The sequence below is a fragment of the Streptomyces sp. NPDC059499 genome, from assembly GCF_042749285.1.
Taxonomy (GTDB): Bacteria; Actinomycetota; Actinomycetes; order Streptomycetales; family Streptomycetaceae; genus Streptomyces.
The window spans coordinates 1-57161 of sequence record NZ_JBHYTT010000023.1 but is presented as its reverse complement, the minus strand read 5'-3'; the positions used below and the strand labels follow the sequence as shown (position 1 = coordinate 57161).

Here is a 57161-nt window from a genome sequence, read left to right as displayed (position 1 = left end):
GTCGGGATCCCGGACCGCTGTCGTGACGACTTCCACCGCATCAGCCGCCGGATGACGCCGCTGCTGGAGGGCGTGGTCACCTACGAGCAGACGCAGAGCACCGAGGCGGCGATCCGGGAGATCACGGAACTCCTCGTCGACGTCATCGCGCAGCGCAAGGCCGATCCGCAGGACGACATGATCACGCGGCTGCTGGCACTGGTCGACGAGGGCAGCATGAGCATGGCCGAGCTGGTGCCGATGGCGACCTTCGTTCCACTGGCCGGCAGCGAGACCACCGTCAACCTGATCGGCAACGGGGTCCTGGCGCTGCTGACCCACCCCGAGCAGTGGCAGTTGCTCGTCGAGCGGCCCGAGCTCGCGGCCGGCGTGGCCGAGGAGACCCTGCGCTTCGACCCGCCCGTCCAGCAGTACCGGCGCATCGTCCACGAGCGGCTCGAGCTGGCCGGCTGCACGCTGCCCGTCGACGCGGAGCTGGCGGTCATGGTCGGCGGGGCCAACCGCGATCCGAAGGTCTTCTCCGACCCGAACACCTTCGACATCACGCGCAGCGTCGGCGCCGACACCCTGGCGTTCTCCGCGGGCATCCATTACTGCATGGGCGCGTCGCTGGCGAAGGTCGAGGCGGAGGTCGCGTTCCAGGCCCTGGCCACGCGGATCCCGCAGCTGCGCCGGGCGGGCCGGATCCGGCGCGGTGGTTCATTCATCATCCGCGGCATGGCCGAGTTCCCGGTGGCGGCACGTTGACCCCGGGCGGGGCGGACGGCGGGCCCGGGCCGCACTCCTGGACCACGCCTGGCGGGCCGCCGTCGTCCCACCGCGCGGGCGGGTTTCGGCAGCTGTGATCGAGCGGATACTGCCACCGTCCGTCGTCGTGGCCGAGTCCTTCGGGGAGCCGGCCGGTATGTCGCTCCTGCCCGAGGAGGAACCGCTCGTCGCGGCGGCGGTGGAGAAGCGCCGGCGTGAGTTCACCGCCGTGCGGCACTGTGCCCGGCAGGCGCTGGGCGCGCTGGGGATGCCGCCCGGGCCGATCCTCAGCGGTCCGCGCGGCGCCCCGGTCTGGCCGGCGGGCGTGGTCGGCAGCATGACGCACTGCGAGGGCTACTGCGCGTCCGTCCTGGCGCGTTCCTCGGAGTTCTCCGCTCTCGGGGTGGACGCCGAACCGCACGGCCCGCTGCCGGAAGGGGTACTGGAGGCCATCGGGCTGCCGGGCGAGCGGGCCCGTACCGGGCAACTGTCCGCGGAGGCTCCGGCGGTCTGCTGGGACCGGCTGCTCTTCAGCGCCAAGGAGTCGGTGTACAAGGCGTGGTTCCCGCTCACCGGCCGCCCCCTGGGTTTCGAGGAGGCGGACATCGTCTTCGACCGCCGCGCCGGAACGTTCACGGCCCGCATCCTCGCCCCGCGTCCACCGGTGGCCGTACTGACCGGCCGGTTCCTGGTGGACCCGCGGCTGGTGTGCACCGGCGTCGCCCTTCCCACGACGCGCGGTGCGGCCGGCTGAGTCACTCCCCCCGCGCCCCGGCCGCCTTCAGCAGGCCTCGGTGCTGTGTGCGTTCTCCTCGTCCAGCGGCTCCCAGCAGGCGGCGTCCAGCAGCTCGGGCAGGTCGGTGCGCCGCTTGACGTCCAACTTCCGGTAGACCCTGGTCAGATGCTGCTCGACGGTACTCACGGTGATGAACAGCCTGCGGGAGATCTGCTGGTTGGTGTGCCCCCGCGCGGCGAGCGCAGCCACCCGCCGCTGTGCTTCGCTGAGCACGTCGCCGTCCATGTCCCGTGACTCCCCGGCGTGGCGGTGCGGCTCCTGGGCCGCCGCGCCTGGCCGGGTGTTGGACAACGTCTTCTCTGCGGCTTGCGACGGCACGGGCGCCGCCCACGGGATGTCCGTCGCGGCGGAGGCTGCCAGGTGCCGGGCGACCTCGCCCGCCTCGGCGCCCCGCTCGTACAGCATCTCGGCGGCCCGCCGGTGCAGCCTCCTGCGCTCCTCGGCCGGCATGTCGGAGACGACGAGGCCCTGGATGCGCGGATGGCGGAGCCGACCCGAATCGGTGAGGCCGGCACCGCGCAGCAGCCGCATCGCCGGCGCGGTGGAGTCCGGCGGAACGCCGAGGAGTCGGCCGAGCAGTTCGGCGGACGCCGCCCGGTCGAGCACGGCCAGGGCACGCGCCACCTGCCGGACTCCGGGCTCGTGCCGGTAGAGGCAGCGGAGCACCGCCTGGTCGAAGGCGTCGCTGGGAACCGGCCCGTGAGTGCCCGCCTCCGTCGGGCCTCCGGCCTTCTCGTCGAGGAGAGCGCGGACGAGGAGCGGGTTGCCGCCGGTGACGCCGAGGAGACCGGCGGCCGCATCGCGCGCCACACTCCCGGCCCGGCCGTAGGCATCACGTTCGACGAGCCGGGCGACGGCGTCGACGGTCAGCAGCGGCAGGGTGTAACGCCGGAAGGAGGGCTGGCTGAACAGCTCGGCTCGTAACAGGGGATGGGCCGGACGCAGCGTGCTGGTCTCGGCCAGCACGATCATGACGGGTGCCCGCCGGAACCGCCGGATCACGTACAGCAGGCAGTGGAGCGAGGCCGCGTCCACGTGGTGGAGGTCGTCCACGACGATGGCCACCGGGTGCTCGTCACCCAGGCCGGTCAACGAGGTGAACACTCCGTGCAGGACCCGCACCCAGGAGGTGTCGTCCGAGGGCAGCTCCTCGACGGCCCCGGCGCGGGTGAGCCGCTCGAAGGCGACTGCCAGGAGCTCGTCGGTCTGGGCAACCGCCTCCGGTTCCAGCGGCGCGCTGTGCAGGAGTTGCCAGATCACCCCGAGCGGAAGGCTGCGTTCCGTCCTGGATCCGGCGGCGCGCAGGACCCGCCCGCCCACGGAGGCCATCCACTCCCCGAAGACCTCCAGCAACTCGGTCTTGCCGCATCCCACCGTCCCGCTCAGGAGCGCCACCTGCCCGCGTCCCTGCTCCTGGCAGGCACGGTACGTCCGCCGCAGCCGGGCCAGTTGTTCCTCGCGTTGCACCAGCACTGTGCGCGTCAGCCTCTCTCACCCCGTGACGCCGAGGCTCCAGGCATCGTCGTTCGGTGCCCGTTCCCCGCCATTCAGCCGACTTACCGGCCGGCGTACGGCAGCCGTGTGACGCCTCCTCCTGCGTCAGCCCTCTGCCGTTCTTCCTGGTCCGCGTCGGAAGTCTTTCATCCGGTTGAGTCGCGGGACAACGGCCCGAGGGCCCAACGGGCTGGGCCTGGCGGTGGGTCCGCGGGCCCACGCGATCTCTCGGGGCGGTGGGACGGCGGGGTGCCCGAACGTCACAGTTGCGGGCAGTTGACGGAGCCGGACGGGTCCCCGCCGGACGGCAACGGGGCCCGGCCGGTGCGGCGTTACGTCAGAGGGACTGGGCGACCGGTGCGGGCAGGACCGGGCGCAGCCGGGCGGGCGGGCCGGAGCGGCGTCGCCATTCACGTGGGTAGCCGACCGACACCTCCTCGAACCGCACACCGTCGTGCCAGGTGGTACGGGGGATGTGGAGGTGGCCGTAGACGACGGTGCGGGCGTTGTAGCGCAGGTGCCAGTCGGCGGTCAGGTCGGTGCCGCACCACAGGGCGAATTCGGGGTACCGGAGGATCCTGGTCGGCTCCCGCACCAGCGGGTAGTGGTTGACCAGCACGGTGGGCAGCCCGGCACACTCCTCGTCGAGCCGCCGTCTCGTCAGCGCGGCGCGGGCCCGGCACCAGTCGTCGCGTCGCGGGTACGGGTCGGGGTGCAGGAGGAACTCGTCGGTGCAGACGACGCCGGTCTCCTCCGCCAGGGCCAGTGCCTGCTCCCTGGTGCGGGTGCCCGCCGGACGCCAGCTGTAGTCGTAGCCGACGAACAGGGGGGCGATCAGGACCGGATCGTCCCCGGCGTCCCAGATCGGGTACGGGTCCTCGGGCGTCACCACGCCGAGGCGGCGGCACAGCGCCACCAGATACCGGTAGCGTGCCTCGCCGCGGAGCTGCACCTCGTCGTCGCGCGGCGTCCAGAGCTCGTGGTTGCCGGGGGCCCAGATCACCTTGGCGAAGCGGCGCCTCAGCAGGTCGAGGGCCCATTCGACGTCTGCGGCGTACTCGCCGACATCGCCCGCGACAATGAGCCAGTCGCCTTCGTTCTCCGGGCGGAGCTCCTCGACGAGGGCGCGGTTCTCGGCGTACACCACGTGCAGGTCGCTGATCGCCAGCAGCCGTCGGACGTCGGACCCGGCCACCGAACCTCCCGTGCTCCCACGACAACCGACCCGCGGCACGTCCTGATCCGCGTCACCGGCACACGGCCGGGCGACCGACGCTACAGACCGCCGGGCGACCGGCACACCCCTATCGGGGAGCCCGGCCCCCTACGCGCGGCCGGCCCGGGAACGGGCGGGGCGGGCCCCTCGGAACGCGCCGCCGATATAGGGGTGCGGAACGGGTGCAACGCGCCCACGGCACCGTGCGACCGTGCGAGCCTACGGCGAACCGCAAGCCGTCAACGTGGTGGGTGACTATGACCGATGTGATGTGGACCGCCCCGGATCCCGCCGAAGCCCCGGTGAACCGCAAGCATCCGCGCGAGCAGGTCGCCGAACTCCTCGACACGCGGGAGCTGGCACGCGGCGGTACCGGCGACCGTGCCACCGCGGCCCAGCACGCCAAGGGCAAACTGACCGCGCGCGAGCGCATCGAACTGCTCCTGGACGAAGGCACGTTCCACGAGGTGGAGCAGTTACGCCGGCACCGGGCGACCGGCTTCGGGCTGGAGGACAGACGGCCGTACACCGACGGTGTGGTCACCGGGTGGGGCGAGGTGTACGGCCGGCTCGTCTTCGTCTACGCCCACGACTTCCGCATCTTCGGGGGCGCGCTCGGGGAGGCCCACGCGCAGAAGATCCACAAGATCATGGACATGGCCATCCAGGCGGGCGCGCCCCTCGTCTCCCTCAACGACGGCGCGGGCGCCCGTATCCAGGAGGGCGTCAGCGCCCTGGCCGGCTACGGCGGCATCTTCCGCCGCAACACCTGGGCCTCGGGCGTCATCCCGCAGATCTCGGTGATGCTCGGCCCGTGCGCGGGCGGTGCGGCCTACTCCCCGGCGCTCACCGACTTCGTCTTCATGGTCCGCGGCACCTCGCAGATGTTCATCACCGGCCCCGACGTGATCCACACGGTGACCGGTGAACGGGTCACCCAGAACGGTCTGGGCGGCGCCGACGTGCACGCGAGCGTCTCCGGTGTCGCGCACTTCGTGTACGACGACGAGCGGACGTGCCTCGACGAGGTCCGCTACCTGCTGTCGATGCTGCCGCTGAACAACCGCGAACTGCCGCCCGCCGCGCACACCTCCGACTCCCCGGACCGCGTCTGCGAGTCCCTCCTGGACCTGGTGCCGTCCGACAGCAACCGCCCGTACGACATGCGCGCGGTGATCGAGGAACTCGTCGACGAGGGCGAGTACCTGGAGGTGCACGAGCACTGGGCGAACAACGTGCTGTGCGTCCTGGCCCGGCTGGACGGCCAGGTCGTCGGCTTCGTCGCCAGCCAGCCCCAGTGGCTGGCCGGCGTCCTGGACATCCCGGCCTCCGAGAAGGCGGCCGGTTTCGTGCAGTTGTGCGACTCGTTCAACATCCCGCTGGTCACGTTGCTCGACGTGCCCGGGTTCCTTCCGGGGGTCGACCAGGAGCACGGCGGGATCATCCGGCACGGGGCGAAACTGCTGTACGCGTACTGCAACGCCACCGTGCCGCGCATATCCGTGGTCCTGCGCAAGGCGTACGGCGGCGCGTACATCGTGATGGACTCCCGTTCGATCGGTTCCGACCTGGCGTACGCCTGGCCGACCAACGAGATCGCCGTCATGGGCGCGGAAGGCGCGGTGGACGTCGTCTCCCGCCGCGAGATCGCCGCCGCCCCGCATCCGGAGACGACCCGGGCCAGGAAGATCCGCGAGTACCGGGACGAGCTGATGCACCCGTACTACGCCGCGGAGCGGGGCCTGGTGGACGACGTGATCGACCCCCGCGAGACCCGCTCGGTGCTCATCGGCTCCCTGCGCATGCTCAGCAGGAAACATGCCGACCTTCCCCAGCGCAAGCACGGCAACCCGCCCATATGACATCGACCGCGTTCGTCGGCCGCCGGACACGGATCCCAGCGTTCGGAGGAAGCCGGGTGCTCGTCCGGGCCAACCGCTTACGGTCCCGTGACGTGCCGGTCCGTCGGCGGACGATTCCGCTCCTTGCGTCCTAACGTGGCCGTATGCGTGTACTGGTCACCGGCGGTGCCGGGTTCATCGGTTCGGAGATCGTGCGGACGCTCGCGTCCGCCGGGCACGAGGCGGTGGTGCTCGACGTCCTGCTCCCCTCGGCGCACGGCGGCACCCCTGCGCCGCCCGGCGGCGACGGCGAGCTGATCGTGGCGGACGTACGGGACCGCGAGGCCGTGGGTCGTGCACTGCGGGGAATCGACGTGGTGTGCCACCAGGCGGCGATGGTCGGCCTGGGGAAGGACTTCGCCGACGCCCCGGAGTATGTCGGTTGCAACGACCTCGGAACAGCCGTGCTGCTGGCCGCGATGGCCGCGGCGGAGGTCCGGAGTCTGGTGCTCGCCGGGTCGATGGTGGTCTACGGGGAGGGCCGCTACACCTGTCCCCGTCATGGCGGGGTCCGGCCGGGCCCACGGGCGGAGGCCGACCTGGTGGCGGGCCGGTTCGAACCGCACTGCCCCGACTGCGGTGCCGAGTTGGAGTCCGGGCTGGTCACGGAGGACGCTCCCGCCGACCCTCGCAACGTGTACGCGGCGACCAAGCTCGCCCAGGAGCACCTCGCCGCGGCCTGGGCGCGCGCGACGGGCGGGCGCGCGCTGTCGTTGCGCTACCACAACGTGTACGGACCGGGGATGCCGCGCGACACCCCGTACGCGGGTGTCGCCTCCTTCTTCCGTTCGGCTCTGGCCCGGGGGGAGGCGCCCCGCGTCTTCGAGGACGGCGGTCAGCGGCGGGACTTCATCCACGTGCGGGACGTGGCCGCCGCCAACGCGGTGGCGCTGGAGGCGGTCGCGGGACGCGGACCGGGCAGTTTCGCCGCGTACAACACCGGGAGCGGTGAGCCGCACACCATCGGTGAGATGGCTGCCGTGCTGGCCTCGGCCCACGGAGGCGCGGAGCCGGTGACCACCGGTGAGTACCGGCTCGGGGACGTACGTCATGTCACGGCGGACTCGCGACGGCTGCGGGACGAACTGGGCTGGAAGCCGGAGGTCGGGTTCGCCGAGGGCATGGCGCAGTTCGCCGGGGCACCGCTGCGGGAGGCGGCCGCGGGTCTGTCCGTCTGAGGCTCACGCCACGGGCAGGGTCACCTCGAAGCAGCAGCCGCCGGTCACGTTGCGGACCTCCGCCCGGCCGGCGTGGGCCTCGACGATCCCCCGCACGATGGCGAGCCCGAGTCCCGCGCCGGCCGGCGGCGTACGGGCATGGCTGCCGCGCCAGCCGGTGTCGAAGACCCTGGGCAGGTCCTCCTCCGGGATGCCGCCGCAGCCGTCGGTCACCGAGAGGATCACCCCGCCGCCCGTGCGCTGCGCGGACACGGCGACGGTGCCGTCGGCGGGGGTGCGGCGGATCGCGTTGATCAGGAGGTTGCCCAGGACCCGGTTCATCTCCTTGCCGTCGACCTCGACGGGCACCGCCTCGATCCGGTCGCCGACCAGCCGCACGCCGTGCTCGCGGGCCAACGGGTCCGCGCCGGCGAGCGCGTCGCCCACCAGGTCGTGGACGGAGATCCGCGTGGGGCTCAGGGTGAGCGAGCCGGCATGGATGCGGGAGAGTTCGAAGAGGTCGCCGACCATGCCGTTCATCCGCTCCACCTCGGTGCGTATCTGCCGCAGGTAGCGCCCCGAATCGACGGCCACGCCGTCCTCCAGCGCCTCGGACATGGCGCGCAGCCCGGCGAGCGGGGTGCGAAGGTCGTGCGAGATCCAGGCGACGAGCTCACGCCGCGAGGTCTCCAGGGCGCGCTCCCGCTCGCGTGAACTGTCGAGCTTGGCACTGGTGGCGGCCAGTTCACTCGTGAGAGCCGCGAGTTCGGCAGTGGCCGGGGCCTCGGGGGGCGCGAAGGTGCCGCCGTCGCCGAAGGAGCGGGCGGCGAGGGTCAGATCGCGGCTCCTCGCCGCCACCCAGCGGCCCAGCAGCATCGCCGTGACGAGCGAGACGACGGCGGCCATGGCGAGGACGGTCGTGACCACCGTCAGGTCGTGCGGCGACAGGAACATCGCCCAGGCGACGGCCAGTGTCCCGGCGAGCATGGCGGTGACCGCCACGGCGGCCACGACAGTCAGCGAGACGACGAGCGAACGGCGCCGGGACAGCCGCAGCACCAGTGCCCCGAGCAGTCCGGCCGCGGCGGCGCCCAGGAAGGCGAGGAGCGCGATGAGGAGGATGTCGGTCATGACGGTGTTCCGGAGGCGGAATCGAGGGAGGCGTCGGTGGCGGCCCTGCCCGGGGGGAGGTCCAGGCGGTAGCCGACACCCCAGACGGTGCGGATCAGTTCCGGGCGGGCCGGATCGGCCTCGACCTTCCCGCGCAGGCGGCGGACGTGGACGGTCACGGTCGACAGGTCCCCGAAGTCCCAGCCCCAGACCCCGCGCATCAGCTCCTCCCGGGTGAACACCTGCCCCGGGTGGCGCAGGAGGAAGGCGAGCAGGTCGAACTCCCGCAGTGTGAGGGCCAGCGCACGGCCCTCCCAGGTCGCACTTCTGGCCGCGGGGTCGAGGACGAGACCCGCGCCTGCGAGCAGCGCGGAACGGCCTCCGGATGTCGCGGCGGCCCTGACGCGGCGGAGCACGGAGTCGACGCGCAGGACGAGTTCGCGCGGGCTGAAGGGCTTGGTCACGTAGTCGTCCGCGCCCGTCTCCAGACCGAGGATGCGGTCGTCCTCGTCGCCCCGTGCGGTCAGCATGATGACGGGCACCGGTCCGTGCGCCCGCATGCGGCGGCATACCTCGAAGCCGTCCATCCCGGGCAGCATCAGGTCCAGGACGGCCAGGTCCGGTCGACGGGTGGCGTACTGCTCGAGCGCGGCGGGGCCGTTCGCCGCCCGGGCCACCTCGTATCCGGCGCTGCTCAGGTATCCGGCGACCACTTCCGCGACGGTGGGGTCGTCGTCCACGACGAGTACGTGGCCGCGCCCTCCCGGTTCCGTACCGGTCGCCTGCCCGGGCTCCTCCTCCGCCGGGGGCATCCAGCCGGCGGGGAGGGGCGGCGGGGTGTCCGGAGTCGTCTGCATGTCCCCCACCTTGGCATCCGAGGCGCGGAGTCGGGGACGCCCGTGTGCCGCTGCCCGGCGACGTCCACGTTTCGTAAGAATCTGGAACCCGAATTGTCCGTTTTCTCTCCGTAGGGTGATCCGGGTGACCCTTCCTCCCGATACTTTTGCCCTCCATGCCGACGTCGTCCTGCCGTGTCTGGACGAGGCTGCCGCGCTGCCCGCGGTGCTGGCCGCGGTCCCTCGTGGCTGGCGGGCAATCGTCGTGGACAACGGCTCCACCGACGGCTCGGCGGAGCTGGCCCGGTCCCTCGGTGCGACCGTGGTACACGAACCCCGGCGCGGGTTCGGCGCGGCCTGTCAGGCCGGGCTCCTCGCCTCCGAGGCGGAGTTCGTCTGCTTCTGCGACTGCGACGGTTCGCTGGATCCCGGGCTGCTGCCCGGCTTCGTCCGCCGGGTCGCCGACGGTGAGAGCGACCTCCTGCTCGGCCGCCGACGCCCCGCGGAGCGCGGCGCCTGGCCGCTGCACGCGCGGGCCGGCAATGCGGCGCTGGCCCGCATGCTGCGCCGCCGCACAGGACTGCGGCTGCGCGACCTGGGACCGATGCGGGCCGCGCGCCGGGCCGATCTGCTGGCGCTCGATCTCACCGACCGGCGCAGCGGCTACCCGCTGCAGATGGTCGTGCGCGCGGCCGACGCGGGATTGCGGGTCACCGAGACGGATGTCCCGTACGCCGCGCGGACGGGAAAGTCGAAGGTCACCGGCACCTGGCTGGGCACCTGGCACGCGGTGCGCGACATGCGCGCCGTGCTGAGCGAGCCGCCGGTCCGGGCGGGGGCCTCTCGATGAGGGCGTCCGATCCCGGCGCCGCCCGTTCGGGGCCGGCCGGTTCGACGACCCTGCTGGTCATCGCCAAGGAGCCGCTGCCCGGCCGGGTCAAGACCCGGCTCACTCCGCCCTTCTCGCCCGTCGAAGCCGCGCTGCTCGCCGAGGCCGCCCTGGGCGACACCCTGCGCACCGTCGGCGCACTGCCCGCCACGCGGCGGGCGGTCGTCCTGGACGGGGCGCCCGGACCGTGGCTGCCGCCCGGCATCGAGGTGGTGGGGCAGAGCGCGGGAGGTCTCGACGAGCGGCTCGCCGCCGCGTTCGCCGCCTGCGCGGGGCCGACACTCCTGATCGGCATGGACACCCCACAGGTCACCGCGGCCGATCTGGCCCCCGTACTGGGCCCCGGCGCCTGGGACGGCTGCGACGCCTGGTTCGGCCCTGCCGAGGACGGCGGCTTCTGGGCACTGGGACTGGCCGAACCCGATCCCGAACTCCTGCGCGGTGTGCCGATGTCCGTACCCGAGACCGGTGCCGTGCAGCGGCGCAGGCTGGTCGATGCCGGGCTGGCCGTTCGCGATCTTCCCCTGCTGCGGGACGTGGACACGGCGGCAGATGCCGTGGCCGTCGCGGCCCTCGCGCCGCACGGGCGGTTCGCCGCCGAGCTCGCCCGGCTGACCGGGACGGCGGTCCGATGAGCCGCACGGGACCGGACCGCGGCGTGGTGATCCCGTCGCGCCCGGACGTCACCCCGTGGAGCACCGACCCGTACGCCGACGCCCTGCGCAACGGGCACGGGCCGCTCTTCCTCCGCCGTACGGACGGCTGGCTGCTGCCCCTCGACGTCGAACGCTGGTGCGCCGACGCGGACGCCGCGGACCTGTCGGCGCTGCGGCGGTGCGAAGGCCCCGTCCTGGACATCGGGTGCGGGCCCGGACGGCTGGTCGCCGCACTGGCGGCCCGCGGCCACCGCGCCCTCGGCATCGACGTCAGCGAGGCCGCCGTCGACCGCACCCTGCGGCTCGGAGCTTCCGCCCTGCACCGGTCCGTCTTCGAGCCGCTGCCGGGCGAGGGGCGTTGGGGCACGGTTCTCCTCGTCGACGGCAACATCGGCATCGGAGGCGATCCGCGGCACCTTCTGCACCGCACGGCGGACCTGCTCGCCCCGGGTGGGCTCCTCATCGCCGAGACCGCGCCGCAGGACATCGACGAACGGGTCCGGGTTCGGCTCGACGACGGACGCTCCTCCGGCCCCGGACCGGCGCAGACCGCCCCGTTCCCGTGGGCCCGGCTCGGCACACCCGCGCTGACGAGGTACGCCCTCCCCCATGGGCTGCACTCCGTCGATCAGTGGGACCTGTCCGGCCGCTCCTTCGTCTCCCTGCGGCGCGGCCGGACCGTCCGGACCACCAGGCAGAGCCCCGAGACGAGGAACAGCGCTGCCGTGATCAGCAGCCAGTTCCCCAGGAACACATCGGGGGACAGCCCGCTCGCCGGCTCGTAGCGCTCCGCCTGCCGGGTGATCAACGGGAACCACACGAGCAGCAGCAGTCCGGAGATGAACGCCGGCACGCGGACGAAGTTCACCGGGACGGAACGCGGGCGGAAGGACCTGCGCAGCAGCAGGTCCGCGGACGTGTACACCGGAACCAGCACCAGGTCGTGCACGAGGGCCGCGCCGACGAACCACACGATGACGCCGAGCGTGTCCCCCGCCAGCAGCCGTACGCCGGCGTATCCGGCCAGGGCGAAGGAAGCGGCCATCAGGACGAGGTGCAGGGCGCCCTCCCCGTACCGACGCCGCAGGAGGGTGCGGAGGTCCGTTCTCTTCACAGCTCTCCGAACGTCAGCCGGGTCACCCATTTGGTGTTGAGTACGCCGGGTGCGGCCGGGACGATGATCCGCGCCGGGTATCCGTGATCGGGTGACAGTTTCTCGCCGTTGACCTGCATCGCCAGCAGCGAACGCGGGTCCCGTACCTGGTTGTCGCGGAGCGCCGCCACGCGGAACGCCCCTCTGCGCTGCACCGATTCCACCAGCACCCCGGGTGGCTGGTCCGGGTACCCGGCGAGCGCCGCCAGGTCCCGCAGCCGTACGCCGCGCCACCACTGGTCGGAGGTGGACCAGCCCTCCACGCACGCGATCGGAAGCGCCGCGCTGTGCTGGCCCATGGCCAGCAACTGCTCCCGGGTGAACCGGAGGTCCCCGGCCGGCCCACTGACGGTGAGCCACCAGCCCTCCCCCGTATCGGCCGCGGTGACACCGACGGCGGCGGCCGTCTTGTTGATCTGGAAGCCGTTGGGTCCGGAGCCCGGCTCGGCGGCACCGTGCGGGGTGAGCACCGCGAGACGCCTCAGCGGTCCGTCGAAGCTCCGCCCGGCCGAGGTGACCAGGAGGACCGATGAGCCGGCACCCACCATGGCCAGCGCGCCGCGCCGGGACAGGGTCGGCGCGGCAGGAGCGGGGGCCTCCAGCCGGTCACCCCGAACCGTCCCGCTCAGTCCCCCCGACCGCAGCACCCGAACGGCCTGCGGCACCCGCAGGCCCGCATGGGCGAGGAACGCGGCGAAGAACACCCACGCCCCGTAGAAGTGCAACGGGTAGAAGGAGCCCGGAAACAGGTACTCCAGCTGGATGTTGAGCAGCCCGGTGAGGAACTGGAACAGCGCACCGCCCACGAGCAGCAGCAGCGAGATCCTTTCCAGCGCGTGCCCGAGGGAGCGGACCGGCGGCAGTGCGAAGAGTCTGGGAACCACCGACCACAGCTTTGCCAGCAGGACCGGGACGAGCACGACCCCCACGGTGACGTGGAGGCCCTGCGTCAGCCGGTACAGCCAGTGCGGCCCGGTCGGCCAGGCGAAGAGGTAGAAGCCGAGCAGACCCTTGCCGGGCGTCTTGTCGTTGACCGGATCCAGGTCCGGGTTGTAGGCGGCGTACGACAGCAGGCCCGTGACGAAGAGCAGCGTGATCCCGACGAGCAGGACGAGGCCGAGCACCGCGGTGAACGGGACTCCCCGTACGGGACTGCGCCAGAACCCGGGCGCCGAGGGAAGGCGTTCGGGGAGCGTCGCGGCCCGTCCGGACGGGAGCCGGAAAGGGGAATCGGGAGGTGTCGGACTGTTCCGACGGCGGTCGCCCATGTCCCGACGCTATGCCCGCGGGACCTGGGCGGGGCGGGTGCGACTCCTGACGAAACGATGACGTCACCCCTCGGAGCGTACGGGCCCGGCACCCGCCCCCTCCTGCCCGGAGGCCCACCGAAGCAGTCCGGAATCTGACGGTTCGGTGACGCGCCCCGCCGGCACCCGCCACCGCCGCCCCGCCGTGCGTACGGTGCCTGCGTGAAGACCGAGGACCGCACCGCGCACATCCCCGAGCCGACCGCACAGCGCTCCGGGCACCGCCGTGACCTCGTGGCCGTCGGCGCCGGCATCGTGCTGGTCACCGCCGCCGTGCTCGTCGGCCACGCCATCGAGAACGCCGACCACACCCTCTACGTCCGCTGGGCGCCCCTGCTGGCGACGTGGTACCCGCACGTCGGCCCCGGGACGGTGGCCGCCCCCGCCGTCGCCGTGGCCGTCGTCGTGTACGGCCCCGTCCTCGCCGGCCGGCTGCGCCTGCGGACCCTGCTCCTCACTTGCTACGCCGCCTCTCTCGCCTGGGTCTTCTCGCTCGCGCTGATCGACGGCTGGGAGCGTGGCATCGCCCGACGTCTCACCACGAAGCACGAGTACCTGGGAGTCATCGGCCGCTTCGACGACATCGGTGCCGCTCTGCAGGGCTTCGACGACCACATCCTGATCGGACCGCCGGGCAACTGGCCCGCCCATGTCGCCGGACACCCGCCTGGCGCCACCCTCACCTTCGTCCTGCTGGACCGCGTCGGGCTCGGCGGCGGCGCCTGGGCCGGGGTCTGGTGCATCGTGACCGGCGCCTCCGCGGCGGTGGCTGCCCTGATCGCCGTCCGCGCCCTGACGGACGAGCACACCGCCCGCCGCGCCGCGCCGTTCATCGTCCTCGCGCCCGTCGCGGTCTGGGCCGGCACCTCGGCCGACGGCTACTTCACCGCGGTGGCCGCCTGGTCCATCGCCCTGTTCGCCCTGGCCGCGACCCGCACGGTCCGCAGCCCGGCAGCCACTGCGCTGGGGGCGGGCCTGCTGTACGGCCTGGTCTGCTACCTCAGTTACGGTCTGACGCTGATCGCGCTCCCGCTCCTCGCCGTCCTCGTGCTGACTCGCACCGCACGGCCACTCGTTCCTTTCGTGCTGGGAGCACTGGCGGTACCGGCCGCCTTCACGCTCGCGGGCTTCAACTGGTGGGAGGCGTACCACCTGCTCGTCGATCGCTACCACCAGGGGGCGGGGGGACTCCGGCCGTACTCCTACTGGGTCTGGGCGAACCTCGCCTGCACCGCGATCGCCGTCGGACCTGCGACGCTCGCGGGCCTGCGCCGGACGGCGGAGGGTGTCCCCGGAGCCGTACGCGCCCTGCGGACCGGGACGACGGCTTCGCCGCAGCGCCTGGTCCTGTTCGTCTCGGCGGCGTTCCTCGCGCTGCTGGCCGCCGACCTGTCCGGGATGAGCAAGGCGGAGACGGAACGGATCTGGCAGCCCTTCATCCTGTGGCTGCTGCCCGCCACCGCCCTCCTGCCCGTTCCGCGCCGACGAGGCTGGCTGGCCGCACAGGCGGTCGTGGCTCTGACGGTCAACCACGTGTTCTGGACCGGATGGTAGGCACGGGGCCGGACCGGATGCGGCACGTCCGCGCGTCTGCTTGTGGCGGCAGGGCGTCCAGCCCTGTCCGTAAGGCTTGCCATCACCCTCATGTTTACGCAAACATATCCATGGCGGGGATTCCGGCCACCGTGCGCCGGATCGCTCGCGCACCCCCTTGAGCACAGGAGCAGCAGCACATGTCCGTTCTCCAGATCGACGACGGCGGATTCCGGCTCGACGGTGAACCCTTCCGGGTCCTGTCCGGCGGGCTGCACTACTTCCGGGTCCATCCGGCGCAGTGGGCAGACCGGCTCCGCAAGGCCCGCCTCATGGGCCTCAACACGGTCGAGACGTATGTCCCCTGGAACCTCCACCAGCCGCGTCCGGACCGGTTCCACATGGACGGCGGACTCGACCTGCCCGCCTTCCTCGGCCTCGCCGCCGCGGAGGGCCTCCACGTCCTGCTCCGCCCCGGGCCCTACATCTGCGCCGAGTGGGAGGGCGGCGGCCTGCCCTCCTGGCTCCTGGAGCAGCCCGGCATCCGCCTGCGCACCCGCGACCCCCGCTATCTCGCCGCGGTCGACGACTACTTCACCCGGCTCCTCACCCCGCTTCAGCCCTACTTCGCCACCCGGGGCGGGCCGGTACTCGCCGTGCAGGTGGAGAACGAGTACGGGGCGTACGGCGACGACTCCGCCTACCTGGAGCACCTCGCCGGCTCGCTGCGCCGCTGCGGTGTCGACGTGCCGCTGTTCACCTGCGACCAGCCCGCGGACCTGGAGCGCGGCGGGTTGCCGGGGGTCCTCGCCACGGCCAACTTCGGCAGCCGCTCCACCCAGAACCTCGCGGCTCTGCGCGCACACCGGCCGACCGGACCGCTGCTGTCCACGGAGTTCTGGATCGGCTGGTTCGACCGCTGGGGCGGCCACCACGTGGTCCGTGACCCGGACCGGGCCGCACAGGAGTTGGACGAGGCCCTGGCGGCCGGTGCCTCGGTGAACCTCTACATGTTCCACGGCGGTACGAACTTCGGCTTCACCAACGGCGCCAACGACAAGCACACCTACCGGCCGACCGTCACCTCCTACGACTACGACGCACCCCTCGACGAAGCCGGGGACCCCACCGAGAAATTCACCGCATTCCGCGAGGTCATCGCCAAGTACGCACCGGTCCCCGCTGAGCCCGTTCCCGCACCTGCCGACAAACTCGCCCTGGCGGCAGTGGCGTTGGACGAGAGCGCCGGCCTGCTCGACTGGGCTCCGAGCCTCGGTGACGCCGTCGAGTCCCTGAATCCGCTGACGATGGAGCAGCTCCGCCAGGACTTCGGATTCGTCCTCTACGAGACGGTCCTGGCGGCCGCCGGACCCGCCCTGCTCGAACTGGAGCACGTCCGCGACCGCGCCCAGGTCTTCCTCGACCGCCGGAGCGTCGGGGTCCTGGAGCGGGAGAACCACGAGCACGCCCTCTCCTTCACCGTGCCTCGCGCGGGCTGCGTCCTCAGCCTGCTCGTCGAGAACCAGGGCCGCGTCAACTACGGGCCGGGCATCCATGACCGCAAGGGGCTGCCCGGCGGGGTCCTGCTGGACGGCAGGGAACTCGTCGGCTGGACCAACCGGCCGCTGCCTCTGACCTCGCTCGACGGGCTGGGCTTCGCCGCCACCACCACAGCGCCGACCGGTCCGTCCTTCCACCGCGGGACCTTCGAACTCGCCGGTACGGCGGACACCTTCCTCCACCTCGACGGCTGGACCAAGGGCAGTGCGTGGATCAACGGTTTCGCACTGGGCCGCTACTGGTCCCGCGGGCCCCAGCGGTCCTTGTACGTACCCGCGCCGGTGCTCCGCGAGGGCACCAACGAGATCGTCGTTCTCGAACTGCACGCGGCCCGTCGCGCCCGTACCGTCGACTTCCGGGAGACCCACGACCTCGGCCCCACCGACGAGTAGAAACACGAGGTGCGGTCTCAGACGTCGGGGGGAGCGCCGCGCCGGCGCCCGTCGTTCTGGTGCGCGACCGCGTCGGAGAGCTGCGCGCACAGGCGCTCGATCTCTTCGTGCGTGCGGTTCCGTTCGGTGACGATCGCGGTGAGGAGCAGGGCGGTGAGGGAGACCGTGCCGTTGAACGCCTGGAGGGTCACCATGTTGGTGAGGAGGTCGTGGTGGGCGAAGGGGCCGGTCATCCGGCCGGAGGCGATGATCGCAAGCGTGGAGATCCCCAGGGCGCACGGTGCGGCTCCCGCACGTTCGAAGCGGAACGAGGCCCAGATCAGGAACGGGAAGACGAGGAAGAGCAAGGAAGAGCTGCTGGCATTGGTCGCCAGGTAGGTCACGGACAGGGTGCACGCCGCCAGTGCCGCCGCCTCGGCCCAGATCAGGGGACCGACGGCGGGTGGCCACCGGGCCCAACGGACCACGAGCAGGAAGGGGGTCACGATCAGCACGCCCATGGCATCACCCGTCCACCACACGGACCAGGTCGGCCAGAACCCTCTGGCCGGGAGGGCCCCTGACAGGACGAGAGTGCTGCTGCCTATCGTCGCACTGATCAGCATGGGGGCCAGGGCGCCGAGGAAGACCAGGGCGAGGGCATCCTGCAAGCGGTCGAGGTCGTTGCGGAAACCGGCGCGGGTCAGCAGCAGGTAGGAACAGATCGGGGCGAGGGTGTTGCCGACGACGATCGCCACCACGGACGGGACCGAGGGGCCGATGAAGATGTTGACCGCGAGGGCGCCGACGGCGATGCCGGGCCAGACCCTCACTCCGAACAGGAGCAGGGCGGCGACCGCGATACCGGTCGGAGGCCACAGGGGCGTGACCTGGCCGCGCACCAGCTGCTGGAGCAGTCCCAGGCGGGCGGTCGCGTAGTACAGGGCGGCGACCGCCAGGATCGTCAGAGCAGTGGCCCTGTGCCGCCTGAGTTGCGAGAAGTCCACCACATCAGCATCAGACACCACCCCCGGCGGTCAGCGCAGGACGGACGCGCCGACACCACGGTCATGCAGGCGGGCGGTACGTCTGCGTCCGTACTACCGGGTGCCCGGCCGACCCTCGTAGCGGACGACGAGGACGGCGGCGTCGTCATCGTGTCCGGTGCGGTCCGCGACCCGGATCACCCGCGAGGCCAGGACGTCGGGCGCGATACCGCGTCCGGCGCCCGCCAGCCCCGCCACCTCCGCCAGCCCCTCCTCGATCGGGTAGGCGGGCCCTTCCACCACCCCGTCGGTGAGCAGGACGAGGTAGCCGGGCTGCGTCAGACGTCGCTGCACCACGGGATAGCTCTGACCGGGCAGAATCCCCAGAGGGACCCCGCCGGCGTCCAGGGACACACCCGAATCGCCCGCGTCGGTGCCCCACACCATCGGGACGTGGCCGGCCCGGGCGATACGGAGATCGCCAGTCTGCGGTACGAGGCTCAGCAGGCAGCAGGTGGTGAAGAGGTCGCCGCCGAGCGAGATCAGCAAGTCGTTGGCGCTGCTCAGCACCTCCCCGGGGTCGGCCGTGACACTGGCGAGGGCCCGCAGACTGGCTCGAGCCTCCCCCATGAAGGCGGCGGCCTCCACTCCGTGACCCTGCACATCGCCGATGACCACCCCCGCCACCCCGTCCCTCATCGGGAAGGCGTCGTAGAAGTCACCGCCGACAGCGAGACCGTCCTGCGAGGGCGCGTACCGGGCCGCCAGCCGGACGCCCGGAAAATCGGGCAGTTCGGCAGGGAGCATGTGCCGCTGCAGCGCCATGCCGAGCTCCGCCCGGGCACGCTGGACCCTGACGTTCTCCAATGCCTGATCGACAAGGCGCCCAAGGGTGAGGAGGAGTTCCTGGGTGCTGTCCGGCGCTCTGCGGTGTCGGTACATGACATTCCTGAGGATTCCGGTCCCCCTGATCAAACCCTAGCCCGGTCGCCGCCACCTGGCACGGACGGCCGGCACCCGATCGGTCGCGGCGGGGGTGCGGTCCACCCCGCCGGCATGCGCCGTCGCCGTCCGCCTGCCGGGTGAGGCGGGCCCGTGGATCAGCCCGTCCGCCCCGCGAGATGTCCGACGAAGCCGTGAGGCCGCAGCCGGTGATCCGAAGAGGATCAGGCCTCCGTATACGGAGCCGTGCTTGCGCGCACGACCAGCCGGGTCGGCACCAGCGTCGTGCCGCCCTCCACGGCCTTCCCGCCCAGCTCCGCCAGGATGGCGTCGACGCACAGCTCCCCCACCCGTGCGAAGTCCTGGTGGACGGTGGTCAGGGGCGGGATGAAGGAGGCGCTCTCGGTGATGTCGTCGAAGCCCACGACGCTCATGTCCTCGGGCACGCGCTTTCCGCGCTCGTGGAGTGCCCTCAGCACGCCGAGTGCCATCTGGTCGTTCGCCACGAACACCGCGGTGCAGTCGGGCTCGTCGGCCAGCCGGAGGCCCGCCTCGTAGCCGGATGCGGGAGCCCAGTCGCCCCGCAGCAGGGGTGGCACCTCCCGCCCCTCCTCGCGCAGTGCCGCCTCCCAGGCGACCGCGCGGCGGCCCGCCGCGAACGACTCCTCCGGGCCTGCCAGGTGCCAGACCGTACGGTGCCCGAGTTCGAGGAGGTGGCGCACCGCCGTACGGGCACCCTGGTGCTGGTCGGTGTCCACCACATGGAACCGGTCGCCGGCGTCCGAGTCCACGACGACGACGGTCACATGCGGCGGCAGGGTCAGCAACGCCGTGTCGAGCAGGTGCACTTCCATGATCAGGACGACCGCGTCGACCGCGAGTTCGTCGAGCCGCGTGAAGGCTCCCCTGACGTTGTCCTGGGTCGGGGCGTCGATCGGGATCAGCGTGACCGCGTACCCCGCGTGCGAGGCGAACTTCGCGATGGCTTCCAGGGTCCGCACGTTGCCGGTGCTGGACAGGCTCATGGTGATGACGCCGATGGTCCGGAAGTCGCCGCGCTTGAGAGCGCGGGCGGCGCTGTTGGGCCGGTAGCCGAGCTCCTTCATGGCGTCCAGCACCTTCTGCCGGGTCCGGTCGATGACGGCCGGGTCCCCGTTGGACACCCGGGAGACCGTCTGCGACGAGACGCCGGCGACCCGGGCGACGTCAGCCATCGACACCCGGGGCTGCCTGCCTTTCGCGGCGCGCCGGCCGCCCTTGTCCGCCGTCTCCGCACGAGCGGCCGCGTCTTTCTCCGTCACCGGTCTTCCTTCCATCGACTCCCACCCCATGCTTGACGACCCCCAACGGGAGTGTCACCATCACGCTACCGATGATTACGTAAACATTTCTCATCGGGCACCGCCTGATCCGGCCGCTTCCGGCCCGAAGGCCCTCGTCCCTCCTCACAACGGACCGGTCGGTCACCGACACAAGGAACCAGTCATGACGCTCCTGCCGACTCCGGCGAAGGCACTACCACCACCCCGCCTGCGAGCGCGCTCCCGCCTCCGCAGGCAGGCCCTCGTCGGGTGGGGGTTCGCAGGTCCGTTCGTCGCGGTCTTCGGCCTCGTCTTCCTTGCGCCGATCGGATACGCGCTGTACCTCAGCCTCTTCCGCGACCGGCTCATCGGCGGGAACTCCTTCGTCGGCATGGACAACTACCGGCAGGCGCTGACGGACCCGCAGTTCTGGGAAGGACTGGCCAGGGTCGGGCTGTTCCTGGCCGTACAGGTGCCCGTCATGCTGGGCATCGCACTGCTGGTCGCGCTGGCCATCGACAGCGGGCGTCTGTACGGCAAGGCCTTCTTCCGCATATCGGTCTTCCTGCCCTACGCCGTACCCGCGGTCGTCGCGAGCCTGATGTGGGGCTTCATCTACGGAACCCGGTTCGGGCTGGTCGGCAACATCAACGACGCCTTCGGTGTCACCCTTCCCGACCCGCTCTCCCCCGCACTGGTGCTGGCCTCCATCGGCAACATCGTGACCTGGGAATTCGTCGGGTACAACATGCTGATCTTCTACTCGGCGCTCAAGGTCGTTCCCCGCTCGCTCCACGAAGCCGCCGCGATCGACGGCGCCGGCGAGTGGCGGGTCATCACCGCGGTCAAGCTGCCGGCGATCCGCGGCGCCCTGGTCATCGCGACGATCTTCTCGGTCATCGGCAGCTTCCAGCTCTTCAACGAGCCGAGCATCCTGCAGAAGCTCGCCCCGAACGCGATCACGAGCGACTTCACCCCCAACCTCTACACCTACTCGCTGTCCTTCTCCGGCCGGCAGCACAACTACGCGGCCACGGTGGCGATCGTGATGGGCGTCATCACCGCGATCATCGCGTACAGCGTCCAGCTGCGCGGAATGCGGAAGGGCTGAGCCATGACCACGAACCTCGCCGGAGTCGACGCGAACGCCGCGGACCCCGCCGGCCCCGCGCGCAGCTCCCGGAAGGCCGGCCGGCCACCCCTGCGGCCCCGCCGTCGCCCCCACACCCCGCTCAACCCCCGCCCCAGCATCCCGCTGACCCTCGTGACCGGACTGGTCCTCCTCTACACACTGCTTCCGCTGGCCTGGCTGGTCATCAACGCGACCAAGGACCAGAAGGGTCTGCTCGACTCCTCGGGCCTGTGGTTCGGCGAGGACTTCACCCTCTGGGACAACATCTCCCGGACGCTGGCCTACGACGACGGTGTCTTCGTCCGGTGGCTGCTCAACACCCTGCTGTACGTCTCCGCGGGAGCGGGCGGCGCCACGATCCTCGCCGTCCTGGGCGGATACGCCCTGGCCACGTACCGATTCCCCGGCCGCCGCGCCGTGTTCGCCGTCGTCATCGGGGCCGTGGCCGTGCCGGGCACGGCGCTCGCGGTGCCCACGTTCCTGATGTTCAGCAGCATGGACCTGACGAACACCCCGTGGGCCGTCATCATCCCCTCCCTGATCTCCCCGTTCGGGCTCTACCTGATGTGGGTGTTCGCCGCCGAGGCCGTACCCGCCGAACTCCTCGAGGCGGCCCGCGTCGACGGCTCCGGCGAACTGCGCACCTTCTTCCGCATCGCGCTGCCGCTGCTGATGCCAGGGGCGGTCACCGTGCTGCTCTTCTCCATGGTCGCGACCTGGAACAACTACTTCCTGCCGCTGATCATGATCAAGGACCCGGACTGGTACCCGCTCACCCTCGGACTCAACGCCTGGAACGCCCAGGCCCAGACGGCGGGCGGCGAGGCCGTATTCGACCTCATCATCACGGGATCCCTGCTCACGATCGTGCCGATCGTCGTGATCTTCCTCCTGCTCCAGCGGTACTGGCAGTCCGGTCTGGCCGCAGGCAGCGTCAAGGAGTGAATCCGCCCCCACGCGCGCCCTTCCCTCCCCCTTCCCCGAGCACCGAACCAGGAGCACCACGCATGAGGACACACAGCACTCGCCGGCTTCTCGCCGCCGTCGCCGCGGTCTGCGCCATCACCCTCGCCGCGACCGCCTGCGGCTCCTCCGATCCGGCCGAGGACGGCGGCGGCGCGAAGGACGTCGCGTCCGCGCTGGCGAAGGGAGGGAAGATAACGGTGTGGGCCTGGGAACCCACGCTCAAGACGGTGGTTGCCGACTTCGAGAAGAAGTACCCGAAGGTCGACGTCGAACTCGTCAACGCGGGCACCGGCGACAAGCAGTACACCGCTCTGCAGAACGCCATCGCGGCCGGCTCCGGCGCCCCGGACGTGGCACAGATCGAGTACTACGCCCTCGGCCAGTTCGCGATCGGCAAGTCGGTGGAGGACCTCGCCGGCTACGGCGCGGCCGGCCAGGACAAGAAGTTCACCACCGGCCCGTGGAACGCGGTGAAGTACGACAAGGCCGTCTACGCCCTGCCCATGGACTCCGGCCCGATGGCGTTGTTCTACAACAAGAAGGTCTTCGACAAGCACCGCATCGAGGTCCCCACCACGTGGGACGAGTACGTCGAGGCAGCGCGCACCCTGCACAAGGCCGACCCCAAGATCTTCATCACCAACGACACCGGCGACGCGGGCGCCACCACCAGCCTCATCTGGCAGGCGGGCGGGCGCCCGTACAAGGCCGAGGGTGCGGACGTCACGGTCGACTTCACGGACGCGGGCACCAGGACGTACACCAGCACTTGGCAGAAGCTGCTGGACGAGGACCTCGTCGCGCCGATCACCTCCTGGAGCGACGAGTGGTACAAGGGCCTGGCCGACGGCAGCATCGCCACCCTGTCCATCGGCGCCTGGATGCCCGCCAACTTCACCTCGGGCGTCGCCTCCGCGTCCGGTGACTGGCGCGTGGCCCCGCTCCCCCAGTGGACCAAGGGCAGGACGGACAGTGCCGAGAACGGGGGCAGTTCCCTGGCCGTACCGAAGGCTGCCAAGAACAAGGAACTGGCCTACGCCTTCGCCGAGTTCGCGACCACGGGCGCCGGTGCCACGGCCCGCGTCAGCGAAGGCGCCTTCCCCGCCACTCGGGCGGACCTGGAATCGAAGACCTTCCTGGAGACCGCGTTCCCCTACTTCGGCGGCCAGCAGGCCAACAAGGTCTTCGCCGACTCGGCCCGCAACGTGGGCGGCGACTGGTCGTACCTGCCGTACCAGGTGTACGCGAACTCCGTCTTCAACGACACCGTGGGCGCGTCGTACGTCTCCTCGACCCCTCTGTCGCAGGGGCTGGAAGCCTGGGAGCAGTCCAGTATCAAGTACGGCAACGACCAGGGCTTCAACGTCAACAAGTAGTCCGGAGAACGAGGCGGCGGCTGTGCGGGACTTCTTCGGCACAGCCGCCTTCCCTGATGCGTCAACGGGTCTCCAGGGTTGACCGAGTGGGGACTTGGGTCCGCGGGAGTGCCGGTGAGCTGTGTGATGATGCACCGATGTCGACCGGCTCAGGGGAGAGACCGGGCAGGTGCGAAGGGGCGAACACAGCGTGCGCAAGGGTGGGGCATCCATACCGGACGAGGAGTGGGAGCGCTTTCTGCGGGAGGCCGAGGCGGGGACTCCGGGCGCGCCCGAGGAGCCGTCGGCGCGTGCCCGGATGGTGGCGCGGCGCCTGCGCGAGGAGCCCGGACGGCCGGAGGGGTGGCGAACTCACCAACCGCCGCGGTCGCGAACGGGAAAGGGCTGGTACGCGGTCGGTCTGCTGGTCGTGGTCGTCCTGCTCGTCGTGGTGATGGTTCCGGGGCGGGTGGCCGGGTGGTTCGGAATCGAAGGCGGTGGGAATGCGCCGCTCGCCGCCGAGTCGGAACGTCCGGACCAGCCGCCGGCCGACGAACCGGCGGCCCGACAGCCGACGTTGGAGGAGCCGTTCAGGGGATCGCCGGCGGAGCGGTGGGGCGACGGGACGGCATCCCTCGTCCTGCCTGCGGCGCGGGCGACCGGCTGGATGAGCAAGGAACAGGTCGCGCAGGCGCTCGACCGGACCCGGGACTTCCTCGCGGAGTCCAGCCTGGATCCTGGTGTGCTGCGCGGAGAGCGGCCGGGGAAGGCGATCGCGTTGATCAATCCGTACCAGCAGGACGTCAACGACTATCTGGCGACCGCGTTCCGCGCCCCGAGCCGGGAGAACAATCCTCTCAAGCTCTTCAGCCGTTTCGCGAAGACGGAGACGCGGCTTGTGGGAAACGTGGTCAGGACACGCGGACGGATCACGTACCAGGAGGGTGAGCGCGGCGCGGTCGAGGTAGCCACCGATGTCACGTACGTCTATCCGGTCGTAAGCGCTGCGGCGGGAAGTGACGAGGTCACCCGCACCGTTGTGCGCCGCGAGGTCGTCATGAGCTGGGACGACCCGTCGAAGGTGAAGATCAGGCCCGGGACGTTCTCCCTCGTCTCCTACAGGTCGGACACCACCAACGGCGGCTGTGACACCTACACCGGTTACCTCACCCCGGAGTTCAGGGCCGAACGCGCGGTCGCAGGTTCGGGGGACGGCCCCGAGGTCGACCCGTACGACCGGAGCACGTCGTTGGAGGCGCGCATCCGTGAGAGCGGCGAAGCGGGGTGCGGGAGAGCCACACGGCTGTGAGCAGGTGGGGCGGGCGCGTGGAACTTCGCCGGCGTCTGAACGACGGAGCCCTTCGGTCCGTACCACTGACGACGTCATGTATTCCGATGAAGGGAAAGCCGGCATGAGCGCATCGCAGGAGCGCAAGGTCCACCTCGGGCGCCGCACCGTCGTCGCGGCGGTCGGCGCAGCCGGAGTGGCCGCCGCACTCACCGCGTGCGGCGGCTCGAAGGACTCGGGCGGTTCGGACACGGTGCAGCCGGCCGGGGAGGGGGACGGTGCGAACGGGGGCGGCACGGTCCTCGCGAGCACCGCCGACATTCCCGAGGGCGGCGGAATGGTGTTCGCCGACCGGGGTGTCGTGGTGACGCAGCCCACGGCCGGTGAGTTCAAGGCCTTCTCCTCGAAGTGCACCCACCAGGGCTGCGCGGTGAAGGACATCTCGAACGGAACCATCAACTGCCCCTGTCACGGCAGCACTTTCGACGCGGCGACCGGCAGCGTCACGAACGGTCCGGCGACCCAGGCACTGCCGGCCAAGGAGATCAAGGTCGAGGGCGACTCGATCACGCTGGTGTAGCCGTAGGGGCGAGCCTGTACGGATCATCGCGGGGGAGTCGGAAGGCACCCCCGCGATGGCCTCGGCCTGCTCCACCCGGGTGGACTTCCGTCGGTGGAGCCTCCATGATTCCGGACACCGGGTCGGACAGCAGGAGAGGCACCCTCATGACCGTCACCCAGCGTCGCGGCCGTCGGATCATGATGACGGACCCGGAACGGGACACCTACCTCGGCGAGCAGCGCACCTGCCGGGTGGCCACGGTCTCCGCCGGGGGGATGCCCCACGTCGGGGCGCTCTGGTTCGTGTGGGACGGCACGTCCCTCTGGCTGTACTCGCTCACCCGGAGCCGGCGCTGGGCGCAGCTGCGGCAGAACCCGAAGACCGCGGTGGTGGTGGACGACGGGGTGGAGTACGGAGACCTGCGCGGCGTGGAGCTGTCCGGCGAGGTGGAGGTCGTCGGCGAAGCACCCCGTACGGGCGAGGTGTGTGCCGAACTCGATCTGCCGGAGCGGCTCTTCGCTTCGAAGTACTTCGGCCTGGACGCGCTGCCGCACGACGGACGGCACGCCTGGCTGCGGCTCACGCCCGAGGCTGTCACCTCCTGGGACTTCCGCAAGCTGGCCGGCCTCTCCTGAGACCCGGCCCGCCGTTACGGGAACCGGTACCGGATCACAGTGCCCGTCCCGCGTCACGCAGGGCCGCGACGGCTGCCCGGATCGACGGTCTCCGGTCCGCGTCCGTCCGCCACACCGCGTGGATGTGGCGTCGCATCTTCTGGCGCACGGGCACCATGCACACCCCCTCCGGGACCGGTCCGCGGCCGAGCCGGGGCGTCACACAGACGCCGAATCCGGCCGCGATCAGAGCGAGTTGGGTGTGGTGCTCGCCGGCGAGGTGCGAGATGCGCGGCTCGACACCCACGGACCGCAGGGTGAACATCAGCCAGTCGTAGCAGAATTCGCCCTCCGGCCAGGAGACCCACTCGTCGTCGGCGAAGTCCTCGAGGTCCACCTCCGTCCGGTCCGCGAGCGGATGCCCGGCCGGCATGGCGATGTCCGGTACGTCCTCGAGGAGTTCGGCCTTGGCCAGACCACCGGGCACCGGCAGTCGCTTGTTGCTCCAGTCGAGCACCACGGCCAGGTCCATGTCGCCCCGGAGCACGGCGCGAATGGCTCGCTCCGGCTCCAGCTCCACTGTGCGTACCTTCAGTTCGGGATGGTCCCGGCGCAGCGTGGTGAGGGCGGCGGGGAACAGCCCTCGCGCGGCGGTCGGAAAAGCCGCCAGTCTCACCTCACCCACCACCTCGCCGCGCTGGGCCTCGATGTCGGACTGGGCCAGCTCCACCTGCGAGAGGATCCGTGCGGCATGGTCGGCGAGCAGCTGACCGGCATCGGTCAGCCGGACGCCCCGGCCGTTCTTGGCGAGGAGCTGCTGGCCCACCTCGCGTTCCAGCTTGGCCATCTGCTGCGACACCGCCGACGTGGTGACGTGGAGGCCCTCGGCAGCGCCGCTCACCGAGCCGTGCCGGGCGAGGGCATCCAGGGTGCGCAAGCGCTCCAGATTCAACATGTAAGCAATGCTACGCGAATGGGGCCACCAGATCTCACTTGTCCTACGCGGTTCTTGTTGTCATCGTTGACCCCATGAGCGCTCCCTCCGCACCGGCGACGGTGCCGTCCACCAGCATCCCCCGGCCGGTCACACCCTCCCCCGGCCGGCGGCGGGCCGTGGACTGGCGCATCCGGTTCGTGGTGCTCTCCCTCATCTGGGGCTTCAGCTTCCTGCTCATCAAGGTCGGCACCCACGGGTACGCCCCCTTCCAGGTCACCTTCGGCCGGCTGCTGTTCGGTACGGCGGTGCTCGCCGTCGCCATCGCGGTGCGCCGCGAGCGGCTGCCGCGCTCAGGCCGGACCTGGGGCCATCTCTTCGTCGCCGCGTTCCTCCTCAACGCCCTGCCCTTCTCGCTCTTCGCCTACGCCGAGCTGACCATCCCGTCCACGCTCGCCGGGATCTGCAACGCCACCTCACCCCTGTGGGGCATGGCCCTCTCGCTGGTCGCGCTCTCCGAGGACCGGCCGACCCGTCGCCGCGTCGCGGGCCTCGGCCTCGGCTTCATCGGCGTGCTGACCGTCCTGGGCGCCTGGCAGGGCTTCTCCGGACTGGACTTCGGCGGTACGGCCATGGCCCTGCTCGCCTCGCTCAGCTATCCGATCGGCTGGATCTACGTACGCCGCACGCTGGCGGGCACCGGATCCTCGGCGCTGGCGATGACCGGTAGCCAGCTCTTCCTCGGGACTCTGCAACTGGCCTTCGTCACGCCGATGTTCACTTCACTCCCCGAGCGCTTCCCGCTGTTCCCGACGCTCTCCGTCATCGCTCTGGGAGCGCTCGGAACAGGGCTCGCGCTGCTCATGCAGTACGGCCTCGTCCAAGAGGTCGGCCCGACGACGGCCCAGATGGTCACCTACTTCATCCCGGTCATCGCCACCGCGGCCGGCGTGGCCGTGCTCGGCGAACAGCTGAGCTGGAACACCCCGGTCGGCGCCCTGGTGGTCCTCGCGGGTGCCGCACTCACCCAGAGCAGACCCCGTCCGTCCACCAAGCCCGCACGGGTGCCGGGGCGCCGCCCGTTCAGCCGTAGCTGATGGGCGCGGCCGGCCGCGCCGCGGCCGCCACCGCGTCCGCCAGGGGTGCGATGTCCGCCCCGGTCAGCGATGACACGGTCAGTCGCACCCCCTGCGGTGCGACATTCCGGAAGCGCGCACCCGGAGCAACCGCCCAGCCCGCGTGCAGCAGTCTGGCCACGGCGCCGGTCTCGTCGCCGACGGGGACCCAGACGTTCATCCCGCTCCGCCCGTGCGCCGGCACGCCACGGTCCTCCAGCGCCAGGACGAGCGCGTCACGGCGCTCACCGTAGGACCTCGCGACCGCGACGACGTCGACGGCGCCGGAGGTCCACAGGTGCACCACCGCACGCTGGAGCAGGGCGCTGACCCAGCCCGGCCCCAGACTCTGCCTGCCGGTCACACGGTCGACGGTCACCGCGTCCCCGGTCAGTACGGCGACCCGCAGATCCGGTCCGTACGCCTTGGCGACGGACCGCACGAAGGCCCAGCGGTCCGTGGATCCCACCAGCGGGTGCAGCGGCAGGTCGACGATGGCGTGACCATGATCGTCCTCGATCAGGAGCACCCCGGGGTGTCGCGCGAGAACGGACCGCAGCTCCTTCGCCCGGTCCGCCCCCACCGCCGCCCCGGTCGGGTTCTGCGCCCGGCCGGTCACGATCAGCGCCTTGACCCCCGCCCTCAGCGCACGCTCCACATCGCCGGGCAGCGGACCCTCGTCGTCCACGGCGACGGGCGCGGCACGCAGGCCGAGGGCCGGGACAAGATCCAGCAGGCTCCCCCACCCGGGGTCTTCGACGGCGACCGCGTCACCGGGTTTGAGGTGCGCCGACAGCACACGTTCGATTGCGTCGAGGGACCCCGAGGTGACCGCCACGGGCCCCGCGGGAACACCGTCGGCATCCAGTTCCGCCCGGACGTACGTCGCGAGTTCGGGGATCACGGGAGCGTCCCCGTACAGCCAGGGCTTCAGCGCGTTCGCCCGCGCGGCCACGGCCAGCGCTTCACCGAGGTCGGGCAGCAGGGTCGGATCGGGGTTGCCGGACCCCAGGTCCCGTACACCCGGTGGCGCGTCGATCCGGAGCGAGCCGCGGGAGGTACTCGCAGGGCGTTGCCTCACCCTGCTGCCCCTGCGCCCCGCGGTCTCGATCACTCCGCGCTCTCGGAGTGTCCGGTAGGCGGCGGCCACCGTATTCGGATTGACCCCCAGCACCGACGCCAACTCCCGCATGGGCGGCAGCACATGACCGGGGGCGAGCTCGCCCGAACCGACCCCGCGCTCCACGCTCGCGGCAATGTCCGATGCGCGCCGCCCACTGATCCGATACTCTCCTAGCACAAACATGATTATGCACTAGTGCAATGGAGAGCGCAATGCCGGACACCGTAACGCCCGACACCACCGGCCAGGCAGCCACCGCCCCGTACGAGCCGACCGGGCGCACGGTCCCGAGCCGGGCCAGGGAACGCGCTTCGTACGACCGGGAGGTCGTCCACTCGATACTCGACGAGGGCTACCTCTGCCATCTCGGGTTCGTCCGCGACGGGGCACCGGTCGTACTCCCGACCCTCTTCGGCAGGGTCGGCGAGCGGCTGTACGTGCACGGCTCGACCGGATCCCGGCCGCTCCGCACGGCGGGCGCGTCGGATCCGGGCCTGGCGGTCTGCCTGACGGTCACGCTCGTCGACGGCCTGGTGCTGGCCCGGTCCGCGTTCCACCACTCGATGAACTACCGCTCCGTGGTGGTGCACGGAGTCGCCCGTACGGTGACCGACCCCGAGGAACGGCGCGTGGCACTCGACGCCATCGTCGACCAGGTCGTTCCCGGCAGGTCGCAGGACTCCCGGCCGGCCGACGCGAAGGAGCTCGCCGCCACCGCGGTCATCCGGCTGGACCTCGACGAGGTCTCCGCCAAGGTCCGCACCGGAGGGCCGAACGACGAGGAGGCGGACCTCGCGCTGCCGTACTGGGCGGGTGTGGTGCCGCTGGCCCACGGCTACGCCGCACCGGTTCCGTCCGACGACCTCGACCCCGCCGTGCCCGTACCGGACTACCTGGCCGCTCTCTGACACGCCTCTCCGTGTGCCGGGCCCGTCACGTGGACGGGCCCGGCACCCGGGATCAGACGGGCAGGGCTTCCCGGCGCCTGCGGACGGCGGCGGCCGCGCCGCGCGCCTCGTCGAGTGCCAGCCCGGCCACCGCACCGAGCAGAAGCAGCGTGCCGATGACCGTGGCCGCGGTCAGCTGCTCCCGCAGGACGGTGACCGCGATGAAGGCCGCGCTCACCGGCTCCAGGAGCATGATCACGGACACGGTCGCCGACCGGACAGCGGCGGCTCCGGCGAAGTAGAGCGCATAGGCGAGCGCGGTCGGCACAGCCGCCACATAGACCATCAGCCAGAGCACCTGCCCCGTGGCGGCGGTGTGCGGCACGAGCCCCTCGGCCAGCGCCGCGGGCAGCAGACCGACCGCGCCGATACCGAACGCCCACGCGCTGGTGGAGAGTGAGTCGCCGGACGCGCCCTGGCGTCCCAGCCATCGGGTCAGCAGCGTGATCGCCGCATAGCCGGTGGCGGACAGCAGGGCCAGCAGCACCCCGACGGGCCGTACTTCGGCGGCCTCGCCGCCGAGCACGAGCACGGCGAGCCCGGCGAGGGCACCGGCGACGGCGACGAATCCGCCCCGGCCCAGCCGCTCCCCCATCAACAGCCGCGCGCCGACCGCGATGAGGACAGGTCCGGCCCCCAGGGTGACGACGGTCCCGACCGCGAGACCCGTCGCTTCGACCGCCGCGAAGTAGGCACTCTGGAACACGGTGAGACCGATGCCGGTCCCCAGGATGCGCAGCCGCCGGAGACGGCGGGACTCATGCGCGGCGCGCGGGCGACGGGGTCGCAGCACCAGCACGCCCGCCAGGAGTACGAGACCGCCGGCGCACCGCCAGAACGACAGGGCGAGCGGGCCGAGATCGCTGACCCGGAAGAGCAGGGAAGCGGCCGCGCCCGCGGTTCCCCAGGCGATACCGGCGACAACGAGATAGAGGAGGCTCCGCCCGACGGGCAGGCCGGAAACAGGGTGGGACACGTGTTTTCTCCGGAGGAAGAGGGGGTGGTGGTCGCTCGGCTCCGCACGCGGGCAGCGACGAACCGCTCGGGGACTGCCCGAGCCCGGTCTTCGTCAGGAGTGGCCGCGCGCGCTAGGCGACAGGCGGCGGAAGTACGGTCAGGTGCATGATCGCCACCCTACGGCGCGGTCCGGTTCCCGGACAACTCACCCTCCGCGACGGCGGAGCCGCCGCCGTCCTCACCGTCCGCTTCCTGCACTCCGGCGCCGGACGCCACCGGACCGGACGGCGGCCTGGGCGCGGCGGACTGCGCGATGAAGGCACCGATCAGCACCACACCGCCACCGACGAGCTGGGGCGCGGAGAGGTGTTCGCCGAGGAGCACCCAGGCCAGCACGGTCGCGATGACCGCCTCGAGGCAGGCGACAACACCGGCAACCTGTGGTGAGAGCAGCCGTACCGACACCACACCGGTGACGTAGGCGAGCACGGTCGCGAGCAGCACGATCCAGCCCAGCAGCACCCACGCGGGAACGGCGTTCCCGTTCATCTCGGCGCTCCCGCCCAGAGCCGCCCAGTCCATACCCCACGGCCTGGCCACCACGGTGAGTACCGCAGCCCCGACCAGCAGCCCGTAGGCGATCACGCCGAACGGATGCGGCGGCCCGGCTTCGGCGTCGCCGTGGCTTCCTCGGTCACGACTGCCCTGATCGGACAGGACGAAGTAGCCCACCTGACAGCACGCCGCTCCGAGCGCGAGCAGCAGGCCGACGGCGTCGAAGCTCAGTCCGGCCCACACCTCGACGACACAGGCGAGTCCGCCGACCGCGAGGACCACCCCGGCCGCGGCGGCCCGGGTGACGGGCCTGCGCTGCACGAATCGCACCCAGCCGAGGACCAGCGCGGGCGCCAGGTACTCGACGAGCAGGGCAACACCGACGGGGATACGGGAGATCGCGGCGAAGTAGAAGGCCTGCACGCCCGCGACGGCGAAGAGCCCGAAACCGGCCAGCAGGGCAGGCCGTTCACGCACCAGGTGCCGATGCCGCCAGGCGACGGGCAGCATGACGAGCGCGGCGCCCGCCACGCGTAGCCACACCACGTGCAACGGGTCGAGCCCCGCCTCGATCAGCGGCTTGGCCGCCACCCCTGAACCACCGAATGCGAGCGCCGAGACCAAGGCCAGGCCCAGACCGGCGCTTCTCCCCTGAGACGCGTGCATCGGCACATCATGACAGCCCGCGTCAGCAGCGTCACCCTCGTCACGCCTGTCGGAGGGGTGTCCATGATCACCCCTGCCGGGAAACCTCGGCCAGCCGGTCCGCCGTACGACCGGCAAGCCACTCGGTCTCCACGCCCGCCCGCTCCAGCACCTCGACGGCACGGCACCCCGGGTCCCCCACCAGTGCGGCGAGAATGTCGAGCCCACCGGCATGGGACTCCCCGCGCAGAACCGCACCCCGCTCCGCCCGGTCCATTGCCGCGACGGCCGAGGGCGACCACCCGTCGGCCCCCGGCACGGCCACCGCCGTCAGGTCGCCCGAGTGCTCCAGCGTCCCCTGCCACCGGAGCCCGTAGCCGATGCTGCGCTGCACGAGGTAGCCGAGGACCCTGGCCAGCTGGGGTCCACCGTCGAAAACGGCGCGGACCTCGGGGTCCGATTCGATGAGCGAGTGCAGCAGATGAGCCGTGTCGATGTGGCGGTCGCCGTCACGCAGGGCCCGCCTGCGCGCACCTGTCACCACCGAGGCCAGTTCAGCGGTGAATCCGGCGTCGTTCGGTGCGGGCTGTTCGGGTATCCAGGGTGTCCGGTTGTGCACACAACCCACCCCATCAGTCCCGGAACACGGTGGCATCCCCGGCACGGCCCATCTGCGCATCCCACCGAGGGCGGGCACCTGAGGAGTTCCTCATCCTTGCGGATGAGATCCGGCTCGCACGGGCCCCAATCCGCGAAAAGAGCGCGCGCCGCCTTGCGCCGCGCTCCCGGCGCAACCGGCGACGCGCCGGACACGTCCCTCAGGCCGACGACACCGGTGGGAGGGGGGGTTCTTTCGTGGCCTGGCTGGTCGCTCTGCCGGCCGTCGACGGACGGCAGTACGTCTACCGCGTCCACGCCCCTGCCGACGCACTGCCCGCCGACCTCTTCTGGGCTGCGTTCCACTGCCACGACGACGGCCCGCACCCCCGCGCTTCGGACCGGTTCGACGCGGCGGCGATCTGGCGGACGGGGCCTGCGGACCTCATCACCCGCCCGTGAAGCGGGCACCCCGCACACGACGAACACCGCAAGCGCCCCGCGGAACAGGGCCCTTGCGGCGTACGGTCGCACTCCCCACGGATCAGTGGTCGTCGTCGGCAAGGATCAAGTAGAGCTTCTTACGGGCATCGTTGATCACCGTGAGCGCCTTCTGACGCTGATCGGCGGAGCCGGTCTTCCAGACCTGCCCGAACGCCTCCATCAGGCCGAACCCGGCCTGGCGGATCTCGTTCACACCCTCCCAGTCGACTCCACGCCCGACTTCCTCCCACGGCGCCTCGGGACCGGTCTCGGCCTCGGTGCGGCCCGCCTCGGTGAGGGTGAACAGCTTCTTGCCGCCCTCGCTCGCGCTGACGATCAGACCCTCGTCCTCCAGCAGTTGAAGGGTGGGGTAGACGGATCCGGGGCTGGGGCGCCAGGCCCCTCCGCTGCGCTCGCCGATCTCCTGGATCATCTCGTAACCGTGCATCGAACGGTCCTTGAGCAGCGCCAGGATCGACGCTCGCACGTCGCCGCGCCGCGCCCTTCCCCTGCCACCGCCGCGACCGCGTCCGCCGCCGAAGGGCCCTCCACCGAACGGTCCGCCACCGAAGGGCGGGCCGAACGACCCGAAGGCTGCCCGCCTTCCTTCGTAGTCGCCACGACCCTGATGACCGGGCCCGCAGTGCCCATGTCCGTGCTCATGCTCGTGTCCATGTGAACGCATCGCTACGCTCCTTCCATCGTTGATCTGTCGCGATGCTTCAACGATATATCGGAACCGATCGCCTGACAACCGCCGAACCGAGGAGGTGTCCTGTCTCAGCGAAGACTCACCGAACGGGGCAGGCGAGCCGGGCCTGGAGGATGGCCGCAGCGCCGAGAGCGGCTCTGGGAGAACCCGGGGTAGCCCTTGTGCAGGTGGTAGCTAGGCTCACGCCATGTCCAACGATCTCGGTTTCACGTGTTCATGCTGCGGCGAGCACCACGCAGAGCTCCCCATGAGCTACTCGACCATGGCCCCTGACGTATGGGATCCAAGCTTCGAGAGTGATCCGGGCTGCCTGCTGTCGTCCGACCAGTGCGTGATCAAGGGCCAGCACTTCTTCATCAGGGGTCTGATCGAGATACCTGTGATCGGCAGCCAGGACGCCTTCTCCTGGGGAGTCTGGGTCTCTCTGAGCAAGGACAATTTCGCCCGTGCTCTCGACGTGTGGGACACGGAGGGCCGCGAGGCCGAGAAGCCGTACTTCGGCTGGCTCAGCACCGAGCTCACGCTCTATCCCGAGAGCACCACCGACTTGAAGACCAACGCCCACACCCGACCGGTCGGCAAGCGGCCCTTCATCGAGCTGGAGCCCACCGACCACCCGCTCGCCGTCGAACAGCGCACCGGGATCACGCAGGACCGCGTGCGTGAGATTGCCATGGCTGTGCTGCATCCGGCCTGATTCACCGCAGGTCAGGGCTTGGCGAGGGCGCGGCGGCGGAGGCGGAGGCGGTGGAATGCATCCCTGACCCAGCGCCGGCCATGACGGGGGGTGAGGTTGCGGTGGTGGCGCTGAGCCCTGCCGGTGCTGGGCAGAGCGCTGATGTCGATCTGCCTCCCGGGCAGAGGAAAGGCCGGACGATCGGCGGCAGCATTGATCGGAACGGCCTCACTCTGGGAGGATGTCGTCCATGACGAACCGACGAAAGGCCCATGGCGCGTAGACGGCCAGGCCAGGTGCGCGCCACGTTGTCGCGCAGGCGCCGCCCGGAGCATGGCAGGAAGATCGTTTCTGGGGTCTCGGCGCGCTCGCAGAGGGCGATTGCCGCGTTCGAGGATTCACACGTGTGGCCAGGAGCCGTCGCCGACGCGATGGCTCGGTGGGTCGGCACCGTTCACGGCCCGGCCCGTAGGCTCACGGTTCCACTGGTCCATGGCTGCGGAGTTGAAGCGTGCTGTCCCTCCGACGCTCATCCACGACAGATGCTGGAGCAGGCCCTGTGCGGGCTGCCGACAAGTGCGTCGCGGGAGCTCCGGCAGCTGGTACACCCGCTTGACGAGGTCTACCGGTCCCGCACGATCGTGGACTCCTATGGCGATCCTTATCAGCCATGGTGGATGCGGCGATGCTGAACCTCGGACGGGGCCGAGCCCTGCCTGTGAACGCCCCTGTGCAGAAGCCGTCTTGCGTCGGGCGGCCCGGCGCGCCAACCGTCGACCGCTCTGGTCCCGGCGGAGGGGCCCGGTCACCTCCGTGCGAGCCGGCAGCACACCGGCGTCGACCGACTTGGTGGTCGGCCGCAGGACCACCGCGGTCAGGCACTCGCCGGGGAGGCCGGACTCCCCCGCACGGTGACGAGCGGCAAGGAACCCGGTCACACGTCGCCGAGGAACCCAGGATCGGACGGCCCCATCTGCTGGGCGAAGTCCGCGGCGACCCCGATGACCTCGCGCATCGGCACAGGCCGCCGACTTGTCGCCGCGAGATCGGCGTGGGCCTCCTCGGACCAGAGGAACGGAAACACAGAAATGCCCTGCGAGAAGGCCAGGGCCGCAGCTTCCTCACGCCAGTCGGGCCATCGCAGCCCGTCGTAGAACGTCTCCAACCGGCCCGAGAGCATCCAGGAGACCCATCCGGAGTGGCCCATCTCCATCGCTTCCCACTGAAGAGTGTCGGGAGCGAAGTACGTCATCTGCCCAGGTGCCCCGGGCCGGCCCACAGCCGCCGGATCGCCACCGTTCAGCGCGAAGACCCCACCGACGACATCGTGGCCGACGATCAGACCTGTCGCGGGATGCCAGACCGGATCGACGTCCGCGGGAAAACGGTTGACCTGCGCCAGACTCGGGAGCCCCCCGCCCGTGACCGAACCCCCGCCGTACACCCGCACCCACCCGTTGTCCACGAGCAGCCCGCCGGTGTGCAACGCCAGAGCACCCAGAACCGATCGCGCCGTGACCTGCATCTGCAGAAGGCATCGGCGCCCCTCGGAAACGTCGGCAGACAGCACCTCAACCGGTGCGGAGCTCGCCGACAGCATCTCCCGAAGCTCCGGCCACGCCGGATCGTCCACGTTGGTCAACTCGTCGATCTCTCGCATCCGAGGATGGTCGCACCCTTCCTCATCGCCTCGTCACACGGCCCAGTCCTGTTCGGACGTCGCTGACAACGGTCAAGGTTCACCGTCACAGGACAGCAGGGCCGCCAACCTGGAATTGGCCTTGGACCGCGCCCAGCGGTCCGCCTACGGTCACCGTCATGAGGATCCGCATCGTCGACGCGTTCACCGACCGCCCCTTCGCCGGCAACCCCGCCGGGGTCCTGATCCTGGAATCCGGCCCCTTCCCCGATCCCGGACGGCTTCAGCAGATCGCCGCCGAGGTCAACCTCTCCGAGACTGCGTTCGCCCACCCGCTGCCGCCCGGCGGCGATGCCGACTGGGCGCTGCGCTGGTTCACCCCGGCCACCGAGGTCGACATGTGCGGGCACGCCACACTGGCCACCGCACACGTCCTGCACACGACGGGAACGGCAAGCGGCACGGTCCGTTTCTCGACCCGCTGCGGAATCCTGCGCGCCACCGCCACCCCGGACGGCACTCTCACGCTGGACTTCCCGACAGCTCCGCTGACACCCGTCACCGCCCCGCCCGGCCTGGCGAAGGCGTTGGGCGCCGATCCCGTCTCCGTCCACGACACGGGATCGCACGTCGGCGACCTGCTGATCGAACTCGCCGACGAGGCTGCCGTACGCGCCCTCTCGCCGGACTTCGCCGGACTCGTCGCCCACTCCCGGCGCGGCGTCATCGCCACGGCCGCGGCAGCGGACCCTTCGGGCAGCTACGACTTCGTGTCGCGCGGCTTCTTCCCCGGAGTCGGCATCGACGAGGATCCGGTGACCGGCAGCGCCCACACCGCCCTGGCCCCGTTCTGGTCGGCACGCCTCGGGCGCGAGGACCTCATCGGCCTGCAGGCCTCCGCCCGTTCCGGCATCGTCCGCACCTCACTGCGCGGCGACCGCACCCTGCTGACCGGCAGCGCCGTCACCGTCATCGACGGGGAACTGCTGGCCACGCTCTGACGCAGGCCGGGGTGCGCGGGTCCGCGCACCCCGGCCCCTTCGTTCACGGCGTCGGCAGCCAGCCCACCTTCCCGGCGAGCAGCGCATATCCCACGAACGCCCCGATGTCGAGCAGGGCATGCGCGACCACCAGCGGACCGACGCGTCCCCAGCGCCGGTACAGCAGCACGAAGACGACGCCCATGACCATGTTCCCGATGAAGCCGCCGATGCCCTGGTACAGGTGGTAGGAGCCGCGCAGCACGGAACTCGCCATCAGGGCGGCCATGGGAGTCCAGCCCAACTGCCCCAGCCGGCGCAGCAGGTAGCCGACGACGATGACTTCCTCCACGACGGAGTTCTGCACCGCGGAGAGAATCAGGACGGGGAACTTCCACCACACCTCGGGCAGCGATTCGGGGACCACCGTCAGGTTGAATCCGCCCGCCCGCGCCACCAGATAGAACACCAGCCCCGCACTGCCGATCCCCGCCGCGACCAGGGTGCCGCGTCCGAGGTCCGACCAGGGCCTGGTCCGGTCGAATCCGAGGACGCGCAGGCCGGCGCCCTCACGGGTCAGCAGATGAGCGACCAGCACGACGGGCACCAGGGCCGTTGCAATTCCGAACAGTTGCCAGGCCAGGTCCAACCACGGCCGCCCGGGCGCGTACGAGCCGTTCAGCGTCGCGGCCTGATCCTTCAAGCCTCCTGGTTTCGTCAACGATCCGACAAAGCTGATCAGGGCAGACACCCCGCTGGCCCCCAGTGAGAGGGCCAGCACCAGCACCGTCTCCTGCCGCAGGATCCGCCGCGAAACGGCCTCATGAGGAGTGAATTCAGCCACGCGCCCCGCCTCCACCAGTACACCTGCCTTCAGTTCTGCAATCGCAACTCATGCCGCCCACCGTCCCGCTAAGGTCTCGAATGCAAATACGAAGAGCATGCGTGACAGACCGGGGCACCATCGCCATTGCCGATGGTGCGGTCCCCCTTTTTCCTTGTTCATCCTCGAGGAGGCACCACCGACATGGGACGTCATAGCTTGCCCGACGGCTGCCCGGCGGAGGGTCACCGGGCCACCCCTCCCTCGCTCCACCGTCGCTCCGTCGCCATCGCCACGGTGCTCGTGCTTGCTGCGGCGGCGGGAACAGCGGTCGCGACGGAGGACGGCCTCCTGTCGTTATCGGACTCCTGCGAGGACTCGGCGGTACGCCTGACCGTGGTCGCCTCCCCGGACATCGCCCCTGCCGTCCGGACCGTCGCGGCCAGGGCGCGCGAGGAGTCGGCGCGATCCGACGGCCGCTGCCTCCATGTCACCGTTGTTTCCCGCGATTCCTACGAGGTCGCCAACGCGCTCGCCACGGGTTCGGGGGATCCCGGCTACCAGGTCTGGCTGCCGGACTCCGACCTCTGGCTGGACCGCGCGAAGGGCACGGGCACCGGCATCCCGGTCGCCCCGGGCGACTCCGTGGCCACCTCCCCGGTGACCGTCGGCATGGTGCCGTCCGCGGCCCAGGCACTGGGCTGGCCCGAGAAGACCTACTCCTGGGCCGAGTTGGCTGCTTCGGCCACGGGATCGGACGAGGTACGTCTGGGAGTTGCCGATCCGGTACGCAGCGCCACCGGCCTGCTGGCTCTCAGCAGCATCGCAGCGTCGCCCGGTGGGTCGGGCGGGGACCACGGCACCGAGGTAGCCGCCACGGCCAAGGCCCTGGCGCAGCGGATGTCCGACAGCGACCGGCAGGTGCTCGAGACGCTGGCACTGGACTTCTCAGGAGTCGAGGGCGGAAATCCGGAGCACAACCAGGCGGTTCTGGTCTCCGAGCAGGCGGCGTTCACCCACAACGCGAGCTCGCCGAGTGCGGGCAGGATCGAGCTCTTCTACCCCGCGGACGGCACCCCGCTCCTCAACTATCCGTACGCGCTGGTCAACAGCGCCGAGCTGACCAGCGACGAGAGCAGAGCCGCCCTCCGGTTCATGAGACTGCTGGACGACGACAAAGCCCACGCCGTCCTGGAGAAGAACGGCTTCCGCACCACCGACGGCACCACCGAGGCCGCGCTGGTCGAGTCCGCGGGCGGCAGAACTCCTCAGCCGTTCGCCACCCCTGCCGCCGTTCCGCCCTCCGCCGATGTGCTCCAGGAGGCCCTCGGCATGTGGACCATCACGGTACGGAGCGCCCGGCTGACCACGGTCGTCGACGCCTCCGGTTCCATGGCCGTCACGGTGCCGGGTCGCGACCGGTCACGGATGGAGGTCACCAAGGCCTCGTTGATCCAGGCACTGGGACAGTTCACGACCGACGACGAGATCGGCCTCTGGGTGTTCGCGGCGACTCTCGACGGGGACAAGGACTACCGCCAGGTGGTGCCCACCCGGAGGCTCGGCGAACCGGCGAAGGGCGGCGGAACGCACCGGGAGAGGCTCTCGGCGGCCTTCAGCGCGCTGAAGCCCGTACCGAACGGCGCCACCGGCCTGTACGACACCACTCTGGCCTCCTACAAGGAGGCGCAGTCGTCGTACGTGAAGGGCAAGTTCAATGCCCTGGTGCTCCTCACCGACGGTTCGAACCAGGATGACCACGGCATCTCCAGGAGCGCCCTGATCGCCCGGCTGAAGGAGGTCGCGGACCCGGAGAGGCCGGTTCCGATCATCGCGATCGCGGTGGGCCCGGACGCCGACCGCTCAGAGGTGACGGAGATGGCTGCGGTCACCCGCGGAGGCGCCTACAAGATCAGCGACCCCTCCGAGATCCAGGCTGTCATCCTGCAGGCAGTCATGACGGCCGGGCAGAGCGGTCGCCGAGACCAGGAGTAGCCTCCGCCGGGCACCCGGCACCCGAGCGCCCGGCGCCCGAGACCGACGCCCTGGACCGGGCGCCTTGACCCGGGCGTCCGGCACCCGGGGAGGCGCCTCTCCGGCACCCAGGAGCAGCCTCCTCCCGGCCGGGGCGCCGCCGTCCCGCACTCTCAAGGTGCGGGGAAGCCGACCGGCCAGGTGTGCACCGGTTCGCCCGCCTGCATCAGCTCCCCGTAGCGCCGGGTGGTGGCAGCCAGTGCGGCCTCACGTTCGAGACCTGCCTCCAGCGCCCGGTGGTACGTGTCGACCTGCCAGGAGGCCCCGTTCACCCGGAGCCTGCAGCGTTCCTCGATGACGCCGAGATAGCGGTCGCGGTCCACGGGCTCGATGTTCCAGGCGTCGAGCCCGGCGGCGGCAAGGGGCAGCAGTTCGTCCCGCACCAGCTGGACTGCGGGCACCTTCGCGACCCCGCCCGAGCGGCCCGGTCGGGGCCAGAGCAGCTCCGCGTCGATTCCGTGGCGGCAGGCGGCGTCGAAGTTCTCGGCGGCCGCCTCGAAGGGCAGCCGGGTCCACACCGGCCGGGACTCGTCGGCCAGCGCGCGCACCAGGCCGTAGTAGAAGGCGGCGTTGGCGATCACATCGGTGACCGTCGGGCCGGCGGGCAGGACCCTGTTCTCCACCCTGAGGTGGGGAATGCCGTCGACGAGGCCGTACACCGGCCGGTTCCACCGGTAGACGGTGCCGTTGTGCAGCACGAGCTCGGCAAGCGTGGGAACGCCGCCCTCGTCGAGCACGCGCAGGGGTTCCTCGTCGTCGCAGATCGGCAGCAGCGGCGGGAAGTAGCGCAGATTCTCCTCGAAGAGCTCGTGGGCGGAGCTGATCCAGCGCTCCCCGAACCAGGTCCTCGGGCGGACACCCTGATTCGTCAGCTCGGGCGGCCGCACGTCTGTGGCCTGCAGGAACAAGGGCGGCCTGGACTCCCGCCACAGCTCCTTGCCGAACAGGAACGGGGCATTGGCCCCGAGTGCGATCTGGACCGACGCGATGGCCTGGGCGGCGTTCCACACGTCCGCGAAGCGGGCCGGCGTCACCTGCAGATGGAGCTGGACCGACGTGCACGCCGACTCGGGCGCAATGGAGGCGGAAGTGGCCACCAGGCGTTCGACGCCCTCGATATCGAGGGCGAAATCCTCACCGCGCGCCGCGGCCATTTGATCGTTGAGAAGCGTGTAACGGTCCACGTCCGAAAGATTGGCCGAGACCACGTCGTGGCGGCCCAGAGTCGGCAGGATTCCGATCATCATGATCCCGGCATCGACCTCGACGGCCTTCCTGTGGGCATAGGCGAGTCCGGTACGGAGCTCCTCGGCGAGCTGATCGAAAACCCGTCCGCTCAGCCGGTGCGGAAGGATATTTACTTCCAGGTTGAACATCCCGAGTTCGGTCTGGAAATCCCGGCTGGCGATCCGCTGGAGCACCTCGGCATTCCGCATCCTCGGCATACCGTCGGAGCCCGCCAGATTGAGCTCGATCTCCAGACCCATGAGATTTCTGGGACGATCGAACCTCTCCTCCGACAGGAGCCTCTCCAGTCCCTCCAGGCACTGGGAGAGCTTTTTCCGGTACGCCTGCCGATCGGACAGGTCAAAGGCGCCCGCCACGACCTTCTCGCCCATCGAAGGGTCCCTCCTCGAGTGGGCGGCCCGCGGCCCAGGCCGCTCGCATCACGATCGATAATGCCCAGACGGGGTGATCTATAACGCCCCGATGTCCACGGGTACCCGCTAGTCTGACGACAGAAGCCGGAGGCACATTCCTTCGGCATGCGGCCAATGCACAGTCACTGCCGGATGCGTGGTAGAAACACCGATGGGTTTCAGCCTACCGCTGCGTCGGAAGAAAACCTGGCAGGGGGCATCCGGGGCCTGCCGAACCAACACGATCTCCGCATTTCAAAGGCTCGATCCCGCCTTGCGTGCAATATGTGGGACAGCTAGACGAAACACCGTGTGAACACTTGTCGTATAAACTCTGCGAACGAGGCAGAGAGTTGACGCACCGGCCCGTCCGCCCGTCACCGGCCTTCCTCTGGCCCCGCACGCCGACAGCGCCGTCTGCACACCCGCCCACGCATCACCGTGTCTCCAAGTGAGAGGCGACCCACTATGCCGCTGCATGTTTCTCCGGCCCCAGCGCCCGCACTGCGCAGCGTTCTCGCGGCACTCGGTTCTCCCACCGCAGTCCGCGAGGCCCACACGCCCGCTCTCCGGTCCGTCCAGGGATCGCTGAGCCCCGAACTGCCCCTCCCGGTCCACGTACTGGACCGGATCGTCCCGGACGATTCCACGCCCCGCACCCGCCTGGCCGGCTGGCGCTTCCTGATCCGCAGCGGCGAGCGCGCCGTGGCCGCCGCGGACACCATGCTCACCGCCGACGGCTGGACCTTCTCCCACTTCTTCGAGGGGCCCTACATCGTCTCGACCGAACTCGCCGTACGACAGGCGGATTCGGCGGCAGCGCACTACCAGCCGCGCCTGCTGTCCGTGCCGGAGCTCTACATGCTCACGCTGTGGCTGCACGCGGACACCGAAGCCGATGCGGGGGGAGGCACCCTCGCCCCGACGGATGTGCTGGTGCCCCTCGCGCCCGCGCCTCCCGGCATCACGGCCCACCGGCCGCATCGCGTCTCCGATCTGCTTCCGGTCATGACCATGCGTGTCTCCCCGGCTCCGCTGCCAGGCCTGCCCGGCCTCCTCGGTTCGCCCGCCTGATCCTCGAACGCCATGCGCCCCCGCCGAGCACCACGGCGGGGGCGCATCCGTACCCGTCCGGACTAGCCCCTTCAGGCCACCCCGAACCACCCGAAGGGACAGTGCAGTTGCGTTGAACCGTCCGGCCGGGTGATGCGTCATGAGAGGAGAAGAGCAGCTGCCGCGAAATCCCTGCGGAACGACGCCCGTAGGGCAACACTGGGACCGGACCGACTGATACGGGGGCGGCCATGAACACATCGTCAAGCCGCAGGACACTCGACTCAACGCAGCGAAAGAACCCATCCATGTGCCAGCACCAGCCACCCTGCCCGACCGCAGACTCCAACGACCGGGAAGCCGCGCGCCTGACGGCTCATCACCCGGAACAGGGCTGGAGCCTGCTGTGCAACGGCGTCCTGCTCTTCGAGGACACCGGTGAGCTGCTGCCGGACGGGCAGATCATCGCCCCGCACCGGCCGCTGAAGACCGGCCAGGTGATGAAGGCCGCCTGACCGCGGCCGGAGAAACACGGGGGCCGGCCCGGAGAAGTCTCCGCACCGGCCCCGACGGGTGTGTCCGCGTTCCTACTGGTCGTACTCGTCCAGCGGCGGGCAGGAGCAGACCAGGTTGCGGTCGCCGAAGGCGCCGTCGATCCGGCGCACCGGCGGCCAGTACTTGTCCGAAGGCGTGACGCCGGCCGGGAAGACGGCCTCTTCACGGCTGTAGGCGTGCGTCCACTCGCCACCGAGCGCGCCCGCCGTGTGCGGGGCGTTGCTCAGCGGGTTGTCCTCCGCGCTCCACGCGCCGGACGCGACCTTCTCGATCTCACCGCGAATGGCGATCATGGTGTCGCAGAACCGGTCGAGCTCCGCGAGGTCCTCGCTCTCGGTGGGCTCGATCATCAGCGTCCCGGCCACCGGGAACGACATCGTCGGCGAGTGGAAGCCGTAGTCGATCAGCCGCTTCGCGACGTCGTCGATGCTGACGCCGGTCGCCTTGGAGATCGGGCGCAGGTCCACGATGCACTCGTGCGCGACCAGGCCGGCCGGACCGTTGTACAGGATCGGGAAGTGCGGCTCCAGACGCTTGGCGATGTAGTTGGCCGCGAGTACGGCGACCTGCGTCGCACGCTTCAGTCCCTCGCCGCCCATCAGGCGCACGTACGCCCAGGAGATGGGAAGAATTCCGGCCGAGCCCCACGGTGCCGCCGAGATCGGGCCGACGCCGGTCTCGGGGCCGGCGGCGGGCTGCAGCGGGTGGTTGGGAAGGTACGGCGCCAGGTGCGCGCGGACACCGACCGGGCCGACGCCCGGGCCACCGCCGCCGTGCGGGATGCAGAAGGTCTTGTGCAGGTTCAGGTGCGAGACGTCGCCGCCGAACTTGCCCGGCTTGGCAAGGCCCACCAGCGCGTTGAGGTTCGCGCCGTCGACGTACACCTGACCGCCCGCGTCGTGCACCTCGCCGCAGACCGCGGCGACGTGCTCCTCGAAGACGCCGTGCGTGGACGGGTAGGTGATCATGAGGACGGCGAGTTCGTCGCGGTGCTTCTCGATCTTGGCACGGAGGTCGTCGATGTCGACCTCGCCGTCGTCGGCGGTCTTCACGACGACGACCTTCATGCCCGCCATCACGGCGCTCGCGGCGTTGGTGCCGTGCGCGGAGGACGGGATGAGGCAGACGGTACGCCCCTCGTCGCCGTTGGCCCGGTGGTAGGCGCGCACGGCCAGCAGACCGGCGAACTCACCCTGGGAGCCGGCGTTGGGCTGGAGGGAGACGGCGTCGTAGCCGGTGACCTCGGCCAGGCGCTCCTCCAGCTCACGGATCAGGGTGAGGAAGCCCTGAGCCTGCTCGGCCGGCGCGAAGGGGTGCAGCGCACCGAATTCGGGCCAGGTGATCGACTCCATCTCGGCGGTCGCGTTGAGCTTCATGGTGCAGGAGCCGAGCGGGATCATGCCGCGGTCCAGCGCGTAGTCGCGGTCGGCGAGCTTGCGCAGGTAGCGCAGCATCGCGGTCTCGGAACGGTGCTGGTGGAAGACCGGGTGGGCGAGGACGGTGTCGGTGCGCAGCAGGTTGCCGGGCAGCGCGTCCTCGGCGTCGGCGTCGAGGGCCTCGATGTCGCCGCCGGCTCCGAAGGCGGCCCAGACGGCCGCGATCTGTGCGCGGGTGGTGGTCTCGTCGCAGGCGATGGAGACGTGGTCGGCGTCGATGTGCCGCAGGTTCACGCCGCGCTCGCGTGCACCGGCGACCACATCGGCAGCGGCACCGGGAACACTCACGGTGAGGGTGTCGAAGTAGGCGCCGTGCACCACGTCGATACCGGCGGCCCGCAGACCGTCGGCCAGGATCGTGGCGTACCTGTGGGTGCGCCGCGCGATCGTGCGCAGACCGTCGGGGCCGTGGTAGACGGCGTACATCCCCGCCATGACGGCGAGCAGCACCTGCGCGGTGCAGATGTTGCTGGTGGCCTTCTCCCGGCGGATGTGCTGCTCGCGGGTCTGGAGGGCGAGACGGTACGCCTTGTTGCCGTCGGCGTCGACGGAGACGCCCACGAGACGGCCGGGCAGGCTGCGCGCGAACTTCTCGCGGACGGCCATGAAGCCGGCGTGCGGTCCGCCGAAGCCCATCGGGACACCGAAGCGCTGCGTGGTCCCGACGGCCACGTCCGCGCCCAGCTCTCCGGGCGAGGTGAGCAGGGTCAGGGCCAGCAGATCGGCCGCGACGGTGACGATCGCGCCGAGCTCGTGGGCGCGGTCGATGACGGGCTTGATGTCACGCACCGCTCCGGAGGCGCCCGGGTACTGCAGCAGGACGCCGAAGACGCCGCGCTCGGCGACATCGGCCGGAATTCCGTCGGTGAGGTCGGCGACGACCACCTCGACGCCGGTCGGTTCGGCGCGGGTCCGGATCACGGCGACGGTCTGCGGCAGGGTGTCCGCGTCGACCAGGAAGACGCCGTTCCTGACCTTGCCGACGCGCCGTGCGAGCGCCATGGCCTCGGCGGCGGCCGTGCCCTCGTCGAGGAGGGAGGCACCGGAGGTGGGCAGACCGGTCAGGTCGGCCACCATCGTCTGGAAGTTCAGCAGGGCCTCGAGCCGCCCCTGGGAGATCTCCGGCTGGTAGGGCGTGTACGCCGTGTACCAGGCGGGGTTCTCCATGACGTTGCGCAGGATCACCGGCGGGGTGAACGTGCCGTAGTAGCCGAGCCCGATCATCGGCGCGAGCACCTGATTGCGGTCGGCGAGGCGTCGCAGCTCGGCCAGGACCTCGGCCTCGGTACGCGCAGCGGGAAGATCCAGCGCCTCGGCGCTCTTGATCACGTCCGGCACGGCAGCGGCGGTGAGCTCGTCGAGGGAGCCGTATCCGACCTGGGCGAGCATCTTCGCCTGGGCCTCGGCATCGGGCCCGATGTGGCGCTGCTCGAAGGGAATGCCCTGCTCCAGCTGGGAGAGCGGAGTGCGACGGGGGGTCATGATGGAGGCCTCCTGGTCTCACGACCTGCGAGGGGCACCACGGCGTGGCTGCCCGAACGGCCTCCCCATCTGTCATCTCGACCTGAGAGCTTCACCGGCACGCCCGGAGGCATACCGGCTTTCACCGTCGGTGAGGATGGGGCCCGCCACGGCACGTGCCGTACGGATCCCGTCCTGCTTTCCAGAGTGACCTCGTCCGTGCGGTACAGGGGCCTGAGAGATTCCGGGGAGGAGTTGCTCCTTCGGCGCCTCCGGAATTCTCCGGAGGACTCTCCCGCACAGGGTCAGCAGCCGTGTTCCAGACTACCAGCGGGGCGGCGCCGGCCGTCTCGAGTGGCCGAAGCCCCGGATCTGGCCTTTCGTAGTGCCTGTGGAGCAGTTGCGACCACCCTGACCGCAGTGCGACCAGTGGGAGGCACCGTGCAGACCGACATCGATCCGCGCAGCCTGATCGGCCGCAAGGCCTACGACCGCCAAGGCTCCAAGATCGGAACGGTGGACGAGGTCTATCTCGACGACGCCACCGGTGTACCCGAGTGGGCGGCCGTGCGCACCGGACTCTTCACCCGGGACGCCTTCGTACCGCTGGAACCGAGCGAATTCGTCGACGGCACCCTGGTGATCCCCTTCGACCGCGCCCTGATCAAGGACGCCCCCGACTTCGGGGTCGGCCGTCATCTCTCCCCGGAACAGGAGCTGCAGCTCTACCGCCATTACGGGCTGGACTCCGCCGCGCCGGGCGGTACCGGGCCCGACAGGGACTTCGGCAGGCTGGCCGGCCACGAGGAGTAGTCCTCGGGGTCCCGCACCAGGGGGAGCGGATCAGCCGGCTGGAGCTGCGGATCGTCGACACGGAACGTGCGCACCCGGCCCGGCCGCTCCCCCGGCTCCTCGAACCGGACCGTGACACGGCCGACACCGCTGCCCTGCACCCAGCCGTGGCCGTGGACCTCGTGGCGTACGTCATGGCCTGCGGGCCACCGTCGGCCCGCGAGGAGGTCCGCCCTCTCCTCGGCCGCTTCCTCCGCCGTGACCGGCTCGTCGGGGGCACCGTCGGCCCCGTCCTCCGCCTCGCCCGCCACCGCCTGCCGTGCGTCGGCGGCCTGCGCGAAGAGATCCTCCTGGGTGAAGTCCGCGAGCCCCGTGACGCCCACTCCGAGGAGCCGTACGCCACCGGTGGTGTCAACGGCCTCCAGCAACCGCGCGGCGGCCTCTCTGACGACCGTGGGGTCGTCGGTGGGGCCTCGCAGGGTCTCGGAGCGCGTCAGCGTGGAGAAGTCGTAGCGGCGCACCTTGAGCACGACGGTCCGCCCCGACCTCCCCGCACCCCGCAGGCGCTCCACACACCGTCCGGCCAGCCTCTCCACCTCCGCCCTGACCCGGACCCGGTCGTGCAGGTCCACGTCGAAGGTGTCCTCGACCGATACGGACTTCGCGTCCCGCTCCGCGACGACGGGCCGGTCGTCGTGCCCGAGGGCCATGCGGTACAGCGCGACGCCGTGCGCCTTGCCCAGCAGGCGGACGAGCTCCGCCTCCCCGGCCTCGGCCAGGTCCTGGACCACCGTCATCCCCGCGCGCCGCAGATGGTCCCCGGTGGCGGGCCCGACGCCCGGCAGGATCCGCACGGACATGGGAGCGAGCAGTCCGCGCTCCGTACCCGGCTTGATGAGCAGCAATCCGTCCGGTTTCGCCTCCTCGGAGGCGATCTTGGCCAGCATCTTGGAACCGGCCAGACCGACCGAACCGCTGAGTCCGGTGACGCCTCTGATGACCGTGCGCAGCTGCTCACCGATCGCACGGGCCGATGCCGCGTCATCGGCGACCCCGCCGGCCTCCAGGTCGACGAAGGCCTCGTCCAGGCTGAGCGGCTCGACGAGCGGCGACAGCCGCCCGAGCAGCTCCATCACCTGGTCGCTCACCGTCCGGTAGAGCGCGAACCGCGGCACGAGATAGGCGGCGTTGGGTGCCAGCCGTCTCGCCTGCGCCATGGGCATCGCCGAATGCACGCCGAAGCGCCGGGCCTCGTACGACGCGGTGGCCACCACCCCGCGCATCCCCAGCCCGCCCACCACCACCGGTTTGCCGCGCAGGCTGGGTTTCGCCGCCTGCTCGGCAGAGGCGTAGAAGGCATCCATGTCCAGATGCAGGATGGTGGGAGCGGATCTCACATCAACCGATGCTGCCCTATGCCACTGACAACGGGCCTGCTCCGCGCCCGTGCGGCGCGGGGCAGGCCCGGTGGCTCAGCCCGCGCGGTTGCGCCGCCGGGCCAGCTCGTCCGCCGGGTTGTTGCCGATCAGTGTCTCCCCCGTGTCGACCCGCTCGCCGTGGAGCTGGGACAGGGTCGCGTCCACATCGCGCCAGACGACGCCCACGGCGATACCGAAGACTCCCTGACCCCCCTGGAGCAGATCCACGACCTCGTCGGGCGAGGAGCACTCGTAGACCGTCGCCCCGTCGCTCATCAGGGTCATCCGTTCCAGATCCGTGAATCCGCGGGCCCTCAGGTGCTGGACCGTGGTGCGGATGTTCTGCAGTGCGACACCTGTGTCGAGGAACCGCTTCACGATCTTGAGGAGGACCACGTCCCGGAAACTGTAGAGGCGCTGTGTCCCCGACCCGTACGCCGGACGCACGCTCGGCTCCACCAGACCCGTACGGGCCCAGTAGTCGAGCTGTCGGTAGGTGATCCCCGCCGCCGCGCACGCCGTCGGCCCCCGGTAACCGATGTCACCTGCCCCTACCGCACCGTCCGCTGCCATCGCCGCCGGCTGAACCGGCTGTCTGATGGTGTGGTCGGCCGCACTGCTGTGCTGCCGGTACGGCCCACCCGCAGCCGTACCGTCGCCGCTGCTTCTCACGCCGACCTCCGTCCTTGACCTGCCATCTCGAAGGTAGGCAGTCACCAGGGGTGCGTCAACGATCGCCACACTCGGCACGCCGAGTGATAATCACCCTGAGGGTGGTTTCCCGTGTCTCGTTTCCGGGAACGGCTTGTCGGATGCGCTGACGGCACCCCGCGGGACGGTCACTGACTGTTCGTACCGAAGTCCTCCGGTGAGATCTGGTCGAGGAACTCACGGAACTTCTCGACCTCGTCCTCCTGCTCGTCCGGGATGGCGATCCCGGCGTCGTCCAGCACACCGTCACTGCCGTAGATCGGCGTTCCGGTGCGCAGGGCGAGCGCTATGGCGTCGGACGGCCGCGCGCTCACCTCGACTCCGCTGGCGAAGACCAGCTCCGCGTAGAAAACCCCTTCTCTGAGGTCCGTGATCCGGACCTCCGTGAGCTCCTGGCCGACGGCCTCGAGCACATCCTTGAAGAGATCATGGGTCAGCGGCCTGGCCGGTGCCATGCCCTGCTGGGCGAAGGCGATCGCGGTCGCTTCCCCAGGGCCGATCCAAATGGGGAGGTACCGGTCGCCTCCCACTTCACGCAGGAGCACGATCGGTTGGTTGGAGGGCATTTCCACCCGGACACCCACAACGTCGAGCTCGTTCACACAGCAACCCTAGGACGTGCCCGCCATGTTTGGATAGTCGGGCTCCGCCGCGGTCAGTGGAACCGGACCTTGAGGGCGGTCTGCACGAAGGCCGCGTGGAGCCGGACGGACAGCTCCGCGAGCTCTCTCGCGGTGGCCTCCGCATGGGCCCTGGTCTGCGGATTCCGGTGCCGGCGCAGGGGCGCGACCACCTGTTCGACCAGTCCCGCCTCACGATCGGCGGCGGCCTTGACAGCCCGCAGATGCCGAGGTTCCAGACCGAATCGCCCCAGATCCGCCACAAGTCTCGCGACGGTCACCGCCTCGGCTTCGTAGCTTCCCTCGGGCGAGGGAGCGATCAGCCCGTAGGACTCCCACTCGACGAGCTGGTCCTCGCTGACGTCAGCGGCCGCGAGAAGCTCGGAGCGCCCGATGCGGGCGGCTGTGGCCCGGCCGGGGTCCGGTTCCCAGCGACCGTCCACGAGCTCGCCCTGACCGCCGCCGGACGGCAGCGCGGCCTGTTCGCCACGGGCGAGGGCGTCCAGGTGCTCACGGATGACCTTGAGCGGCAGGTAGTGGTCCCGCTGCATGCGCAGCACCTGAGCCAGCCGCTCCATGTCGGCCGGGCTGAACTTGCGATAGCCGGAGGGCGTCCGCTGCGGCTCGATGAGCCCCTCCGCCTCCAGGAAGCGGATCTTGGAGATCGTTACTTCGGGAAACTCGTCGCGCAGCTCCAGAAGCACCGTGCCGATGCTCATGGCGCGCTCGTCCGCTGCGGCGGTGCCGTGACCGGCACCGCCTGTCGGTGTTCGCAGCATGAACCTTCCTGGGGGTCCTTCCGGACGCGGTCCGGGGGAGGGTCAGACGCCCCGCTGGCTCGCGTAGAAGACCAGCCGGTACTTGCCGATCTGAACTTCGTCGCCGTTGGACAGCAGGACGGAATCGATGCGCTCACGGTTGACGTAGGTGCCGTTGAGGCTGCCGACGTCGCCCACGGTGAAACTACCGTCCGGGCCCCTGCGGAACTCCACATGGCGCCGCGACACGGTCACGTCGTCGAGGAAGATGTCGCTCTGCGGGTGACGGCCCGCGGTGGTCAGCTCGCCGTCCAGCAGGAAGCGGCTGCCGGAGTTCGGACCGCGGCGCACCACCAGGAGCGCGGATCCCGCGGGCAGCGCGTCGACGGCTGCCTGCGCTTCCGGCGAGAGGGAAGGAACGGCCGTCTGTCCCGTCACCTCGGCCTCGTACGCCTCGATGCCGGAGATCGAGATCGTCGAGGTCGTCTCGGAGGCGCGCTCGGGGACTCCGCCCCGCAGCGGCGCACCGCAGTTGGAACAGAAACGGCCGGCCTCGCCATTGCGATGCCCGCACCTCGTACAGACCGGCATGGAGGAGCCCTCCGGGGCGGGGGTGAACCCTCCACCCGTACTTGAGGTTGATGGTTCCCCGAAACCTATGCGTCCGGCACCGGCAGGGTCAACAGACGACGCGCCGGAGGCGCCCCTCTGGTCCCCCGGCGAACCCGGCACCTCGTCGCGGAAGAGCGGGCGCTCCGAGCCCTGCTCCTCGGCGCCCTGACCCTGGCGCGGAGCACGGTGGCGAGCAGCGCCGCTGTCCTCGCGTGCACTCTTTCCGAACAACTTCGCAAACAACTTCACGGGCGTTTCCCCTTGACCGAAATAGACCCGCCCGTGGGGCAGGACGAACCCTGAATGAACACACCTGCCGACCCGGACATCTTCACAACGTCCGTATCCACCCGACAGTTTCCACCACGCGCCACCGATCCGATGCGCCGACCCCCCGCAACCCCGTGCCTGTGTGCTGCGGGCCGCGTGTGCCAAGGCCTCACCGGGACGACGACCGAGCGTAGTCAGGCAGCTTCGCCGGTCGCAAGGCGTCGACGACGATCTCCTCGGCCCGTGCCACCTCCGCCGTGGCCTGCTCCTTCTCGAGCGTCTGCACCACTCCGCCGGGGATGTTGAGCGCCGGCTCGAGGTCCTGCGGTTTGCCGATCACCTTGAACTCGTACGGAGACCGGATCCTCCGGTTGTCCACCCTCAGGTCTCCCCCGTCGCCGGAGAAGTACGTATTGGCCACCACCCGCACGCCGTTGATCTCGATCGCCTCGGCACCGGCCGCCCGCAGCTCCTGGATGGCATCGAGGAGCATGTCCGGTTCGACCGCACCGCTCGGGTCGTTGATGGTGAGGGTGATGCCGGGTCCCTTGGCCGCGACCGTACCCGCGAGGATGCCGAGCTGCCGCTCCTTCTCGAGCGTCTGCTTGCGGGCCTCCTCCGCCTGGTCGGAGCTGTTCTCCAGCTCGGTGCGCTGATCGTCGAGGCTCTGCTTCTCGTCCTCGAGCCGCTGGGTCCGGTTGTCGAGCTCGTCGAGGATGCGCACCAGGTCCTCCTGGCGGGCACCGCGCAACGCGCTGTTGTCGCTGTTGGACCTGACCTGGATGGCCAGCCCCAGCCCGAGGACGAACAGCAGGAGCGCCACGATGAGTTGGGCCCTGCTCACCCTGGGCGGCCAGAGGCCCGCCAGCAGGCGCTGGCGCCCGGAGGACTCCTTGGGCCGGTCGGTGCCGGTCTCGGGTGCCGACGCGGGGACCTCCGGCGGCAGCTCGCCCGCAGGTCCCTCGTTGCGCGGATTCTCGTCGTTGCTCATCGGCCTCAAGCCCGGAAGACGTGCCGGCGGATCGCCGCGGCATTGGAGAAGATGCGGATACCCAGCACGACCACCACACCGGTGGAGAGCTGGGCGCCTACACCCAGCTTGTCGCCGAGGAACACGATCAGTGCGGCCACCACGACGTTCGAGAGGAACGACACGACGAAGACCTTGTCCACGAAGATCCCGTCGAGCATGGCACGCAGACCTCCGAAGACGGCGTCGAGCGCGGCCACAACGGCGATCGGCAGGTAGGGCTCGACCACCGCCGGCACTTCGGGCCGGACCAACAGTCCGACCACGACTCCCACGACGAGGCCCAGTACGGCGATCACGATGTGCCCTTCCCTGTTTCTGCCGCACCACTGCGCGTGTCTGCGGCCTGAGGCTCTGCTGTGCGTACGATCAGGCTCGGCGCGGCCGGAAGGCGCACCCGCTCCTGCTCGGAGATGCTGGTGCGGATGTCGAAGCTCTCGTGCAGCGCCTGCAGATACAGGCCGTCCGCGCTGTCCTGGAAGGCGTCGGCGAGATTCTTGCCGTCCCCCACCGCCAGCACCGTGTAGGGCGGCACCAGCGGCCTGTTGTCGACCAGTATGGCGTCGCCCGCCGCGCGGATCGCCGAGAGGGCGGTCAGCCGCTGGCCGTTGATGGCGATCGCTTCCGCCCCGGACTGCCAGAGGCCGTTGACCACGCGCTGCATGTCTCGGTCGCGCACCCGCCCGGTGTCGGCGAAGCCGGTCGACTCACGCGGTCCGCCGCCGCCCTGGTCGGTGTCCTTGGCGTCATCGATGACGAGCTTGACTCCGGGCCCTTCGACCGCGGTCGCTCCGGAGAGGAGCGCCACCAGCCCGCCCTTGGCCCCGCCGTGCTGTTCGAGCGCCTTGCGCTGCCGTTCGTCGACGTCCTTGCGCAGTTCGTCGACGTCCTCCTGGAGCGCGTCCGCCGCGTCGGTCTCCGCGTTGACGCGGTCGATGAGCTCTTCGCGCTCCTTCGCCACGACCGGCGCCGCGACCTGGGCCTCGGCGGCACCGAGCGTCACGACGAGAGCCGCGACGACGAGACCTGCCGCGAGGCCGAGTTTCGACTTGAGCGTACGGGGCATGCCCGCGCTTCCGTCGGCTTCGCGGCGCGCCGCAGCCTCGGCGTATCCCTCGTCCAGGCTGTGGTCCATCACATTGGTCAACAGCGACATGGACGCGTCGGGACGGGGACGCTGCGGGGTGCTACTCCGATCGGGGGGCGGCTGCGACATGCCGCACATCGTCGCACGTCATGCCTGCTGCCGCCGAATGGCCCCACCGGTGGCCCGGAAGCCGCAGCACAACGGCGTCCGGGCCAACCGGCTCAGTCGCCGGCGCTGTCCACAATCGCCGACCACTCGTCCAGCAGGGCCTGGGCCGAGGCGTCATCGGGGCCTTCGGCCCACAGATGGGTGACGGCCTCCGCCCTGTCGGGCAGCACCATCACCCAGCGGCCGTCGGTCTCCACCACCCGGACACCGTCGGTGGTGTCCACACTGCGCTCCCCTGCCGCCTCCACGACCCGCCGCATGACGAGCCCCTTGACCGCCCAAGGCGTCGCAAGGTCACGGCGCAGCACATGGGCACGCGGGATGCGGGCATCGATCTGGCTGAGCGTGAGCTGGGTCCGGGCCACCAGCCCGATGAGCCTGACGAAGGCCGCCGAGCCGTCGAAGACGCTGCTGAACTCGGGAATGATGAAGCCGCCGCGTCCGTCACCACCGAAAATGGTCGCGTCCTCGCGTCCCACCCTGGTCAGGTCGTCCGGGGACGTGGTCGTCCACTCCACCTGCGTGCCGTGGTAGGCGGCCACCTGTTCGGCGACGCGGGTGGTGGTCACCGGCAGGGCCACGCGCCCGCTCCGCCGCTCGGCCGCCACGAGGTCGAGCATGACCAGCAGGGCCCTGTCGTCCTCGATGATCCGGCCCCGCTCGTCGACGAGGGAGAGCCGCTCACCGACGGGGTCGAACCGCACCCCGAAGGCCGCCCGTGCGGACGACACGATCTCACCGAGGCGCACCAGTCCGGCCCGCCGGGACTCGGCGGACTCGGTGGGACGCGACTCGTCGAGCCCGGGGTTGATCGTCAGCGCGTCCACACCGAGGCGTCCGAGCAGGCTGGGCAGGACGAGCCCCGCACTGCCGTTGGACGCGTCGACCACGACCTTGAGGCCCGCATCGGCGATGCCGTCCGTGTCCACGTTGCGGAGCAGGGATCCCGTGTAGGAGTCGAAGACGCTCGACGGGAAGTGGAGGTCTCCGATCTCACCGGGGAAGGCCCTGCGGTACTCCTGGCGGGCGTAGACGCGGTCGAGCTTGCGCTGGCGCGCCTGGGAGAGATCGGCACCGCGCTCGTCGATGAACATGATGTCGACGGAGTCCGGCACACCGGGCGACGTCCGGATCATGATGCCGCCGGCGCTGCCCCGCGCGGTCTGCTGGCGGGCCACCGGCAGCGGCACGTTCTCCAGGTCCCGTACGTCGATGGCGCTCGCCTGCAGGGCGGAGATGACCGCTCTCTTCAGCGCGCGCGCACCACGGGAGTGGTCACGTGCCGTGGTGACGGTCGACCCCTTCTTCAGGGTCGTCGCGTACGCACCGGCGAGCCGCACGGCGAGCTCCGGGGTGATCTCGACGTTCAGGATCCCGGAGACACCGCGCGCTCCGAAGAGGTGCGCCTGCCCCCGCGACTCCCAGATCACCGAGGTGTTGACGAAGGCTCCGGCCTCGATGGTCTTGAACGGGTACACCCGCACATTGCCCTGGATGATCGATTCCTCGCCGACCAGGCATTCGTCACCGATGACGGCGCCGTCCTCGATGCGGGCCGCCCGCATGACGTCGGTGTTCTTACCGATCACGCAGCCACGAAGATTGCTGTGCTGACCGATGTACACGTTGTCGTGCACGACGGCTCTGTGCAGGAAAGCACCGGTCTTCACGACGACGTTCGACCCGATGACGGTGTGTTCCCGGAGTTCGACGCCGGCTTCGATCTTGGCGTAGTCGCCGATGTACAGCGGCCCTCGCAGTACCGCGTCGGGATGGACCTCCGCGCCTTCCGCGACCCACACACCGGGCGAGATCTCGAAGCCGTCGAGCTCGACGTCGACCTTGCGCTCCAGCACGTCGGCCTGGGCCTTCACGTAGCTCTCGTGGGTGCCCACGTCCTCCCAGTAGCCCTCGGCGACATAGCCGTAGATCGGCTTGCCCTCCTTCATGAGCTGCGGGAACACGTCGCCGGACCAGTCCACCGAGGTATCGGCCTGGACGTAGTCGAAGACCTCGGGCTCCATGACATAGATGCCCGTGTTGACGGTGTCCGAGAAGACCTGGCCCCAGGTCGGCTTCTCCAGGAAGCGCTCGACCTGGCCCTGCTCGTCGACGATCGTGATGCCGAACTCGAGCGGATTCGGGACCCTGGTCAGACATACGGTGACCAGGCCGCCCTTCTCCTTGTGGAAGGCGATGAGGTCCGTCAGGTCGAAGTCGGTGAGTGCGTCACCGGAAATAACCAGGAAAGTGTCGTCCTTGAGGGCTTCCTCTGCGTTCTTGACACTTCCCGCGGTACCGAGTGGCTTCTCCTCGTTGGCGTAGCTGAGTTCCATTCCGAGTTCTTCGCCGTCGCCGAAGTAGTTCTTCACGAGCGAAGCGAGAAACTGAACGGTTACGACGGTCTCATTGAGCCCATGCCGCTTGAGCAGCCGCAGAACATGCTCCATGATCGGCCGATTGGCTACGGGCAGGAGCGGCTTGGGCATGCTTGAGGTCATGGGGCGAAGACGAGTGCCTTCGCCGCCGGCCATCACGACGGCCTTCATGTCGGAAACGTCCTCCTTGAAGAGACGACGGTCTAGCCGACATCACCCGTCGGGGCAACAACCACAGCATCCGTTGCGGACCGGCGACACTGCGCGGCACCGCGTCAACGAGCTATTCGGCTACTTCATCCGCCTTGACGAGTCGGCGGACCTGGACCACGTAGAGGATCCCTGCCCACCAATAGAGCGTTGTACCCCAACCAGCGAACGCCCATCCGAAAACGGCGCCCAGCGAGGCCAGCCAACCACTTCCGTCACTGAGCAGCAACAAGGGGAAGGCGTACATCAGGTTGAAGGTTGCAGCTTTCCCGAGGAAGTTCACCTGCGGCGGCGGATAGCCGTGCCGGCGCAGGATTCCCACCATGACAAGGAGCATGAGCTCACGTGCGAGAAGAGCCGCGGTGAGCCAGAGCGGCAGGATCTCGCGCCAGGTGAGCCCGACGAGGGTCGACAGGATGTACAGGCGGTCGGCAGCCGGGTCCAGGAGTCGCCCGAGACTGCTGATCTGGTTCCACCGGCGTGCGAGCTTGCCGTCGAGATAGTCGCTGACGCCGCTCAGCATCAGAACCAGCAACGCCCAGCCGTCGCTGTTGGGCCCGCCGAAGACAGGACGAAGGATCAACCACAGGAAGAGCGGTACGCCGACGAGGCGAGCCATGCTGAGGATGTTGGGGATGGTGAGTACTCGGTTCGTCTGAACTCGAGTCTCCTGGACCTCCACCCGGGGGCCTCCTGTGAAGAACGTGCCAATGATGCACCCTGACCCTACCCTCAGCCGCGAAGGACCGGTGCACGGGGGTACAAGGACGTGACGGAACGCAGAAAAGCCCCGTGCCACAAGGGCACGGGGCTTTCCCGGAATAATTGTTCGGCGGCGTCCTACTCTCCCACAGGGTCCCCCCTGCAGTA

Annotated in this window: 52 protein-coding genes and 1 riboswitch (1 of these 53 running past the window's edge); of the genes, 24 read left to right on the top strand and 28 right to left on the bottom strand. The window is 70.4% G+C overall.

Annotated features, from left to right (window positions below):
* Positions 1-747, top strand: the 3' portion of a protein-coding gene (locus ACFW9O_RS34360; protein WP_384614863.1) for a cytochrome P450. 492 nt of this gene lie to the left of the window's left edge; the window shows 747 of its 1239 coding nt (coding positions 493-1239); its start codon lies beyond the left edge, outside the window; the stop codon is at positions 745-747.
* A gap of 94 nt (positions 748-841) precedes the next feature.
* Positions 842-1501 carry a 4'-phosphopantetheinyl transferase gene (locus ACFW9O_RS34355; protein ID WP_384614862.1) on the top strand — a complete coding sequence of 220 codons (660 nt, stop codon included), beginning with the start codon at positions 842-844 and terminating at the stop codon, positions 1499-1501.
* A 27-nt stretch (positions 1502-1528) separates the two neighbouring features.
* On the opposite strand, the gene ACFW9O_RS34350 is transcribed toward ACFW9O_RS34355, so the two are convergent.
* Positions 1529-3010 (bottom strand): AAA family ATPase, encoded by a 1482-nt coding sequence (locus ACFW9O_RS34350; protein ID WP_384614861.1) that lies wholly within the window; start codon positions 3008-3010, stop codon positions 1529-1531.
* 364 nt (positions 3011-3374) lie between these two features.
* Positions 3375-4232: a metallophosphoesterase family protein gene (locus ACFW9O_RS34345; RefSeq protein ID WP_384614859.1), complete on the bottom strand. Its 858-nt coding sequence runs from the start codon at positions 4230-4232 to the stop codon at positions 3375-3377.
* A 290-nt stretch (positions 4233-4522) separates the two neighbouring features.
* On the opposite strand from ACFW9O_RS34345, the gene ACFW9O_RS34340 reads away from it, so the two are divergent.
* Entirely contained in the window at positions 4523-6115 is a 1593-nt protein-coding gene (locus ACFW9O_RS34340) for an acyl-CoA carboxylase subunit beta (RefSeq protein WP_384614881.1), read from the top strand.
* A gap of 143 nt (positions 6116-6258) precedes the next feature.
* Positions 6259-7332: an NAD-dependent epimerase/dehydratase family protein gene (locus ACFW9O_RS34335; protein ID WP_384614857.1), complete on the top strand. Its 1074-nt coding sequence runs from the start codon at positions 6259-6261 to the stop codon at positions 7330-7332.
* A gap of 3 nt (positions 7333-7335) precedes the next feature.
* Here ACFW9O_RS34335 and ACFW9O_RS34330 read toward each other — a convergent pair whose 3' ends face one another.
* Positions 7336-8442 (bottom strand): sensor histidine kinase, encoded by a 1107-nt coding sequence (locus ACFW9O_RS34330; protein ID WP_384614855.1) that lies wholly within the window; start codon positions 8440-8442, stop codon positions 7336-7338.
* The gene (locus ACFW9O_RS34325) at positions 8439-9278 is read right to left on the bottom strand and encodes a response regulator transcription factor (RefSeq protein ID WP_384614853.1); all 840 of its coding nucleotides are present in this window, start codon (positions 9276-9278) and stop codon (positions 8439-8441) included. Before ACFW9O_RS34325 ends, ACFW9O_RS34330 begins: the two co-directional genes overlap by 4 nt.
* Before the next feature lie 115 nt (positions 9279-9393).
* On the opposite strand from ACFW9O_RS34325, the gene ACFW9O_RS34320 reads away from it, so the two are divergent.
* From ACFW9O_RS34320 to ACFW9O_RS34310, 3 genes are read left to right on the top strand one after another with little or no spacing between them, the layout of a single operon-like run.
* Positions 9394-10107, top strand: a complete 714-nt coding sequence (locus ACFW9O_RS34320) for a glycosyltransferase family 2 protein (protein WP_384614852.1) — start codon at positions 9394-9396, stop codon at positions 10105-10107.
* Positions 10104-10781 (top strand): DUF2064 domain-containing protein, encoded by a 678-nt coding sequence (locus ACFW9O_RS34315; protein ID WP_384614851.1) that lies wholly within the window; start codon positions 10104-10106, stop codon positions 10779-10781. Before ACFW9O_RS34320 ends, ACFW9O_RS34315 begins: the two co-directional genes overlap by 4 nt.
* Positions 10778-11587, top strand: coding sequence for a class I SAM-dependent methyltransferase (locus ACFW9O_RS34310; protein WP_384614849.1), 810 nt, complete (start codon positions 10778-10780; stop codon positions 11585-11587). Before ACFW9O_RS34315 ends, ACFW9O_RS34310 begins: the two co-directional genes overlap by 4 nt.
* A 325-nt stretch (positions 11588-11912) precedes the next feature.
* Here ACFW9O_RS34310 and ACFW9O_RS34305 read toward each other — a convergent pair whose 3' ends face one another.
* Positions 11913-13223 (bottom strand): molybdopterin-dependent oxidoreductase, encoded by a 1311-nt coding sequence (locus ACFW9O_RS34305; RefSeq protein WP_384614847.1) that lies wholly within the window; start codon positions 13221-13223, stop codon positions 11913-11915.
* Between the two features lie 201 nt (positions 13224-13424).
* Here ACFW9O_RS34305 and ACFW9O_RS34300 point away from each other — a divergent pair, with 201 nt between their 5' ends.
* Together ACFW9O_RS34300 and ACFW9O_RS34295 are read left to right on the top strand one after the other, a co-directional pair.
* Entirely contained in the window at positions 13425-14816 is a 1392-nt protein-coding gene (locus ACFW9O_RS34300) for a hypothetical protein (RefSeq protein ID WP_384614846.1), read from the top strand.
* A gap of 179 nt (positions 14817-14995) precedes the next feature.
* Complete coding sequence (locus ACFW9O_RS34295) at positions 14996-16747, top strand: beta-galactosidase family protein (RefSeq protein WP_384614844.1); 1752 nt, start codon at positions 14996-14998, stop codon at positions 16745-16747.
* A 17-nt stretch (positions 16748-16764) separates the two neighbouring features.
* On the opposite strand, the gene ACFW9O_RS34290 is transcribed toward ACFW9O_RS34295, so the two are convergent.
* The 3 genes from ACFW9O_RS34290 to ACFW9O_RS34280 form a co-directional block, all read right to left on the bottom strand.
* Positions 16765-17736 carry an MASE1 domain-containing protein gene (locus ACFW9O_RS34290; RefSeq protein WP_384614879.1) on the bottom strand — a complete coding sequence of 324 codons (972 nt, stop codon included), beginning with the start codon at positions 17734-17736 and terminating at the stop codon, positions 16765-16767.
* A gap of 90 nt (positions 17737-17826) precedes the next feature.
* Positions 17827-18654, bottom strand: a complete 828-nt coding sequence (locus ACFW9O_RS34285) for a PP2C family protein-serine/threonine phosphatase (RefSeq protein ID WP_384614843.1) — start codon at positions 18652-18654, stop codon at positions 17827-17829.
* A gap of 224 nt (positions 18655-18878) precedes the next feature.
* A complete protein-coding gene (locus ACFW9O_RS34280) occupies positions 18879-19868 on the bottom strand; it encodes a LacI family DNA-binding transcriptional regulator (RefSeq protein WP_384614877.1) in 990 nt (329 codons plus the stop codon).
* 271 nt (positions 19869-20139) lie between these two features.
* On the opposite strand from ACFW9O_RS34280, the gene ACFW9O_RS34275 reads away from it, so the two are divergent.
* The 6 genes from ACFW9O_RS34275 to ACFW9O_RS34250 all read left to right on the top strand — a co-directional run bounded on the left by ACFW9O_RS34275 (position 20140) and on the right by ACFW9O_RS34250 (position 25893).
* Positions 20140-21066 (top strand): carbohydrate ABC transporter permease, encoded by a 927-nt coding sequence (locus ACFW9O_RS34275; RefSeq protein ID WP_384614841.1) that lies wholly within the window; start codon positions 20140-20142, stop codon positions 21064-21066.
* A gap of 3 nt (positions 21067-21069) precedes the next feature.
* Positions 21070-22032, top strand: a complete 963-nt coding sequence (locus tag ACFW9O_RS34270) for a carbohydrate ABC transporter permease (protein WP_384614840.1) — start codon at positions 21070-21072, stop codon at positions 22030-22032.
* A gap of 62 nt (positions 22033-22094) precedes the next feature.
* Entirely contained in the window at positions 22095-23429 is a 1335-nt protein-coding gene (locus tag ACFW9O_RS34265; RefSeq protein WP_384614838.1) for an ABC transporter substrate-binding protein, read from the top strand.
* Between the two features lie 190 nt (positions 23430-23619).
* Positions 23620-24717: a hypothetical protein gene (locus ACFW9O_RS34260; protein ID WP_384614836.1), complete on the top strand. Its 1098-nt coding sequence runs from the start codon at positions 23620-23622 to the stop codon at positions 24715-24717.
* Positions 24718-24820: 103 nt separating this feature from the next.
* On the top strand, positions 24821-25276 hold the full coding sequence (locus tag ACFW9O_RS34255) for a Rieske (2Fe-2S) protein (protein ID WP_351169330.1): 456 nt from the start codon (positions 24821-24823) through the stop codon (positions 25274-25276).
* A 146-nt stretch (positions 25277-25422) separates the two neighbouring features.
* On the top strand, positions 25423-25893 hold the full coding sequence (locus ACFW9O_RS34250; RefSeq protein ID WP_384614833.1) for a pyridoxamine 5'-phosphate oxidase family protein: 471 nt from the start codon (positions 25423-25425) through the stop codon (positions 25891-25893).
* A 34-nt stretch (positions 25894-25927) separates the two neighbouring features.
* Here ACFW9O_RS34250 and ACFW9O_RS34245 read toward each other — a convergent pair whose 3' ends face one another.
* Positions 25928-26827 (bottom strand): LysR family transcriptional regulator, encoded by a 900-nt coding sequence (locus ACFW9O_RS34245; protein ID WP_384614831.1) that lies wholly within the window; start codon positions 26825-26827, stop codon positions 25928-25930.
* Positions 26828-26901: 74 nt separating this feature from the next.
* Between ACFW9O_RS34245 and ACFW9O_RS34240 the strand changes: the two genes are divergently transcribed.
* Positions 26902-27903 carry a DMT family transporter gene (locus tag ACFW9O_RS34240; protein ID WP_384614829.1) on the top strand — a complete coding sequence of 334 codons (1002 nt, stop codon included), beginning with the start codon at positions 26902-26904 and terminating at the stop codon, positions 27901-27903.
* On the opposite strand, the gene ACFW9O_RS34235 is transcribed toward ACFW9O_RS34240, so the two are convergent.
* Positions 27890-29221: an aminotransferase class I/II-fold pyridoxal phosphate-dependent enzyme gene (locus tag ACFW9O_RS34235; RefSeq protein ID WP_384614827.1), complete on the bottom strand. Its 1332-nt coding sequence runs from the start codon at positions 29219-29221 to the stop codon at positions 27890-27892. The two genes, ACFW9O_RS34240 and ACFW9O_RS34235, sit on opposite strands and share 14 nt — an antisense overlap.
* 35 nt (positions 29222-29256) lie before the next feature.
* Between ACFW9O_RS34235 and ACFW9O_RS34230 the strand changes: the two genes are divergently transcribed.
* Positions 29257-29952 carry a pyridoxamine 5'-phosphate oxidase family protein gene (locus ACFW9O_RS34230; RefSeq protein ID WP_384614825.1) on the top strand — a complete coding sequence of 232 codons (696 nt, stop codon included), beginning with the start codon at positions 29257-29259 and terminating at the stop codon, positions 29950-29952.
* A 52-nt stretch (positions 29953-30004) separates the two neighbouring features.
* Here the strand turns inward: ACFW9O_RS34230 and ACFW9O_RS34225 are convergent, their stop codons facing one another.
* The 3 genes from ACFW9O_RS34225 to ACFW9O_RS34215 form a co-directional block, all read right to left on the bottom strand.
* Positions 30005-30967, bottom strand: a complete 963-nt coding sequence (locus ACFW9O_RS34225) for a DMT family transporter (RefSeq protein WP_384614823.1) — start codon at positions 30965-30967, stop codon at positions 30005-30007.
* Positions 30968-31125: 158 nt separating this feature from the next.
* Positions 31126-32169: a DMT family transporter gene (locus tag ACFW9O_RS34220; protein WP_384614821.1), complete on the bottom strand. Its 1044-nt coding sequence runs from the start codon at positions 32167-32169 to the stop codon at positions 31126-31128.
* A 67-nt stretch (positions 32170-32236) separates the two neighbouring features.
* Positions 32237-32767: a Clp protease N-terminal domain-containing protein gene (locus ACFW9O_RS34215; protein WP_384614819.1), complete on the bottom strand. Its 531-nt coding sequence runs from the start codon at positions 32765-32767 to the stop codon at positions 32237-32239.
* A 236-nt stretch (positions 32768-33003) separates the two neighbouring features.
* On the opposite strand from ACFW9O_RS34215, the gene ACFW9O_RS34210 reads away from it, so the two are divergent.
* On the top strand, positions 33004-33207 hold the full coding sequence (locus tag ACFW9O_RS34210; RefSeq protein ID WP_351169354.1) for a hypothetical protein: 204 nt from the start codon (positions 33004-33006) through the stop codon (positions 33205-33207).
* An 82-nt stretch (positions 33208-33289) separates the two neighbouring features.
* Here ACFW9O_RS34210 and ACFW9O_RS34205 read toward each other — a convergent pair whose 3' ends face one another.
* On the bottom strand, positions 33290-33913 hold the full coding sequence (locus ACFW9O_RS34205; RefSeq protein WP_384614818.1) for a PadR family transcriptional regulator: 624 nt from the start codon (positions 33911-33913) through the stop codon (positions 33290-33292).
* Between the two features lie 274 nt (positions 33914-34187).
* Here ACFW9O_RS34205 and ACFW9O_RS34200 point away from each other — a divergent pair, with 274 nt between their 5' ends.
* Positions 34188-34637, top strand: coding sequence for a DUF2199 domain-containing protein (locus tag ACFW9O_RS34200; protein WP_384614875.1), 450 nt, complete (start codon positions 34188-34190; stop codon positions 34635-34637).
* 913 nt (positions 34638-35550) lie between these two features.
* Here ACFW9O_RS34200 and ACFW9O_RS34195 read toward each other — a convergent pair.
* Complete coding sequence (locus tag ACFW9O_RS34195) at positions 35551-36276, bottom strand: DUF2625 domain-containing protein (protein WP_384614816.1); 726 nt, start codon at positions 36274-36276, stop codon at positions 35551-35553.
* Between the two features lie 158 nt (positions 36277-36434).
* Here ACFW9O_RS34195 and ACFW9O_RS34190 point away from each other — a divergent pair, with 158 nt between their 5' ends.
* Entirely contained in the window at positions 36435-37256 is an 822-nt protein-coding gene (locus tag ACFW9O_RS34190) for a PhzF family phenazine biosynthesis protein (protein WP_384614815.1), read from the top strand.
* A gap of 43 nt (positions 37257-37299) precedes the next feature.
* Here the strand turns inward: ACFW9O_RS34190 and ACFW9O_RS34185 are convergent, their stop codons facing one another.
* Positions 37300-38079 (bottom strand): type II CAAX endopeptidase family protein, encoded by a 780-nt coding sequence (locus tag ACFW9O_RS34185; protein ID WP_351169396.1) that lies wholly within the window; start codon positions 38077-38079, stop codon positions 37300-37302.
* Positions 38080-38262: 183 nt separating this feature from the next.
* Between ACFW9O_RS34185 and ACFW9O_RS34180 the strand changes: the two genes are divergently transcribed.
* A complete protein-coding gene (locus ACFW9O_RS34180) occupies positions 38263-40053 on the top strand; it encodes a substrate-binding and VWA domain-containing protein (RefSeq protein ID WP_384614813.1) in 1791 nt (596 codons plus the stop codon).
* Positions 40054-40205: 152 nt separating this feature from the next.
* On the opposite strand, the gene ACFW9O_RS34175 is transcribed toward ACFW9O_RS34180, so the two are convergent.
* Complete coding sequence (locus ACFW9O_RS34175) at positions 40206-41711, bottom strand: glutamate--cysteine ligase (protein WP_351169369.1); 1506 nt, start codon at positions 41709-41711, stop codon at positions 40206-40208.
* Positions 41712-42200: 489 nt separating this feature from the next.
* Between ACFW9O_RS34175 and ACFW9O_RS34170 the strand changes: the two genes are divergently transcribed.
* Positions 42201-42806 (top strand): hypothetical protein, encoded by a 606-nt coding sequence (locus tag ACFW9O_RS34170; RefSeq protein ID WP_384614811.1) that lies wholly within the window; start codon positions 42201-42203, stop codon positions 42804-42806.
* Between the two features lie 287 nt (positions 42807-43093).
* Entirely contained in the window at positions 43094-43300 is a 207-nt protein-coding gene (locus ACFW9O_RS34165) for a DUF5999 family protein (RefSeq protein ID WP_351169375.1), read from the top strand.
* A gap of 72 nt (positions 43301-43372) precedes the next feature.
* Here ACFW9O_RS34165 and gcvP read toward each other — a convergent pair whose 3' ends face one another.
* The gene (gene gcvP / locus ACFW9O_RS34160; RefSeq protein ID WP_384614809.1) at positions 43373-46258 is read right to left on the bottom strand and encodes an aminomethyl-transferring glycine dehydrogenase; all 2886 of its coding nucleotides are present in this window, start codon (positions 46256-46258) and stop codon (positions 43373-43375) included.
* 191 nt (positions 46259-46449) lie between these two features.
* Positions 46450-46545: riboswitch (glycine riboswitch) on the bottom strand.
* Between the two features lie 133 nt (positions 46546-46678).
* Between gcvP and ACFW9O_RS34155 the strand changes: the two genes are divergently transcribed.
* A complete protein-coding gene (locus ACFW9O_RS34155) occupies positions 46679-47050 on the top strand; it encodes a PRC-barrel domain-containing protein (protein WP_351169381.1) in 372 nt (123 codons plus the stop codon).
* Here the strand turns inward: ACFW9O_RS34155 and ACFW9O_RS34150 are convergent.
* The 10 genes from ACFW9O_RS34150 to ACFW9O_RS34105 form a co-directional block, all read right to left on the bottom strand.
* Positions 46972-48426 (bottom strand): DNA polymerase IV, encoded by a 1455-nt coding sequence (locus tag ACFW9O_RS34150; RefSeq protein ID WP_384614808.1) that lies wholly within the window; start codon positions 48424-48426, stop codon positions 46972-46974. The two genes, ACFW9O_RS34155 and ACFW9O_RS34150, sit on opposite strands and share 79 nt — an antisense overlap.
* Before the next feature lie 75 nt (positions 48427-48501).
* Complete coding sequence (locus ACFW9O_RS34145) at positions 48502-49119, bottom strand: MerR family transcriptional regulator (RefSeq protein ID WP_384614806.1); 618 nt, start codon at positions 49117-49119, stop codon at positions 48502-48504.
* Positions 49120-49286: 167 nt separating this feature from the next.
* Complete coding sequence (locus ACFW9O_RS34140) at positions 49287-49760, bottom strand: bifunctional nuclease family protein (protein ID WP_006123076.1); 474 nt, start codon at positions 49758-49760, stop codon at positions 49287-49289.
* Between the two features lie 53 nt (positions 49761-49813).
* Positions 49814-50557: a MerR family transcriptional regulator gene (locus ACFW9O_RS34135; protein ID WP_351181169.1), complete on the bottom strand. Its 744-nt coding sequence runs from the start codon at positions 50555-50557 to the stop codon at positions 49814-49816.
* Positions 50558-50599: 42 nt separating this feature from the next.
* Entirely contained in the window at positions 50600-51397 is a 798-nt protein-coding gene (locus ACFW9O_RS34130) for an FHA domain-containing protein (protein ID WP_351181166.1), read from the bottom strand.
* Positions 51398-51587: 190 nt separating this feature from the next.
* A complete protein-coding gene (locus tag ACFW9O_RS34125) occupies positions 51588-52409 on the bottom strand; it encodes a DUF881 domain-containing protein (protein WP_384614804.1) in 822 nt (273 codons plus the stop codon).
* 5 nt (positions 52410-52414) lie between these two features.
* Positions 52415-52747 (bottom strand): small basic family protein, encoded by a 333-nt coding sequence (locus ACFW9O_RS34120; protein WP_003970459.1) that lies wholly within the window; start codon positions 52745-52747, stop codon positions 52415-52417.
* The gene (locus ACFW9O_RS34115) at positions 52744-53664 is read right to left on the bottom strand and encodes a DUF881 domain-containing protein (RefSeq protein ID WP_384614802.1); all 921 of its coding nucleotides are present in this window, start codon (positions 53662-53664) and stop codon (positions 52744-52746) included. Before ACFW9O_RS34115 ends, ACFW9O_RS34120 begins: the two co-directional genes overlap by 4 nt.
* A 92-nt stretch (positions 53665-53756) precedes the next feature.
* The gene (locus ACFW9O_RS34110) at positions 53757-56252 is read right to left on the bottom strand and encodes a sugar phosphate nucleotidyltransferase (protein ID WP_384614800.1); all 2496 of its coding nucleotides are present in this window, start codon (positions 56250-56252) and stop codon (positions 53757-53759) included.
* Between the two features lie 112 nt (positions 56253-56364).
* On the bottom strand, positions 56365-56973 hold the full coding sequence (locus tag ACFW9O_RS34105; RefSeq protein WP_329213122.1) for a CDP-alcohol phosphatidyltransferase family protein: 609 nt from the start codon (positions 56971-56973) through the stop codon (positions 56365-56367).
* Between the last annotated feature and the right edge of the window lie 188 nt (positions 56974-57161).

What these genes read in the sequence shown, in the direction of transcription:
- ACFW9O_RS34340 (WP_384614881.1), top strand. Translation starts at nt 4,523, where the DNA reads ATGTGGACCGCCCCGGATCCCGCCGAAGCCCCGGTGAACCGCAAGCAT.
- ACFW9O_RS34335 (WP_384614857.1), top strand. Translation starts at nt 6,259, where the DNA reads ATGCGTGTACTGGTCACCGGCGGTGCCGGGTTCATCGGTTCGGAGATC.
- ACFW9O_RS34330 (WP_384614855.1), bottom strand. Translation starts at nt 8,442, where the DNA reads ATGACCGACATCCTCCTCATCGCGCTCCTCGCCTTCCTGGGCGCCGCC.
- ACFW9O_RS34325 (WP_384614853.1), bottom strand. Translation starts at nt 9,278, where the DNA reads ATGCAGACGACTCCGGACACCCCGCCGCCCCTCCCCGCCGGCTGGATG.
- ACFW9O_RS34315 (WP_384614851.1), top strand. Translation starts at nt 10,104, where the DNA reads ATGAGGGCGTCCGATCCCGGCGCCGCCCGTTCGGGGCCGGCCGGTTCG.
- ACFW9O_RS34310 (WP_384614849.1), top strand. Translation starts at nt 10,778, where the DNA reads ATGAGCCGCACGGGACCGGACCGCGGCGTGGTGATCCCGTCGCGCCCG.
- ACFW9O_RS34305 (WP_384614847.1), bottom strand. Translation starts at nt 13,223, where the DNA reads ATGGGCGACCGCCGTCGGAACAGTCCGACACCTCCCGATTCCCCTTTC.
- ACFW9O_RS34295 (WP_384614844.1), top strand. Translation starts at nt 14,996, where the DNA reads ATGTCCGTTCTCCAGATCGACGACGGCGGATTCCGGCTCGACGGTGAA.
- ACFW9O_RS34285 (WP_384614843.1), bottom strand. Translation starts at nt 18,654, where the DNA reads ATGTACCGACACCGCAGAGCGCCGGACAGCACCCAGGAACTCCTCCTC.
- ACFW9O_RS34280 (WP_384614877.1), bottom strand. Translation starts at nt 19,868, where the DNA reads ATGGCTGACGTCGCCCGGGTCGCCGGCGTCTCGTCGCAGACGGTCTCC.
- ACFW9O_RS34275 (WP_384614841.1), top strand. Translation starts at nt 20,140, where the DNA reads ATGACGCTCCTGCCGACTCCGGCGAAGGCACTACCACCACCCCGCCTG.
- ACFW9O_RS34270 (WP_384614840.1), top strand. Translation starts at nt 21,070, where the DNA reads ATGACCACGAACCTCGCCGGAGTCGACGCGAACGCCGCGGACCCCGCC.
- ACFW9O_RS34265 (WP_384614838.1), top strand. Translation starts at nt 22,095, where the DNA reads ATGAGGACACACAGCACTCGCCGGCTTCTCGCCGCCGTCGCCGCGGTC.
- ACFW9O_RS34255 (WP_351169330.1), top strand. Translation starts at nt 24,821, where the DNA reads ATGAGCGCATCGCAGGAGCGCAAGGTCCACCTCGGGCGCCGCACCGTC.
- ACFW9O_RS34250 (WP_384614833.1), top strand. Translation starts at nt 25,423, where the DNA reads ATGACCGTCACCCAGCGTCGCGGCCGTCGGATCATGATGACGGACCCG.
- ACFW9O_RS34245 (WP_384614831.1), bottom strand. Translation starts at nt 26,827, where the DNA reads ATGTTGAATCTGGAGCGCTTGCGCACCCTGGATGCCCTCGCCCGGCAC.
- ACFW9O_RS34240 (WP_384614829.1), top strand. Translation starts at nt 26,902, where the DNA reads ATGAGCGCTCCCTCCGCACCGGCGACGGTGCCGTCCACCAGCATCCCC.
- ACFW9O_RS34230 (WP_384614825.1), top strand. Translation starts at nt 29,257, where the DNA reads ATGCCGGACACCGTAACGCCCGACACCACCGGCCAGGCAGCCACCGCC.
- ACFW9O_RS34220 (WP_384614821.1), bottom strand. Translation starts at nt 32,169, where the DNA reads ATGCACGCGTCTCAGGGGAGAAGCGCCGGTCTGGGCCTGGCCTTGGTC.
- ACFW9O_RS34205 (WP_384614818.1), bottom strand. Translation starts at nt 33,913, where the DNA reads ATGCGTTCACATGGACACGAGCATGAGCACGGACATGGGCACTGCGGG.
- ACFW9O_RS34200 (WP_384614875.1), top strand. Translation starts at nt 34,188, where the DNA reads ATGAGCTACTCGACCATGGCCCCTGACGTATGGGATCCAAGCTTCGAG.
- ACFW9O_RS34195 (WP_384614816.1), bottom strand. Translation starts at nt 36,276, where the DNA reads ATGCGAGAGATCGACGAGTTGACCAACGTGGACGATCCGGCGTGGCCG.
- ACFW9O_RS34190 (WP_384614815.1), top strand. Translation starts at nt 36,435, where the DNA reads ATGAGGATCCGCATCGTCGACGCGTTCACCGACCGCCCCTTCGCCGGC.
- ACFW9O_RS34180 (WP_384614813.1), top strand. Translation starts at nt 38,263, where the DNA reads ATGGGACGTCATAGCTTGCCCGACGGCTGCCCGGCGGAGGGTCACCGG.
- ACFW9O_RS34175 (WP_351169369.1), bottom strand. Translation starts at nt 41,711, where the DNA reads ATGGGCGAGAAGGTCGTGGCGGGCGCCTTTGACCTGTCCGATCGGCAG.
- ACFW9O_RS34170 (WP_384614811.1), top strand. Translation starts at nt 42,201, where the DNA reads ATGCCGCTGCATGTTTCTCCGGCCCCAGCGCCCGCACTGCGCAGCGTT.
- ACFW9O_RS34165 (WP_351169375.1), top strand. Translation starts at nt 43,094, where the DNA reads ATGTGCCAGCACCAGCCACCCTGCCCGACCGCAGACTCCAACGACCGG.
- gcvP (WP_384614809.1), bottom strand. Translation starts at nt 46,258, where the DNA reads ATGACCCCCCGTCGCACTCCGCTCTCCCAGCTGGAGCAGGGCATTCCC.
- ACFW9O_RS34135 (WP_351181169.1), bottom strand. Translation starts at nt 50,557, where the DNA reads ATGCTGCGAACACCGACAGGCGGTGCCGGTCACGGCACCGCCGCAGCG.
- ACFW9O_RS34125 (WP_384614804.1), bottom strand. Translation starts at nt 52,409, where the DNA reads ATGAGCAACGACGAGAATCCGCGCAACGAGGGACCTGCGGGCGAGCTG.
- ACFW9O_RS34115 (WP_384614802.1), bottom strand. Translation starts at nt 53,664, where the DNA reads ATGTCGCAGCCGCCCCCCGATCGGAGTAGCACCCCGCAGCGTCCCCGT.
- ACFW9O_RS34110 (WP_384614800.1), bottom strand. Translation starts at nt 56,252, where the DNA reads ATGAAGGCCGTCGTGATGGCCGGCGGCGAAGGCACTCGTCTTCGCCCC.